This window comes from Thermincola ferriacetica (assembly GCF_001263415.1).
GTDB classification, from domain to species: domain Bacteria; phylum Bacillota; class Thermincolia; order Thermincolales; family Thermincolaceae; genus Thermincola; species Thermincola ferriacetica.
In genome coordinates this window covers 1-57,671 of record NZ_LGTE01000011.1, presented here as the reverse complement: position 1 = coordinate 57,671, position 57,671 = coordinate 1, and the positions used below count along the sequence as shown (strand labels likewise).

Genomic DNA, 57,671 nt, shown 5'->3' with positions numbered 1-57,671 from the left:
CGGTGACGGTGAGGACAAGGAAAATCATTTGCATTTTGAGGTAATCCGGTTTGGTAAACCCGTCGATCCCTTCAGCGTCTTTACAGCGGCAACCCGTTAGCCTTAGGAAGTGTCAACATGAAAATTGCCAAGGTTTTTGGGATTAATGTCAAGGTAAATACCTTTTTTCTGGTTTTATTTTTAGTGCTAATTCTGACCGGAAAGTACCGGGAAGGCTTAATTGTTTTCGGCGTGGTCCTCTTACATGAGCTGGCTCATGTGGTCACCGCCTTGAACTATAAATTCCGGGTTACAGAAGTGGAACTACTGCCGTATGGGGGAGTAGCCAAGCTAGAACAAGGGTTGGAGGGAGATCCTTACGCGGAAATATTTATTTCTTTAGCCGGGCCTTTAGCAAACTTCCTGATTATCGGTTTGCTTTACATGCTGGAGGGGTTAGGGATATGGAACCAACGGTGGGTTCCTTTTTTTATCGAGTGTAATCTCACCTTAGGCCTTTTTAACCTCCTTCCGGCCTATCCTTTAGACGGCGGCAGGATTTACCGCGCTCTTTTAACGGAAAGGTTCGGCCTGACAGGAGCAACTGACCGTGCCCGGAAGGTTTCCCTTATTCTTTCCCTGCTCATGGTTTTCCTGGGTGTAGGCAGGTTAGTTCTTGGGTTAAACGGCATCAATTTGATTGTGATAGGAGTTTTTTTGGCCTTTGAAAACTTTCGGGACAAAGGTTCAATCATGTTTGCCTTTATCAGGTACCTAAACCGTAAGCAACAGGACCTGCCTGTCCGCCGGTTAATGCTTGCCCGGCATGTGGTTGCTCTGGAAGATGTGCAATTAAAGGAACTGGTGCGGCATTTTGTACCCCAGAAATATAACCTGGTCGTGAGGGTAGACAGCGGGCAGCGGATTACCGGGGTCTTTTCAGAGCACGAGATTATAAGTAAACTTTTGGAGGGAAAAATAAACATGACCTTGGGAGAACTGTAGAAATGAAAAAAGGAAATTATAACTTTTTGTAGAAACTTTTTAAAGCGCTTCCAGCCTGATTAGGCTCAAATTTGGGTATATTAATCTGAGGAATTACTTCTGATAACCAGGTAAACACTTGATGCAGGAGGCTTTGCTATGATGCGTGATTTTATTCGGAACCGGTTACTGCCGAAAGTTCTAAAACCTGCCCGTTATTTGGGGACAGAGCTGAATTCTATACATAAAGATTGGGATCGGGTGGACCTGAAAGTGGTTTTCGCTTTTCCCGACGTTTATGAAATAGGTATGTCGCATCTGGGGTTGAGAATACTGTACCATGTAGTTAATAAACGCCCGGACACCTTGATGGAAAGGGTATTTGCCCCCTGGGTTGACATGGAGGAATTGCTCCGGCAGCAAAATATACCACTTTTCGCCCTGGAGTCATATAAACCGGTAAAGGAATTTGATATAGTGGCCTTTACCCTGCAGTATGAAATGAGTTTTACCAACATCCTGAATATGCTGGACCTGGCCGGTATTCCCGTAAGGGCCGGGGATAGGGACGAATCCTACCCGCTGGTAATCGCGGGCGGGCCTTGTGCCTACAATCCTGAGCCTTTGGCTGACTTTATTGATGCTTTTGTTATCGGGGAAGGGGAAGAGGTATTCTACGAGGTTTTGGATGTCGTGAAAACAGCCAAACAGGAAAAACTCTCCAGAACCGGCCTCCTGGAACGGTTGGCCCAGGTGCAGGGAGTATATGTGCCGCGTTTTTACGACGTGGATTATAAAGACGATGCTGCCATTGCCGGGATCAGACCCAATAACCCCAATGCTCCGGCGAAAGTCACCAAGCGCCTGGTCAGAAATATTGATGAAGCTGATTTCCCTACCAGTCCTATTGTGCCGTACCTGGAGGTGGTGCACAACCGGATCATGCTTGAGGTGCTCAGAGGCTGTAGCAGGGGCTGTCGTTTCTGCCAAGCGGGTATGATTTATCGCCCGGTACGGGAGAAAAGTCCGGAGACCTTACTGCGGCAGGCCGAGGAACTGGTGGCAAATACGGGGTACGATGAGATTTCTTTATCTTCCCTGAGCACCGCCGACTATTCCTGTGTGGAGGAAACCCTGAAGAAATTGTTGGATATCTATAGTGGACATGGAGTCAACGTTTCCCTGCCGTCCCTCAGAGCAGATGCTTTTTCCATAGAATTGGCCAAAGAAGTCCAGCGGGTCAGGAGGCCCACACTGACTTTTGCGCCTGAAGCGGGGACCCAAAGACTCAGAGATGTGATTAACAAAGGCGTGACTGAAGAAGACCTACTGGCTGCTACCGGTGCCGCTTTCAAAGAAGGGTGGACGGCTGTTAAGCTATATTTCATGATTGGTCTCCCCACGGAAACAGAGGAAGACCTACGGGGTATTGCCGAGCTGGCCGGCAAGGTCGTAGCTTTGGGTCAGCGCGAACTTGGCGCAAAGGCAGGCAGGCTGAAGGTTACCGTTAGCGCTTCTTCCTTTGTACCTAAAGCTCATACGCCTTTTCAGTGGGAACCTCAGAATGATATTGATACTTTAAAAGAAAAGCAAAGGTTTTTAGCCGGCTTGTTAAAAAACAGGAAAATTAAATTTAACTGGCATGATGCGGAACTGAGTTTTTTGGAAGCAGTGTTTTCGCGGGGGAACCGAAAAGTGGGCCGGGTACTGGAGGCTGCCTGGCGCAGGGGATGCAAATTCGACAGTTGGAATGAGCAGTTTTCCTATGATAAATGGATGGCCGCCTTTGCTGATGTGAGGTTAACTCCGGAAGCTTTTGCCTGCCGTAGATTTGGTGTGGAGGAAGTTTTACCGTGGGATCATATCGATGCCGGTGTCGGTAAGAAGTTTTTAGCTAAGGAATATGAAGCCGCTCTTAAAGGAGCGACTACCCTTGATTGTCGTTTTGACAGGTGTACAGGGTGTGGGGTCTGCCCGAATCTGGGAGTCGATTTGGACATTAAGGGGAGGGAAGCCTGTGGCCCGGTATAGGTTGGAGATTTGTAAAGGCGAAGAGGTGCGGTTTATATCCCACCTGGATTTTATGAAGGCTTTTGAAAGGGCATTGCGCAGGGCGAAGATTCCGGTGGCTTTTTCCGAAGGGTTCAACCCGCATCCGAAGATAGCCTTTGCTTCAGCATTACCCGTCGGGGTAACCAGCGCCTGTGAACTGGTAGATTTAGAATTGCAGGAAGAACTACCGGCGGCGGAGGTTAAGCAGCGTTTGGAAAAGGCGCTGCCTCCCGGCATAAAGGTCAACGCAGTGAACCGTTGTCATGACAAACAACCCGCTCTGATGGCAGTTATCAACCGTTCCGAATATCTGGTGCGTGTGCAGGCCATTCCGGACGCAGTTATACATTATCAGTTATTGCAGGAAGCTATTAAATCCTTCCTTGGAAAAGATGCGCTTGTTGTGGAAAAAAAGACCAAGAAAGGCTTGCGGGAGAGAGATATCAGAAAAGGAGTATATTCTTTACGGGGTTGGCTGGAGGGGAACGATATTATGCTGGAAATGGTTTTGCAGACAGGTACGGAGGGTAATGTCCGACCGGAAGATGTTTTAAGCGGACTAATTTCCCTCGGCCTGCCCTTGGATAAAGATTTTGCCCGGGTGCACAGAACCAGGTTATTCAGTGTGTGAAAGCAATTTAAACCACAGAGTACGCAGAGGACACGGAGAATTGTAAAAAGTGTTTCTGCGTGTTCTCTGTGCCCTACCCTGGGAATAAACATTTTCATTCTCTGTTGGTGGCGCGTTAGCGGCATGGAAATCTCTGTGGTAAATAGTTTTCGCCTGCGTTTCACCATGATATTTGTTGGTCGTAGAAGGGGGTGATAATTTGTTAAAGGAGATACTGGTCAATGTACGGGAAGAGGAAACCAGGGTAGCCGTTTTGGAAGATAAAGTAGTCGTGGAAATATATATAGAAAGATCCCTGAACCAACGGCTTGTAGGCAATATATATAAGGGAAAGGTGGAAAATGTGCTGCCCGGTATGCAGGCCGCTTTTGTAGATATTGGCTTGGAAAAAAATGCCTTCCTGTTTGTGGAAGATGCGGTGCCGCCCCGGACGACAACAGACGAAGAGGCTAAAAGCAATTACCATGTCAATATAACCGATGTTTTGAAAGAGGGCCAGGAAATTTTGGTTCAGATTGCTAAAGAACCAATTGGCACTAAGGGGGCCAGGGTTACTACTCATATTACATTACCGGGCCGATACCTGGTATTAATGCCTACCGTAGACTACATAGGAATTTCCCGGCGAATAGAGAATGAAAGTGAGCGGGAGAGGCTAAAAGCCCTGGCGGAAAAAGTAAAGCCGGCGAATATGGGGTTGATAGTCCGGACCATTGCCGAGGGTATGGACGAAGAAGAACTGGTACAGGATGTCACGGTATTGACCAAGTTATGGAAAAAGATTCAGAACCGGTCATGTCACGGTCCGGTCCCTAACCTGATACATAAGGACCTGGAATTGGTCCAGCGCATTTTGCGCGATATTTTCACAGAAGATATTGATAACCTGGTTATTGATTCCCGTTATGAATATGAAAAAGTACTGGAATTAATGGAGCTTACAACGCCACAGTTAAAGAGCAGAGTATCCCTTTACGAACAGGATAATTTATTTGAAAAGTTTGGCGTTGACGAGGAAATTGAAAAAATTCTTAAGCCCAGGGTGTGGCTTAAGTGTGGAGGATATATTGTTATTGACCAGACAGAAGCCCTGACAGCTATAGATGTAAATACGGGCAAATATGTGGGGTCCACCAATCTGGCAGATACGGTATTGAAAACCAACCTTGATGCCGCCGTAGAGATAGCCCGCCAGCTTCGGTTGAGAAATATCGGAGGCATTATCATCGTAGATTTTATTGATATGCCTGACCAGGAACACCAGCGGATGGTACTACAGAAACTGGAAGAGGAAGTACGCAAAGATAAGACCAAGACCAACGTACTTGGCTTGACACAATTGGGATTAGTTGAGATGACCAGGAAAAAAGTCCGGCAAGGACTGGAGAACGTCTTGTTAAAACCATGCCCTTATTGTGACGGCCGGGGTAAAGTTTTATCAGAAGAGACAATAAGCATTCGGGCGAAGAATGAAATTTTTAAGCTTGCCCAGCATACCAGTGCGGAAGCGATTTTGGTTGAGGTCCACCCATCAGTAGCTTCTCTGCTGATAGGCAGCGGTGGTGCTCAACTCAGGGAGTTGGAAGCCAAAACGAAGAAAAGTATCCTTATCCGGGGATGCGAACACTACCACCAGGAAGTTATAAATATCAGGGCTCTCTATTCCCAGTCAGAAATTGAGGCTATAGGTGTTCCCGTACGCCCTGGGCAGATTTTGGAGGTCAGAATTGAGGAACCGCATGCTTCCAACGTATACGACGGTATAGGCCGGGTTAACGGTTTCATTGTGGATGTGGAAGGCGCCAGTGCTTTAATCGGGGAAACGGTCCCGGTGGAGATAACCAAGGTTTACCGGACATACTGTAAAGCGCGGGTTGTAGACTTGCACAAATAGGTCTGTTTTTAGGCATCTCCGGTAAGTTTCTGTTACGTCCGGGCAAAGGTTTTCGGATGATACCGGTAGATTATCCATGCTGTAATGATACCATAGGGAATATGAATAAGCATAATGAGTATATTGTCGATGAATTTATCCTGCATGCCAAGATCCAAAAATTTGCCGATAAGGCCATTCACGACGAACCAGCAACCCAGTCCCAGGATAGCACCTTTTAAGACAGGGTAGCTCAGTCCGGTTTTTTCCAGGATGACAAGGAAAATTAAACCTACCAGACTGCCGCATATCAGGTGTGCAATAACGCCAATGGTTCCTCCGGCCAGGGTACCGAGCAGGTTTTGGGGGACAAATAACTTGGAAATACCGAAAATCAATTCCATTTGGACGCCTGGTATCAAATTAAGCAGGAAGTTTAAAATAACCATAACCACTGCTCCGGCCAAACCGGCGACAACGCCCAGGAAAAATCGGTCAGTCATAATTTTACTCCTTTCACTGGGCTTAGTATTGGTAAAAACCAGATTTAATATGCGCATAAAAATGTTCGCTTTATTGCAAACTTTTTCCGTGGCATCCCCTAACGGCTCAGTCGGGAAAACCGCTGCACATAAAGTAACCGTTGCTTAGAAGTTACGGGCAGAGACAGTGTAAACTCCGTTCGGTTGAAATCGCCGAACCCGGCCAAATCGTCATCCGTGACTCAATGGCCGGGTTTCCGACGTCCGTGTCGGAAACGGCAATTTCAAGCCCTCACTGTCGTAAACACAGGCTTGCCGCCCTCCACTAAGTCGCAACTTGTTACTTTAATGTGCAGCGGTTTTTTGATATTCTGCAGAGTAAATACTAAAGCCTCAAGCCGGTATTTTCGCCATCCTTGGACATGTGGGAACTCATGCCTGCTCTGTCTCGGGTAAGGGAGGAAGCGGCCGTTGCCCGGTGAAACATTTCAGAACACTAGCCGCTGTACTGGTGGAAGGGTGGGGTGGGGTTCTCCGGCTACCGTTGAGGAGCGACTGCGCCCGCAAAGCCGCAGCCGGGCAGGCAGAGGGTTCCCGCATGTCCGAAGATGGCGAAGGCCGCCGGGAAGTCCGGCGCTCAAACTGGTTGAGTGGCCCGGACGGGAGGCGGCCTAACTTATTAGAAATGCAATATGAGCCATCGAGTTCGGGAACACTGCCTGCCGGGCCAGGTTTTGCAGCACCAAGCTCCCGGTAACGGAGGACCCCACCCACCCTTCCTTGATTGGAAAGACGTAGCCTCGGAGCAACGTGTGTTTTACCTCCACAGCGGCACCGTGCAGCGTTCCTATTTAACAAAATCTTTGACTTTCTCGATTATCTGCCGGTTAATCTCTATTGTTTCCGCATAATTGCCGACCAGGTGCAGCCCATGGTCTGCGCCCTCGTAACAATCGATCCGGGCGGTGGGAAAAGTCGTCCTGGCTGTTGTCTGGTCACAATAGGGGTCATTACTGCCAAAAACAAGATAGGCTTGTCTAACTTTTTCATTGAACTCTACCCAGGCCGGGAAAACACCGTCATTTTTATTTACATATAACACAGGAGTAAGCAGGATAACTTTATGAAAGCGCCTGTTATGTTCGACCACCAGGTTGCACGTCGCTATAGTGCCCAAAGATTTGGCGCATAATACGGTATTTTCTGCTTCATAACCCAGGCTGGCCAGGTAATCCAGCACAAAGCGGGCATCATTGGTGGCATGGTTATGGTCGTAAGGTTGGCCCAGGTGCCTGTAAGTGTAACCTCTGTACTCGGCTTTGACGGCGAAGAAGCCCTGTTCGGCGGCCATGCGCCAGAGGAAGTCCAGCAGAAAATGATTAACAGTGTAGCCCCGGCCCGGTAAAATCAGGAAGGCTCTGTCGGGTTTTGCTTTTTTGTGCATGGTAAAAGCTTCGATGGGTCGACCGTCGGCAGGAATTTTAATCTCTTTGGTAAGCATATGTTTCACTCCTTGTCCGGTTGTAAGTAAGGGTGTATTAATTATTTCAATTTCTACGTTGTTTTGGCTATACCTGCCGATAAGAGGAAAAATCAGTGGCCGGTAACGGTGTATTGTGCCAAAGGCTTTTATCACTGGACAATGGAAACGCTCATAACTGCAACGGTTTTTCCTTTTGCTTTGATCGGCATAAATATTTTCTGGTAAGTGATTATCCCTATTGAAGAAGTATTTGTCAGTACCGCTTTACCACTTTTCATGACCTGGGCTACGGTATCCGGCGTAGGATAACCGGCTAATAGCGGTCTGCCGCTTGGATCGGTAACAGAACTGGAAATCCTGGTCTGGCCGACATAAATTGAGACCATGCTGCCCTTGTAGAGACCGGCAACTTCTTTTGCAATTCTGTAGTTACCGTTTTCTATATAGGAACCTTTTTGAAGAGTAGTTCCGGATACCTGCCAATCTCCGGGGAATTTTTGGTCCAAATATTTGGTTATGTAGGAGGTAACTTCATCTATATTGATTGGTTCCTGGTTTATATTTTCCTGTTCAGAATGGCAGAATTTGCAGTCAAAGTTCTGTTCCTGGACGTGCTTTTCATGAACATATTCAGAAGTTGCGGACCACCGGTATTCGTGGCAGCTACTGCAAAGAGTTTCTCTGGGCATTTTAAGATACATGCCTAAATTATGGCATGAGGCGCAAACGCTTACTTCCGTATTACCGGCGATAAGGGTTTTGGTTGCTTCCACGACATCAAAATATTGTGCAAGACTTAAATACAGTGCGGCTAAGATCACCAATATTATTGAAAAAACAATGCCCTTCCTTTTCATTTTACTATTCATTTTACTAGAACCCTCCCAACATCTGCTGGTATAGTGATTTAAAATCAGATATGTCCAAACTGGATTCCCAGTGTCCTGTAAGCATTCCAATAACAATTACTCCGAAAAATACTGCTAGTACACCAACAGAATATACCAAGGGGCTAACCTGCAGTTGCCCGAACGCCGTAAACTTCAATGTATCCGGTTGGGGGCAGGTGGAGACGCATGAGGTGCATCCTATACATTCGGTAGAAATTACAATTTGATTTTTTTCTTTTATATTTACTTTATTTGGACAAACTTGGTTACATTTATTGCACTTGATACAACTGTTATTGTTTTTCTTTAAAACAACCGGACTAAAAATACCGATGATACCAAGGAGTGCACCATAGGGACATAAATATCTGCACCAAAAGGTTTTAAACAAAAAGGACAAAGACATAAGAATGATAATAACCAAAATACCTACCAGACCAATATTCAAATAAAATTCTAACATTTTGATGTCGCTGATTTTGTAAAATGGTGTCTGCATAAAAATTTCCGCCTCGGTGGTTGGTAGAAAAAGGAGTAACTTTAGTATCACCAGCAATGTCACGTACTTTAAAACCAGCAAAAGTATGTCCAGCCATTTGGGCATCATTAGGTTTCTACCCATTACTTTTTGACCTAACTTGCCCAGGTATTCGGACAAGGTTCCAATAGGACAAATCCATGAACAGAAACCCCTCCTGAATATCCACGCTGTCAATAAAATTGCTATGAATATTACCAGTCCCGCTGGGTGGACGGAATCAATTTCTCCAGTTACAAACATCACCTTTGAAGCAACAACCGCGGCAAAGGGTAAAAATGCCTCGACAACCGGTGGGCGGTATGGGGCAAGAATTTCACCATTTCCTCGAAGATATTCATAAAAACCATAGAAGTTCCACCCTGCATAAATCATTACGCCTATTATAAAAAACTGGCATACCGCTCTGAATGTTATGTTTGTCACAAACTTGGTTAATACAGCAGGCCTAATTCTTATTTTTTCGGTTTTTTCTGTGGATACTATTATTTGATTGTTCATCTTTCCAGCTCCTTTTCTTTAGTTGGCTTGATTAAAGTTTAGCTATGATATATGCCCACTTCGTGAACATTTTGTGAACGTTTTGTGAACATTTTGCGTCCTCCGTATTCCGGCGCACAGCCAATTTAACAGCCTTGACAAAGCCAGCTACTTCATTTAAAATGTTATATTGTAGGCACATTAGGCGGCTTGTGCCTGAAAACCGCTCGAGGCAGGCTTTTCCAAAACGCTTTGCGTGCCTGGAATCGGCGAGTACAGTAAGGGAGGTGTCGCTATGTACGCTATCGTTGCGACTGGAGGCAAGCAGTACAGGGTTAAGGAGGGAGATGTGCTCCTGGTAGAAAAACTCAACGCTAATGAGGGCGAAACCCTGGAGATTAAGGAAGTGCTTGCCGTTAGCAAAGATGGAGACCTGAAAGTGGGTACTCCCCTGGTAGAAGGCGCTAAAGTAGTTTTCAAGGTCTTGGGACAAACTAAAGGCAAGAAAATTATTGTTTTCAAATATAAGCCCAAGAAGAACTACCGTAGAAAGGCCGGACACCGCCAGCCTTATACCAAGGTAGTGGTAGAGAAAATCGAGGCTTAATCAGGTTTGGTTTATGATTAATGTGGATGTTTTTTATAATAACCTGGGCCAGGTAATCGGCTTTGAAGCTAAAGGGCATGGCCTGGGGCCTGACCGAATTGAAAAATACGATTTAATTTGCTGTGCCGTTTCTGTTTTAACCATAACTACGGCTAACGGTATTACCGATTATTTGCAGGTACAGCCCGCAGAATTGTCCGTTGACGACGGCTGGTTACGGTTGGTTTTGCCCACTGCACCAGATGGCAGTCTGGCTCTGGATGACCGGCGAAAGGGCCAGATAGACGCCTTGCTGGGGTCAATGGTTATGGGCTTGGAGGAACTGGTCAGGGACTATGGCGATTATGTTCAGTTGAAAAAGAGGAGGTGGACCTCATGATCAAGTTAAATCTACAATTGTTTGCTCATAAAAAGGGAGTCGGCAGTTCCCGTAACGGCCGTGATTCTAACCCCAAGTATCTGGGCGTTAAGCGTCATGACGGCATGGTTGTAACTGCCGGGAATATCCTGGTTCGCCAAAGGGGGACCAAAATTCATCCGGGGAATAACGTCGGCAAGGGCAAAGACGATACTCTCTTTGCACTTATTGACGGCGTAGTAAAATTTGAGCGTAAAGGCAAAGATAAAAAACAGGTCAGTGTATATCCGCAGGCTGTATCTCAATAATCAATGAAGGTATGTTTGTACACGAAACGCCTTTGGCTTTGCCAAAGGCGTTTTCATTTTGTGGTGCCGATGTATTGTACCTGTGCTTTTACCTGGATATCAAAGGTTGCGAGGGGAAAGTATTTATCCCGCCATTCGCTTTTTGTCTTTTTCCATGCCTTGTACTTTTTCTGTTTTACCTGAGTAATTAACTGTGCGGCATCGGCCTTATATTTCTGGAGCCTGGTCAGGGTATGCCTGATATTTGTCTCCGTGGTTTTACTTACTTCGGCGCTGACTTTTTCCAGAAATGCCTGGGAGCCTGCGTCGCGAAACCTGGCAGACTCTATTTCTGCCACATTCCCTTGCAGGTACGTTTCTAACCGAAAATGGAAACGGCCTTTTTTGATTTCCGGGTAAATCAGTGTTTTGGCCTGCCGGACCTCATAGGTAATGATTTCCTCTGGATGATCGGGACACGTAAAAGTAACCACGCCCCCTTTGAAGTTATTATTAACCATGTTAAGGGCTGCTGTTTCGAGCTCGTTCAGTTGTCCCACCATTTTGTTTTTTCTGATAACCACAGCGCCGGCATTTTTTATTTCATTTCTGGCATTTCTGACCAGGGGAAGGGCAAAATCCTGATCGGCATAAAGATATTCGGAAATATCGCCTAAAGTTACGTTAAACAGCATACGCCCCGTTTTGTAGTTATTCTGTGATATGCCCCACAGGTACTGAGACGAATAACTATCTATTTGCGGGATCACGGAGAGGATATCCCTCGCCTTTTTTTCCGCCACAAATAATCTTACTGCAGGGCGAAATTCAATGTCCCGCAACATAAAATCCAAAAAAGGTACGATATTTTGCCGGGCTAAGTCCTGGCTGATCACTACGGCAACCATATCATCATAAAAGGGCGGGTATGCTGAACGGGTAGCCAGTTCCCTGTTCATTTCCATGAGGGAATTACCTTCCACAGACAGGTTCCAGGTTGCTTTCTGTTTTCCGACACCGCCGCCTCCTGCCCCACCCGCGATCGGCTGGCCCAGTTTCCAAATTGGGATTTGAGCGGTCATGACGTATTTTTTTTTGCCCGACTGCGGACGCATTTTTTGCACGGGTGTGAGGGTGTCTTGCAAATCCTGATAGGTGTCCAGAGCCAATCCTATAATGTAGCCCCTTTGCTCAATTTCCCGCATATCCCAGCATCCGGAACAAAGCAGTGTAAAAAGCATCGCTATAGCTACGAAGACATTTTTTTTCATTTGCTTTTCGCTCCTTTTATAAAGGTAACCAATACCATTACCGGCGGCAGGGCGAAAAATATAAGAATCCCCACAAAATCTGTATAAAAATTTAAAGATAAATTTTGTAATACGTTTTTAGGACTTGAAGATATTATGATTATGGAAACGGCCAGCCCCAAATATATCGCCGTTTCTTTAATCTTTGGCAGGTATCCCGAGATGCCGGTTGCGGCAATATAGAATTGTACCACTGTGGTGGAATAAGAAATAGGCACCCAAACCAATGTAAAAAAGGTATCCATTCTCTCGATTAGCGAGCCGGGAAACTGTACTCCCCGGGCCATGGACAAAACGGGGTATAGACTGTGTTTTAATTCTTCGGTTCCGAAATATGTAGATATGGTTATCATCAAAAAGGTTAGTAATAAGATAGACAAAACAAGACCGCTCAACAGGGGAAGGGATGTTTTTGGGTTTTTGGTAAAAGGCATAAAAAATCCTATCAGACTGCAGCCGATAAAGGCTTGCATGACTACCGGCACGCCCGCAAACACCCGCCCTATGCCTTCGGGGAGAATGGGCAGCAGGTGTCCCCAGTCGGCTTCCTTCATTGGCAGAATAATGACCAGAAGCACCCCTGAAATTATACCCGGTAAAAGGATATCAAAGACCTTGCACATGGCGGCAACCCCTCCTTTGGCCAGATAGGCAACTGCCAGTATGTAAGAAAAAATAATAATGGCCAAAGGAGTACTTTCTAACAGGTAAGTCTTGATCCCGTCGGCGAACATCCGGGTAGATAAGCCCAGATAGAGCAGAATGTAAATTAGTGTTACTAATGTTATTACATGGCCCCAAAATTTCCCCAAAACCCGGGGCAAATACTGAAAAAGGTTTTTTTGGGGAAACTTTGCAGAAACATAATAGTAGCTGAAGGCGCTCAGCAAGGTAACGGGGCCTGCAGTTAAAAAAGTAATCCAGCTATCCTGCTCAGAAACCTGGGCCACCAAACGTGGCAGTACAAGTATGTGGGTGCCTATGACACTACAAATGATAGCGCTAAACCACTGCCACTTCGTAATTACTTTGTTATTCCGCATGAAACTTGCACTCCTTTTTATCCAAGGCTTGGGGATTATCCGTTCATTTGCCCGTTAACCGCTTGGGAGTCCTGATAATGGTATCCAGGGACTTCTTGCTGAAGGGTGTGATACCTTCCATATAACTGGCGCCCATAGTTTTTAACTGGCACAGATGGGCGAGGGTGGTTAACCAGGCCAGGACCAGACCGTAAAAGCCAAGGAATACGGCGGATAAAATAAAAGGCACCCTGATGAGCCTGGTGGCCAGGTTAAAGTTATATGCCGGAAGGACAAAAGAACTAATGGCTGTAATGGAAATAATGATAACCATAATCGGGCTGATGATTCCTGCCTGGACGGCTGCCTGGCCGATAACCAGACCGCCGACAATGCCGATAGTTTGGCCTACCGGCTGGGGCAATCTGATGCTGGCTTCCTGCAACAGTTCCAGAATAGATTCCATCAGCAAAGCTTCCACAAAGGCCGGAAAAGGCACCGTCAGGCGAGTTGCCCCTATAGAAAAAGCAAGGCGCATGGGCAGCAGTTCCGGGTGATAAGAAATAATCGCTATATAAAGGGCGGGCAGGCTTGTGGAAATAAAAGCAGCCAGGAAACGGGTCCACCTGATAATGGTGCCAAACTGCCAGTTTTCATAATAATCTTCGGCACTTTGAAAAAAAACGGCCAGAGGCGCCGGCGCCAGCAGGACCATGGGAGAACCATCCACAATAATGCCGACTCTGCCCTCTATGATACTGGCCACTACTTTATCGGGCCTTTCCGTATATTGTAATTGCGGGAAAAAGGAAAGGGGATTATCCTTGATATAATCTTCCAGCATACCTGAATCCTGCAGGTTGTTTATGTTTAAGCTGTTAATCCGGTGGAGCAGTTCATTTAACACCTGCTGCCGAACTTTTTTCCGGTGATAAACAACAGCTATATCAGTTTTAGATTCGTTGCCGATGTTCATCTTTCTGAAAGTTATTTCTGGGTTTCGGGAGCGCCGCCTGATCAAGGCCATATTAATGGTTAATTTTTCTACAAAAGCAATCTGCGGGCCGCGGACAATACGTTCAGAGTGTGGCTCGGCCGTTTCCCTTTCTTTCCAGCCTTTGGTTTCAAAGACGTAAATTTGACAGATTCCTTCCAATAATACCAAGGTATCTCCAGACATCAACGACAAAAGGGCTGCATGCAAATCATCAACCAATTTGCTGCCCCCTACAGGCACTATTTCTTTATCAATCTGGTCCTTGCGGATGGCCGGTTCTGTTTCTCCCAGGCTGTGGATCAGGATATCATCCCGCAAAAGGGCCGGCAACAGGACATTATTTACTATGTCGTTGTTGACCATGCCTTCCAGGTACAGCAAGGCTCCTTCAATGCCCGCCAGGTCGGCATTGCTGAATTCCCGGATAATGAGGTCATCAGAATCATTTAAAACTTGTTTGAACCAGGTCAGGTTTTTTCTGACTGCAGGGAAAGGAACCAGCTTTTCTTTCGTCTCAGAAGACTGGTTGTTGTTTTTGTTTTTTACAAGTTGTTTAGCCATATGTTTTAACAACCGGAACATTTATGTCTTCCCCTCACACCTAATTTTTAAACCACAGGGTTTAAATTTAATTATGCCCCTGGTAATTTTAGATTATTTATGTTTTTGTGGCATAAGTTGCCTTTTATAGAATGAATTTGGTAGACATGGGCATCATAAATAACGGCAGGTGTAAATAATGCTGAAAAAGTGGAAACGGATACTAAAAAGAATATTTGCCAAACCGGCGCCGGAAAAAAGTATATCCTATGATAAACTGGAAAAGGTCAGTCTTTCTGCCAATTTAGAAGAAAATATCAGTTATTTGCGGGCAGCTTTTGACCGGTGCAGCGATTTTGTCCTCAGGGAGTTTGTGGTTGGGACCACGCCTTCGGTGAAAGCAGCTATGGCTTATATTGACGGGCTGGTCAACAAAAAGATGCTAACAGACGACATGGTCAAGACCTTTATGTATGACGCGGTCCAGTTGAAAAACAAAGGACCTGCCTTGCAGAACAAAGATGTTTTTGCTGAAGAACTGCTGGCCTTTACGGAAGTAAAAACTTCCAACAACATGAAGGACCTGTTGGCAGCCGTACTTACCGGCGAAACGGTTTTACTGGTAGACGGCCTGGACAATTATTTTGCTGTTTCAACGCAGAACTGGGTTCAGCGGGCAGTCACGGAACCGGAAACGGAATCGGTGGTGCGCGGGCCCAAGGAAGGATTTACAGAAAGTCTGCAGACCAATATTACCCTGATCAGGCGGCGGATTAAGTCGCCCCGCTTAAAATTTGAGACAATTAAAATCGGTACCCTGACCAACACAGCCGTATGCATTTCATATATAGACGGGGTAGTGAATGAGAAAATAGTGGCGGAGGTCAAAGAAAGGTTAAAGAGGATCAAGGTGGATGGCATCCTGGAGAGTGGTTATATTGAAGAGTTCATTGAGGATGCCCCTCTGTCGATTTTCCCAACGGTAAATTCTACGGAGCGACCTGATAAAGTGGCGGGGGGGCTGTTGGAAGGGCAGGTGGCCATTCTGGTTGATACTACTCCTTTTGTCCTGCTGCTTCCCGTAACCTTTCCGCAGATGCTGCAGGCCAGTGAAGATTACTACTTACGATGGCCTTTTGCCACCTTTATAAGACTGATCCGTTTTGGAGCGCTTAATAGTGCACTGCTGCTACCGGCTTTTTACATAGCCATAGTTACTTACCACCAGGAAATGCTACCCACCCCTCTACTGATTTCCATTGCCGCCGCCAGGGAAGGGGTGCCTTTTCCGGCTTTTGTGGAGGCCATTTTAATGGAAGGTACTTTTGAAGTGTTGAGGGAAGCGGGCGTCCGGCTGCCCAAAACTATCGGTCAGGCGGTCAGTATTGTTGGCGCTCTGGTAATTGGGGAAGCGGCTGTAACAGCGGGCCTGGTATCACCGGCTATGGTTATTGTAGTGGCGCTGACGGCGATAGCCTCCTTTACGCTGCCGTCTTATTCAGGCTCATTTTCCATTCGAATTCTGAGGTTTACCCTGATGGTTCTGGCTGCTTTTTTGGGTTTATTCGGCATCATGACGGGGTTACTGGCCATTTTGATCCATTTATGCGCCCTGAGGTCTTTTGGTATTCCGTATATTTCACCGCTGGCCCCTACCAGTTTGCGCGACCTGAAGGATATGTTTTTCCGGGCGCCCTGGTGGTCCATGTTTGTTCGGCCCCGGACGTACGGCTATAAAGACGCGGCGCGCCAGAAATACGGCCAAAAGCCGAAGGCGCCGGAAGAAAGAAAAAGAAACGAAAATAATGAAAATCGTATTTCACGTAAAATTGCCAGGAGGAAACCACAGTGATTTTGAAAGACGAAAAAATAGCCAGTACCCAGATGCTTTTTTTGCTGGTAACCGTAGTTTCAGCAACGGCGTTCCTGTTTGTTCCGGCTATAACCAGCGAGACGGCCGGAAGAGATGGCTGGATTTCCGTATTCTTTTTGGCCACAGGCTTTGGCGTTACCGTGTCCCTGGTTTGTGCCAGACTGGGTTTGTATTTCCCCGATCAAACCATTATTGAATATGCGCCGCAATTGGTGGGCCCTGTTTTGGGGAAAACAATCGGCCTGCTTTACTTTATTTTTTTTCTCCATGTTAATGCCATTATAGTCAGGGAGTTTGGCGATTTTCTGGTTACTGCCTTTTTGCCGGAAACGCCGCTGCTGGTTTTTAATATTGTGGTAGTAATGCTGGCGGCTTCCGCGGTGAGGAACGGGTTTGAAGTAGTAGTACGGATGAACCAGTTTGTGTTTCCGCTTTTTATCGGGGTCTTGCTTATAATAATTACCCTCAACATTGGCGAAATGAACCCGGGCAACTTACTGCCGGTGCTGGAAAGAGGTATTAAGCCTGTTATTCTCGGTTCGTTGACGCCAAGCGCCTGGCGGGGTGAAGTGGCGGTGATCCTGATGTTGCTGCCGTACCTGAATAAATCCGAAGAAGCCAGAAACACATTAATTATTGCTGTTCTTCTTATAGCGATTATCCTGGGTGCTTTGATTATGGCCAGCACCATGGTTTTTGGATCTCTACAGGATTCCCATTTTATGTTTCCAACTCTGGAACTGGCTAAATACATAAGCCTGGGGGAGTTTTTGGAAAGGGTGGAAGCGGTTATCGTAATTGTCTGGGTGGCCGGCATTACCATCAAGGTGGCGGTTTTTTACCTGGCGGCGGTCCTGGCCTGCGCCCAGTTTTTTAAAGTGGAAAATGAACGGCCGCTGGTTTATCCGATGGGTATTATCACCCTGGTTTTCTCTGTATCGATGTTTGGAAATTCCCGGGAACTGGTAGATTTTATATCGAAGGTTTTTCCCATATATGCCTTTGTGTTTGAACTTTTCATTCCGGCGTTTTTGTTGCTGGTAGCAACAATCAGAATGAGGGGTGGTCGGCGGAATGCCTAGAAAAATTGTTGTTACAGTAATTCTGATTTTTACTATGATATTTACTGGCGGGTGCTGGAGCCGGCGGGAAGTGGAGGACTTATCCATTGTTTCCGCCCTGGGGATAGACCGGTTTAAAGAAGGTAACCGGCAGAAATACCGGACCAGCGCCCTGGTGGTCAGGTCCCGCCAGTTGGGCGGCAGGCAGCAGCCGGCGGAAGAAAAAAACCCCGATTGGCTGGTTGCCGAAGTTGGCAATACTCTTTACGATGCTGAGCGGAATATGACTCATCGGGCTCCGCGGACCCTTGTCTTATACCACAGTGATATCATATTGATCGGACAGAAAACAGCCCGCCAGGGTATCGGCGATATCCTTGATTACCTGCAGCGGCACAAAGATATCCGGCTCAGAAACTGGGTTCTTGTCGGAAAGGAGGATGCCCGGACCATTTTGGCAAATATGCCGGAACTTGAACAAACCCTCACCAATGAAATTACGGAAATTCTAACCAAGACCAGCCCCCTGGTCTCGGAATCCTATCCCGTGGATTTAAATTTATTTACCCAAGCGCTCCTAGAACCGGGCTGGGATGCTGTAGCTCCCATGGTGAGAACCATTGCTTCCTCGGAAGCTGCCGGCAGCCAGAGAAAGCAGATGGAGCCCCGGCAGACGATAGCCCTGGATGGTTTGGCCGTGTTCCGCGGGGAAAAAATGGTGGGCAGATTGACGCCCGAGGAAACCAAGGGGTTTTTGTATATTCTGGGAAAGGCGCAGGGCGGCATTATTCCTGCAAGTGCAGAGAATGGCAAGGGAAAACTGTCCTTTCTGCAGATAAGTTCCGACAGCCGCTTTAAACCTATTATAAAAAATGGGCGTATAGTCATGGAAGTCAACATTTATGCGGAGGCCAATATTGGGGAAGTAGATGGAGATGTACAGGTAGGGGACCCAAAGGTCTTGAAAAAATTAAATGCCACCTTTTCCCGCGCAGTGAAAGGACTGGCCTGGAAAACCCTCCGAAAGGCCCAGAAAAAACTGAGAGCAGATGTTTTCGGGTTTGGTGTCTCCATTCACCGCCGGTACCCCGATTATTGGCGGGAAATTGAAAAGGACTGGTATGATATTTACCCTGATTTACCGGTAACCATTAAAGTTGAGGGAAAGGTCAGGAGAACGAATATCATCTCGGATCCTTTTACGATAAAATAATCAATTCTGTGAAATTTTCTGGGAGGACAAGATTTGATTCCGCTGTTAATTTCAATTTTTATCCTGATAATAGCTTATGAAGTCCCGCCCCTGATCAGGGAGAAACAATGGCGGGTGCTGGCTGTGTTTGGCACTTTAATGCTGGCGGCCATGTTATTCAGCTTCCTGGCAGTCCTGAGGCTGCCGGTACCGAATATTTCTACGGTTGTTGAGACACTGTTCGAACCTGTCAGTGAGGCTATTACTCGACTTTTGCAATAAAGCTTTTACCGGGTTCGGCAGGAACCTTTTAAACGGAAGAGAAATCTTTAGTAGCACGTCAATTAACGTTTGACAGGCTCAAATTTGTCAATATAATTGAAATTAGATAGGGGATTTGATGATGTTTTATGATCAGGCGAAGATTTATGTAAAAGGTGGCGATGGGGGAAACGGCGTTGTTGCTTTTCGGCGGGAGAAATATGTCCCCGAAGGAGGGCCCAACGGCGGCGACGGGGGAAAGGGCGGCAATGTCGTGTTCCAGGCTGATGAAGGTTTACGCACACTGGTGGATTTCCGCTACCAGCGCCATTATAAGGCTGCCCGTGGAGAACACGGGGGCGGAAAAAACATGCATGGGAAAAATGCCGAGGACCTTATCGTCCGGGTTCCCGTGGGGACGGTGGTTAAAGACGCGGAAACAGGAGAATTCCTGGCCGATTTCACCCAACACGGGCAGACTGCCGTCATAGCGCGGGGCGGTCGCGGCGGACGGGGCAATGCCCGTTTTGCTACGGCCCAGAATAAGGCTCCTGCTTTTGCGGAAAAGGGCGAACCGGGTGAAGAACGCTGGGTGGAATTGGAGCTTAAGGTTTTGGCCGACGTGGGCCTGATAGGTTTTCCCAATGTCGGTAAGTCCACGTTAATTTCGGTAGTTTCGGCGGCTAAACCCAAAATAGCCGATTACCATTTTACTACCTTGGTCCCCAATCTGGGAGTGGTCATTGTTGACGAAGGTAAAAGTTTTGTCATGGCTGATATACCCGGCCTTATTGAAGGAGCCCACGCCGGGGCCGGCTTAGGTCATGATTTTTTACGCCACACCGAGCGAACCAGGGTTTTGGTGCATGTACTTGATATATCGGGTTCCGAAGGAAGGGACCCCATTGAAGACTACAAAACGATTAACCACGAATTACAATTATATAACGAAGAGTTAGCTCAACGGATCCAGGTCATTGCTGCCAATAAAATGGACCTGCCCGGAGCGGAAGAAAACCTGGCCCGCTTACAGGGGTATTTAGGGGATAAGCACGAAATATTTCCCATGTCTGCCGCAGTTGCTGAAGGGGTAAAGCCTCTTGTGTACAGACTGGCCGAACTATTGGATGAACTTACCGATGCTCCCACTCAGGTAGAACATTTGAAAGTTACCAAGGTAAGCGAAGCGCCAAGGTTTACCGTTAGATATGAAGATGGTGTTTATGTGGTTGAAGGCAGGGAAGTCGAAAAACATTTTGCCATGACTGATTTTGAGAACGAGGAAGCCGTCAAGCGTTTTCAACAGATCATGCGCAGGATGGGCGTAGAAGACGAACTTAGAAAGAGAGGCATCAAGGACGGTGATGTTGTACGTATTAAAGACCTGGAATTTGAATATGTTATTTAGAAGATAGTCGCTTGAATGGAGGTATAACTTTTCAATGGATTGCTTGGAGTGTGGCAACTGCAGGCAGGGAGACCGTACGTACTATTGTACTGCCAGGAATGACTTCGTCATCAAGGAAGAAAATTTAGTCATTGAGCGAAGCAAAATGAACAGCGGTTGGAAAAAAGGAGAGCCCGGTTACGAAAACCGGCGCCGCAAAACCCGGAAGGACCGGGATGATATGAGAAAAATTGGGTGATAAAGCAGGTTTTCAGCCTGCTTTTTTCAACTTTTGTTTTATTTCTGTGTTTTATTTATTAAATTGTGCTATAATAATAGGTATTAATTGGGGAAAGAAATTTCCTCACAGGAATGCAAGGAGGTGCGGCTAGCGTAGATGAATGACGCTAGTACACGGGACCTGAAAGGTAAACACAAGCGTTTTCTGAGAGCCATGGGAAGCGGCATAGACCCCATCATTCAGATTGGCAAAGGCGCTTTGGCGCCCAATGTTATTAAGCAAATCGATGATGCCCTGGAGGCCCGTGAATTAATCAAAATAAGGGTTTTAAACAATTGCGCCGAAGAGATCGACCGGATAGCTGAAAGGGTGGCCAGCGCAACGGATGCTCATCTCATTCAGCTTATCGGGCACGTCATTTTGTTATACCGGCCTTCAAAGACCAAACCTCAGATAGAACTGCCCAACTAGTACAGATAGCCTAATCTGTAAAAGCGGAGTGACCAGAGATGGAAACCGGCATAAAGAGTTTCAGGAATTTTCAGGACGCCAAAACAATAGTGGTGAAAATCGGCTCCAGTACGTTAACCCACCATACAGGAAAGCTGGACCTGCGGCAGATGGAACAATTGGTAAGGGAGCTGCAGGATCTGAGGAATCAAGGAAAAGAGGTGCTCCTGGTTTCCTCAGGCGCTGTAGGGGCCGGAATGGGCCGCCTGGGACTGGGCAAAAAGCCCAGGTCCATTCCCGAAAAACAGGCTGTAGCCGCTGTGGGTCAGGGAATTCTCATGCATATGTACGAAAAAATGTTTGCCGAGTATGGCGGCACCGTAGCCCAGGTGTTGTTGACCCGTGAAGACATGATGGACCGCAAGAGGTTTTCCAACGCCAGGAATACCTTAAGCGCTCTTTTGAAAATGAATGTGCTGCCTATTATTAATGAAAATGACACGGTAGCCGTAGAGGAAATACGTTTTGGTGATAACGATACATTGTCTGCCATGGTGGCCAGTCTTATTAACGCGGACCTGTTGGTGATTTTATCAGATATTGACGGCCTGTATTCAGGTAATCCGAAGACCGACCCGCATGCCCAACTTGTCAATGTGGTAGAGGAAATTACGCCGGCCATAGAACAGTTGGCGGGCGGTGCCGGGTCTGACCTGGGGACCGGCGGCATGGCCACCAAAATTCACGCCGCCAGACTGGCCATGACCTCCGGAGTACCTGTTATTATTGCCCATGGACGCAGGAGGCAGGTTCTCTCAGATATTGTGAAAGGGGAAGAAATCGGCACCCTGTTTCTGCCCAAACACAACCGGCTGCAAACCAGGAAAAAATGGATTGCTTTCGGTTCCGCTGTAAAAGGTAAAATAGTCATTGACGAAGGCGCGTGCAAGGCATTGATTGATGAAGGGAAAAGCCTGTTGCCTTCCGGAATTGTCGATGTACAGGGCGATTTTCTGGCCGGTGATACCGTCAGCCTGGCCAGGACTACAGGAGAAGAGATAGCCCGCGGCGTTGTGAACTATGACCATAACCATCTTATGCAGATAAAAGGCGCCAAAACAAAAGATATTGAAAACATCTTGGGTTATAAAGACTACGATGAGGTAATTCACCGTGATAACCTGGTAATATGTATTTAGGGGGAGAAGTGTGATGGTAAAAGAAAAGGTAATTGCTCAGGCCCAAAAGGCAAAAGAGGCGGCCCGCAAACTGGGCCATCTGTCTTCGGCTGTCAAAGACAAGGCTTTGATGGCTATGGCAGATGCTTTGGAAGCCAGAACGGATGACATTTTGGAAGCCAATAGCATTGATATGCAGGCCGGCCGTGAAAAGAAACTGTCCACGGCCCTTTTGGACAGGCTGTTGCTAACCAACGACAGAGTTAAGGAAATGGCGGATGGATTAAGGGCTATTGCCGCTCTGCCGGACCCCGTTGGAGAAGTTATTCATATGTGGAAACGGCCCAATGGACTTCAGATAGGTAAAATCAGAGTGCCGGTAGGGGTTATCGGCTTGATCTACGAAGCAAGGCCCAACGTAACAGTAGACGCGGCGGGGCTGTGTCTGAAAACGGGAAATGCCGTTTTGTTAAGAGGCGGATCAGAGGCTTTCAATTCCAACAAGCGGATAGCTGAAATTATTGCTGATGCCGCCACTTCTGCCGGTATTCCTGCGGGCGCTATCCAGTTAATTGAAACCACCGATCGGGAAGCCGTGAATGTCATGCTTAAATTAAACGAATACATTGACATCCTCATTCCCCGCGGCGGAGCGGGACTGATTCAAACGGTGGTACAAAATGCCACGGTACCTGTTATTGAAACGGGGGTAGGCAACTGTCACGTATATATCGATAATGAAGCCGACCTGGATATGGCCATGAATATCGTTATTAATGCCAAGACACAGCGGCCCGGCGTTTGCAATGCCATGGAAACACTGCTTGTGCACGAAGAGGTGGCCGATAAAGTTTTACCGCCGTTGCTCAACAAATTGAGGGATGAATATAATGTGGAAATCAGGGGTTGTGAAAAAACAAAAGCGATTGTTCCCTGGGTTAAAGACGCCACAGAAGAAGATTATTATACAGAATTTCTTGATTTGATTCTGGCCGTAAAAGTTGTGCGGGATATGGATGAAGCAATAGACCATATCTATAAATACGGGACTAAGCATTCAGAGGCCATTATTACCAACAATTACAATAAGAGCCGCCGGTTTACGGAGGAAGTCGATGCAGCGGCTGTCTATGTCAATGCTTCCACCCGGTTTACCGACGGTTTCCAGTTCGGTTACGGTGCCGAGATCGGTATCAGTACCCAGAAGCTCCATGCCCGCGGCCCCATGGGCCTGCCCGAGTTAACAACAACAAAGTATATTATTTTTGGCAATGGACAGGTGAGGGGTTAATCGGCGGCCACCGACCGTCCCTGGCCGGATTAGTGCAAAGGGTCATCAGACATAATTTCCAATGATTCCTCAATCCATGGGAGCATTTGCTTTTTGAGCCGGTTCATATATAACTTGAGTTCATTTCGGTCCAGTGATAACAGATATTGAGCCCGTGGGTCATTGGGCATATACCGGTAAATAAACATTTTAAATTGGGCTGGGCTTTGGACAGATAAAATATGGTGGATATCCTCGAGATAGTCCCGGATATTCAGCATGAAAATCACCTTGTTTCTTAATATCCCTTGCCGGTTCTCGTAAGGAAATTGGTTGCTTCTTTTTGCCTGTAATACTCTGGAACCTGTTATAACTGTCATTAACAGGGGTTGATTTTGCATGATACAAGCTAATGAAAGAAGAATTGGATTGATGGGAGGAACTTTTAACCCGATACACCTTGGCCATTTGATAATTGCTGAATTTGCCAGGCATCGGTTTGGCCTGGAAAAAGTAATTTTTATACCGGCCAAAGAACCTCCGCATAAAGAACATGAAAAGTTGCTTCAGGCAGAACACCGCTGCGAAATGGTACGTTTGGCTGTTGAGTCAAACCCCTATTTCGAGGTTTCCAGGGAAGAATTGGACCGGCAGGGTCTTTCCTACTCCGTTGATACTGTAAAAAAGTTTTACGAACTGTTTGGTAGCGGGACGCAGCTTTATTTTATTCTCGGCGCCGACGCCATGTTGGAAATAACGACCTGGAAAAATGTTGATAAAGTAATGAAACTGTGTTATTTTGCCGCAGCTACCAGACCGGGGTATACTTTAGCTGAAATGCGCAGGCAGATAGAAGGATTGCCGCCGTCATTTCAGGGTAGAATCTTTACCTTTGAAATACCCCGGATTGATATTTCTTCCACGGATATACGGCATTATATTAAAAATGGTGAACCTATTAAATACCTTGTCCCTGAATGCGTGGAAAAATACATCGAGAGGCATAAACTGTACAGGTAATTTGTTCGTAGAAATCTAGTAACATTTGTGCAATTTACCAAAAGACTTACAGCATATAGTGATTCATTTTGAACATAATACTACTAGAAACAAAAGACATAAAAACTTATTGTTTTGGGTTTTCAAATCTCGAGGTTCCACGTGGGTGTATCAGGCAGCTGTCTGTTTTTAAAAAAGGTACCTGGGTTCAAGAACCCAGGTGCCTTTTAAATTAAAACTCGTTTTTGGCTACCAACATTCTACCAAGGGTTGGGCCAGTGTTTTTGTTTCAGTTGTGGCAGAAATTGAAAGAGAGGTGAAGGTTTTGGTGCGGACCCTTTATGTCGGAAATTTGCCTTGGGCTACCAAGCCGGAAGAATTAGCGGAAGCTTTTGCCGCTCACGGTAAGGTAGTTGGCAGTAGAATAATAACTGACCGCGAGACCGGAAGGTCGCGAGGCTTTGGATTTGTAGAAGTAGAAGACGAAGATGCAGACAGGTTAATTGCAGAGATGAACGGCAAAGAATTTAATGGCCGGGTTCTTACTGTTAATGAGGCCAAGCCCAGAGGCGAAGGAGCCCAATAGGGCCTTACTTGCCAAACCTCCTTCTTTTAAGATGGAGGTTTTTTGCCTGTAATAAAGGAAATGTTTACCTGCATGTAAAATAGTTTAATAGTTTAATATATGGTTCATTAATGGGGAGCGAGAAGCATGATTGACGGTATTGACCTCGAAAAACTACGGCGGATGATGGACGACCACCGGTTTCGTCATACCATTGGCGTGTTAAAAACGGCTGAACAGATGGCCAGGTGTTTTCATATTGACTTAGATAAGGCCCGTATTGCTGCTGTTTTACATGATTGTGCCAGGAACCGAAGCGCCCTGGAACTGCTGGATTTAAGCGCCGGGTTTAAACTGTCAGTTGATTTCTTGGAGAGGCAGGTTCCTGACCTGCTGCACGGAAAAGTGGGGGCGGAAATAGCCCGGCGGGAATTTGGTGTGCAAGACGAAGAAATATTAAACGCTATTCGCCGCCATACCCTGGGAGACGAAAATATGACTACACTGGATAAGGTCATTTTTGTGGCTGATATGATAGAACCGGGACGCCAGTTTCCAGGGGTAGACAGGCTAAGAGAGCTGGCGGCAAAAAATTTGGACGCAGCCGTGCTGGCCGGGCTTAACTCCACCTTGAATTATGTCATCGCCAAAAACGGAATTATTCATCCCAAAAGTATCGAGGCCCGTAATGCCCTTATACTTTCCGGGGCGGGACAGAAGACCCCTTGACAGGTTTACCTTTTTTTCCATAGAATATAACAATAGCAAGATTTATTTAGGGGGATTGAGTTTTGGCAGATAATACTCAGGAATTGATTTACGCGGCTATCCGGGCTGCGGAAGACAAAAAGGCCAGGGACCTTGTGGTTTTGGACTTAACAGATATTTCTCCCGTTTGTGATTACTTTTTAATTTGCAGCGGAAATTCTTCTACCCAGGTACAGGCAATTGCAGAAAACATAAAAGATAAACTAAGAGAAAAAGATGCTGACTTTTTGCGGATCGAAGGGATGAAAGATGCCCATTGGATATTAATGGATTACGGAACTTTTGTGGTACACATTTTTCAGGAAGAAGACCGCGACTTCTATAATTTGGAACATCTTTGGGCGGATGCGAAAGTGGTAGATTTTTAAAAGCGTTTTTTAGATTTGCAGGTTGGCCGGTGCGATAAGCTTCGCTTGAAAGCGGGGCTTTTTATGTATTAATGGCCGAAATTTATTTTCATAATTGCCAAAAAATTAAAAAAAATTATTGAAATGTCGCAAGGAAAAAATCAGTGGGTGTCGAATAATTATTATCATTTTCTTTACAGTTCTTATTACTTAAGGAGAAGTGTAATGGCAAGCGGTTTTAAAAAACAGCGTCTGTGGGATATTTCCATATTAACTGCACTCAAAAAAAATAAGTATTCTTTTTTGATCATTTTGGTTTTTTTTCTTATTATAAGCGTATTTTCTATTATTGTGCCAACACCCTACAAGGAGTTCATGTTCTTTTTTTATGGGATCCCCACCATTTATGCGGGGCTGGTATATAACTGTTCCGGCGCTTTTAATGCTGCGGCCGTATCACTTGCTCTGCATCTGCTAGCTTCCTGGCCCGGGTTTAAAACGTGGTACAAGTCCGGTCAGGTCGAACTGCTCGTTATTGAAGGCATTTTTATCGTTGTTGCTTACCTGTTAAGCTGTTTATTTATCACAAAAATTTTAATTAACGAGCGGGAAAACCAGCAAAAACTTTTAGCGATGGCCGATATCAATGCCCAGGTGGCAAGGGAGCTGGCTCAGGCTAACCGGCAGATCAGCCAACTATATACCCATACTATTCAGGCTTTGGCTGCTGCAATCGATGCAAAGGACCCATATACCAAAGGGCATTCAGAACGGGTAACCAATTATGCCGTTGCAGTGGCCCGGGAATTGAAACTGCCTGAAAAAGATATCCGGAATATTTTTTATGCTGCTATCCTGCATGACATAGGCAAGATAGGGATAAGTGAAATTATCCTCAAAAAACCGGGTCCGCTGACTTCGGCTGAATTTAAGGAAATTAAAAAACATCCGGAAATCGGCGCCACCATTCTTTCTTCCGTTCCTTTTCTGGAAGAAGTAATTCCTATTGTTTTATACCATCATGAATATTATGACGGCGGTGGGTATCCGGCCGGGTTAAAAGGAGAAGAAATTCCTCTGGGGGCTCGAATTATTTCGGTCGTTGACGCTTTTGATGCCATCACTACGGACCGGCCCTATAGAAAGGGTTATAGCAAACAAAGCGCCTTGGCCGACATTGTCAAAGGCAGCGGTATTCAGTTTGACCCGAAGATAATTGAGGTCTTCTCAAAGGTTCTGGAAGCTGATAATATAGAGGCAGACCTGGCGGAAGTTGCTGCATCTGTCCGCTATTAAACGATTGACTTTTACCGGTCTTTAACTTATAATAATTGACATACATTTGAAAAGAGAAGTCGATGACGGAGAGTAGTAAAAGGAATTTGCTTTTCAGAGAGCTGCCGGGGGGTGCAAGGCAGTAAGAAATTTCTTTGAACTCGCTCCTGAGTTGTATAGGTGAAAACAGTAGCCTATACCGGAACAGGCCGTTATCCTGCCGAGTGGGGAAACTGCTGTTTCCCAATTAGGGTGGTACCACGGAAGTTAACCTTTCGTCCCTTGCGGGCGAAAGGTTTTTGGTTTGTTTAGGGGAAGTAGAACTTAAACGAAAGGGGTCAAAGTAGTTGAGTGGAACAGACATTACCAAGGCAAATGAAATTCTGAATATTACGGTGGGAGATTTGCTGGACAAACAGGCCCAAACCTATCCTGATAACGAGGCTCTGGTATATGCAGACAGAGGGTTGCGTTATACATACGCCCAGTTTAACGAAGTTTGCCGGCTGGCGGCAAAGGGTTTCATGAAGTTGGGAATTAAAAAGGGCGACCATGTGGCGATTTGGGCCACTAATGTACCGGAATGGGTGATCAGTCAGTTCGCTGTCGGCAAAATGGGTGCTGTACTGGTGACTGTCAATACTAACTACAAAGTCTTTGAGCTGGAATACCTGCTGAAGCAATCGGATTCCACCACGCTCATATTGATTGATGGTTGGCGGGATTCCAGTTATACAGGCATGATTACGGAATTATGCCCGGAACTGCAAGAATGTAAACCGGGCGAACTTAAATCTGCCCGGCTTCCCTTGTTAAAAAACGTGATTTACATCGGTGAAAACTGTCCGCCGGGGATGATTTCATGGAATGAAATGATGGAAATGGGGAAATCGGTTTCTGATGAGGAACTGGATGCAAGGCAGCGTTCCCTGGACCCTGATGATGTAATTAACATGCAGTACACTTCCGGTACAACCGGTTTTCCGAAGGGAGTAATGCTAACCCATAAAAACATTGTCAATAATGCCATAGCGGTTGCCGACTGCATGAACTTTTCCCATAAGGACCGCCTCTGTATCCCGGTACCCCTGTTCCACTGTTTTGGCTGTGTCCTGGGCACCATGACCTGCGTTGTATCAGGAGCCACCATGGTACCGCTGGTATCCTATAATCCTGTGCAGGTGCTGCAGACTATCGAAAAGGAACGCTGCACGGCCGTCCACGGGGTACCAACCATGTTTATTGCTGAATTAAACCTGCCCAATTTTGACAAATATGACCTCAGTTCCCTGCGGACGGGGATTATGGCCGGTTCGCCCTGCCCCATTGAAACGATGAAGCAGGTTATGGAACGGATGGGCATGAAGGAAGTTACCATTACTTACGGTCAGACAGAGGCTTCCCCGGCTATTACCATGACCAGGGTAGACGACCCGATTGAACTCAGGGTGACCACCGTGGGGCGGAGTATTCCCGGTGTAGAAGTGAAAATTGTGAATCCCGAAACGGGGGAAGAAGTGCCCAGGGGTGTACAGGGCGAACTTTGCGCCAGGGGCTACAATGTAATGAAGGGTTATTACAAGATGCCGGAAGCGACCCATGCCGCCATTGACGAAGATGGATGGCTCCATACGGGAGACCTTGCTGTCATGGATGAAAACGGGTACTGCAAAATAACCGGCCGGGTGAAAGACATGATTATCCGCGGAGGGGAAAATATTTACCCGCGGGAGATAGAAGAATTTCTCTATACCCACCCCAAGATACTGGATGTGCAAGTTGTCGGTGTACCTGATGTTAAATACGGCGAGGAAGTTATGGCGTGGATTAGGCTGCGCGAAGGGGTGGAGATGACGGAGGAGGAAGTCAGGGAGTTTTGCAAAGGGCGTATCGCCCAGTACAAACACCCCCGGTATATAAAATTTGTCGAAGAGTTTCCAATGACGGCCAGCGGAAAAATCCAGAAATACAAGCTTCGTGAGATGGCCATCGAGGAATATAACCTGCAGGATGCGGCAAATATAGAAACAGCTTAACTACAGTGTTGCTGAGTTTAAACTGTTAACGTTACAGCATAGGGGGAAGTGTAGTCGTGAAAGAAAAATATTCATTTAAAGAAATTGAGACTAAATGGCAAAAGATTTGGGACGACATGGGTTTACACAAAGTAAAGGATGACCGTAGTAAGCCCAAGTATTATGCGCTGGAAATGTTCCCTTATCCTTCGGGGAATTTACATATGGGCCATGTGCGCAACTATTCGATCGGCGATGTGGTCGCCAGATTTAAAACCATGCAGGGTTATAACGTTTTGCATCCTATGGGGTGGGACGCCTTTGGACTGCCGGCTGAGAATGCGGCGATTAAGCATGGCGTACCGCCTGCCCGATGGACTTTGAGCAATATAGAAAACATGCGGAACCAGTTAAAGAGGCTGGGCTTTAGCTATGACTGGGAACGCGAGGTTACCACCTGTCTGCCCGATTATTATAAATGGACCCAGTGGCTTTTTCTTCTGTTTTATAAACGGGGGTTGGCCTACAAAAAGAAATCGGCTGTTAACTGGTGCCCTGACTGTATGACGGTGCTGGCCAATGAGCAGGTTGTCAATGGGGCCTGTGAACGCTGCGGCGCCCAGGTGGGTAAAAAAGAACTGGCTCAGTGGTTTTTCAAGATAACCGACTATGCAGACCGATTGCTTAAAGATATTGAACTGTTGAAGGGTTGGCCCGATAAGGTAAAAATCATGCAGGAAAACTGGATCGGCCGTAGCGAAGGCGCCGAGGTCCGGTTTAAGGTGGCCGAGACGGACGATGAAATCACCGTTTATACAACGCGACCTGATACTATATACGGCGTTACCTTCATGGTTCTTGCGCCGGAGCATCCTTTGGTGGAAAAACTGACCAGGGGTACTGCCTACGAAGCAGCAGCCACAGAGTTTGTGCAAAAGGCCCAGGCATTAAACGAAATAGCCAGGACTTCGGGGGATAATGAAAAAGAGGGACTGTTTATCGGCGCCCATGTCATTAACCCGTTGACCGGCGAAAAAATTCCTTTGTACATAGCCAACTATGTCTTAATGGATTACGGTACAGGGGCGGTTATGGGTGTACCGGCTCACGACCAGCGTGACTTTGATTTTGCCACCAAATATAATTTGCCCATTAGGCCCGTAATCGTACCGGAGGGAACGGAACCGCCTGCCGTGATGGAAGAGGCCTTTGAAGCGCAAGGTATTATGATAAATTCCGGGCCCTTTAACGGTTTGCCGAACGAAGAAGCTCTGAATAAGATAATAAAATATATGGAAGAAAAGGGAATAGGCCGGGGTACTGTAAATTTCCGGCTCCGGGACTGGTTAATTTCCCGGCAGAGGTACTGGGGAGCGCCCATCCCAATCATCTATTGTGATAAATGCGGTACTGTACCTGTTCCTGAGGAACAGTTACCGGTTATGCTGCCTGACGATGTGGAATTCAAGCCCACAGGCCAGTCGCCGCTGGCAGAATGCCCTTCGTTCGTGAATACCACCTGTCCGACCTGCGGCGGGCCGGCGAAGAGGGAAACCGATACCATGGATACCTTCATCTGTTCATCATGGTATTTCCTGCGGTACTGCAGCCCCCACGCAACGGAAGTTGCTTTTGAACGGGCGGCCGTGGATTACTGGATGCCGGTGGAACAATATATCGGCGGCGTGGAACATGCGATTCTGCACCTGCTTTATTCCAGGTTTTTTGCCAAGGTGCTCTATGACGCCGGCTTAGTAGGTTTTGAGGAGCCCTTTACCAATCTGTTGACGCAGGGTATGGTTTTAAAAGACGGCGCGAAGATGTCCAAGTCCAAGGGCAATGTGGTCAGTCCCGAGGAAATCGTTGCCAAGTACGGCGCCGATACGGCCCGGTTGTTTATCCTTTTTGCCGCGCCACCGGAAAGAGACCTGGAATGGAGCGACCAGGGCGTGGAAGGGGCTTTCCGTTTCCTCAACCGGGTTTGGCGGCTGGTATATAATTATGTTTCGGGTTTGGATGACACTGCCCATGTGGAGGAAATGGCTCCGACCGACAGGGAAATGCGCCGGATAACCCACGTTACAATAAAGCGAGTAACCGACGATATCAGCCAGCGTTTCAACTTCAATACGGCTATTAGCGCGATCATGGAAATGGTGAACGCTCTGTACCAGTACAGGGATAAGAATGAAAGGCGCAACAGCGCCGTAGAAGCTGAGGCGATGAACAGCCTGATCTTGCTGCTGGCGCCCTTTGCGCCGCACATAGCGGAGGAACTGTGGCATGAACTAGGGTTTACCGATAGTGTGCATACTCAGCCATGGCCCAAATATGACCCGGCTGCAACTGTCCAGGACGAAGTGGAAATTGTCATCCAGATCAACGGTAAAGTGAAGGAGAGAATGATGGCGCCGGCAAGCCTGGATGCAGGCGGGCTGCAGCAGTTTGCTATGGACCAGGAGTCTGTGCAAAAGCTGATCGAAGGCAAACAGGTGGTAAAGGTTGTTGCCGTGCCCAAGAAACTGGTGAATATTGTCGTTAAATAATTTATCCCCGGCCGTTCGGCCGGGGATGAATTTTCCATTGAACAGTGTCCGCGGTGTGATATAATTAATATCATAGGAATTGTTACATATTTCACATTCAGAAGGTGATGCAGGTGGCAGAAGCAAAAATCCTGAAAGCTCCGGGTATGGCCAAGTGTATAGGCTGTTATTCCTGCATGCTGGCTTGCGCCAGGGTCATACACAATGACTATTCGCCGAGACGCAGTGCCATTCAGATCAGATCGACAGGCGGTCTGCAAAGCAGTTTCCTGGCGGTTATCTGCCGGGGATGTCTGAAACCTGCCTGTGCGGAAGCCTGCCCGGCGGAGGCCTTGGTAGAAAGACCGGGAGGCGGGGTAATTTTCAAAAAAGACCTTTGCACTGGCTGCCGCAAGTGCGTGGCAGCCTGTAGTGTTGAGGCCATCTTCTTTGATGAAGATGAAAAAAAGCCCATCGTATGTATTCAGTGTGGCACCTGTACCCGTTATTGCCCACACCAAGTAATCACTATGGAGGTTCGAAATGATTAATGCGAACGGTATCAGGGTATTAGAGATTGACCTGAACAAGCAAAAGATAAAGGCGCATAATCGCAAAGATTTACTGGCTTATCTTGGCGGGGTAGGTGTGGCCACAAAATTACTGGACGAATATATAATGCCGGAGAAGGATGCCTTGGACGGTGACCAACCTATTGTCTTCGCCATAGGACCTATGGAAACGATTTTTCCTGTGGTGACCAAGGTAGTGGCCATGTTTCGTTCTCCTTTAACGGGGGAGCTGGGTGAAAGTTATGCAGGGCTGCGGCTGGGACTGGCCATGCGTTTTACCGGGTATGATGCTATAGTTGTGAAGGGAAAAGCCACTAAGCCAACTTATCTGGTAATTACTGCTGACGGAGTGGAGTTTAAGAACGCAGAACCTTTGTGGGGGCTGACTGTTGAGGAGACAGGCCGGATTCTGCGCAGGAGAGAGACCGGTTCCGGGCTGCGCAGTTGTATTCGCATCGGTCGCGCCGGGGAAAAGTTAATTTCTTTTGCCGGTGTAAACGTGGATACATACCGGCATTTTGGCCGCCTGGGACTGGGCGCCGTTTTTGGCAGCAAGAATTTAAAAGCTATGGTAGTAAAAGGGGAAGAGGGGCTGGCTATTACTGATAAAAAGGAATACCAGCGGGTTTACAAGGAAATATACCAGAGGGTTGTAGAAACGGAAGTGATGGATAAGTATCATGGGCTGGGAACGGCTGTAAATGTCCTGCCTTTAAATGCCATGAACGGTTTGCCTACCAAGAACCTGCAGGCCGGGAGCTTTGCGGGGGCAGAGGAGATCAGCGGCGAGGCTTTTGCCAAGCACAGTCTGGTCAGGAAACTGGCTTGCTCCGGGTGTCCCATTGGCTGTATTCACATTGCCCAGGTCAGGCGCCAGTTCGGAGACCATTACGAATACTATACAACTCCTATCTCTTACGATCATGAGCTGGTTTTTGCCCTGGGTTCGTTCCTTGGTATTGACAACAGAGACCAATTGTTGGAGTTGATTGAAAAGACAGAGCTTTACGGCCTGGACAGTATTTCAACGGGGGTACTGCTGGGCTGGCTGACGGAGGCTTTTGAAAAGCAACTGGTTAGGGAAGAAATGATCGGCTGTCGGCCTGCCTTTGGCAATGCCTCTGTCTACAGAGAGATAATTGACCGGCTGGTGGCTATGGATTCGGATTTTTACAGGGACCTGGCGAGGGGGACATGGTACGCCGCCGCCAAATACGGTGGCTGTGATTTTGCCATGTGCCTCGGTGGTCATGAAATGGCCGGATATCACACCGGACACGCTTTTATATTTGGGCAGGCCGTTGGGGCAAGGCACTCTCACCTGGATAATGCCGGTTACTCGATAGACCAGAAGCTGCAGGGGTGGGACCCTGAGCAGGTGGTTGACAAAATTATTAACGAGGAAATTGAGCGAAACATACTAAACTCCCTTGTCATCTGCCTGTTTGCCCGGAACGTGTATGACAGGCGAACGGTGGTTTCGGCGTTAAGAGCTATTGGCCTGGACTGGAATGAAGAAAGTTTAGGTGAACTCGGAAAGAAAGTTTTCCGATTAAAACGCGATTTAAAGGAAAAACTGGGTTACCGCCTGGAAAATATTTGTTTTCCGCAGCGGTATTTTGAAACCAAAAGCTTTACCGGTTTTGTGGAAGAAGAAAAAATTAAGCAGCTTATGGACATTTATAAGTCCAGGTATTATACGGTTTAAAAGCCCGTGGTCGAATGTGATATATATCACAGTTTTTTCAGACCCACGTCATAGTGGGTGTTTTTTTATTTTTGTACAATGAAGGCAGGACCGGTTTCAGTGAGGTCAGGAGAAGGACGGTGGTTTTCATGCAGCCGGAGGATAACATCAATATTTTTGAGGTTTTTGGTTTTTATTATGATAAAATGATTGATTGGGAAACGAGACTCCGGAATGAAGGGCCTTTTTTTAAAGAAACTGTTTCCGCCAGAGGTGTAAGCAGGGTTTTGGATGTAGGCTGCGGCACCGGCAGACACGCTATCATGTTTGCTCAATGGGGGCTGGATGTTACAGCGATAGACCCCAGCGGGGAAATGATTGAAAAAGCCGGGGAAAATGCCAAAATTGCCAGTGCTGTGGTGAAATTGTACCAAATGGGGGCGGACGGCCTTGGACAATTGAATCAGAAGTTTGATATGGTTACCTGCCTGGGCAATTCACTGGCCCATATCAGGGAAAAGGAAGTTTTGGTTGCAACCATCCAGGAGTTTTATGATTGTCTAGAGAATAACGGAATCCTTATAATTCAAATGAGAAATTACGATAAAGTTTTTTTAAACAGAGAAAGGTACATGCCCCTGAATGTTTACCGCGACCACCGGGAAGAAGTCCTGTTTCTCAGGATGACGGATCTGATAAGCGATGAACAGGTACAGTTTAACATCCTTGTTTTTCAACGGGAGAAGGCTGGAGAATGGAAGTTCCACGTACTGTCAGAGCCATTGACCCCGTGGCGGCGGCACGATTTGCTGGCAGTTATGGCTGAGGTGGGCTTTAAAAATATAGAGACTTACGGAAATTATAAAAAGAGGGCGTGGTCCAAAGAAGAGTCCAATGACCTGATTATAATAGCGGAAAAATCATAAACTGCAAATTAAGGGTATTACTGGGTGCGGTCGGGGCGCAGGGCCACCGGTTGCCGATTATAAAGGAGTGGCGCTTATGAAATGGACAGAAGAAGCTTTGCGTGAGATGGAAAAGGTGCCCGGTTTCGTCAGGAAAATGGCCAAAAGCGCAGTGGAAAAACTGGCCAGGGAAAAAAATATTGATGAAATAACTGTAGATTTGGTACAGGAGACAAAAGACAGGTACTTTTCCATGGTTTCCGGCAAGAACAAAGAAGAGAAGAAGACTACCAAAGTGGCGGTGGTCCGCTGCAACATTGTCTCTGAAGTGTGTCCCGGCGTGGGCTGCCTGAAAGCCTTTAATAACCGAAAAGTACATTTCGAACAGTACGGCCCTGACACCGAACTTATTGGCTTCTTTACCTGCGGGGGTTGCAGTGGGCGCCGGGTTTCCAGACTGGTAGAAAAACTGAAGAATTATGACCTGGATGTTCTGCATTTGAGTTCCTGCATGTGTATGGATTTGGAGGACTACCAGAAATGCCCTTTTAAAAACCAAATTAAAAAAGTAGTTGAAGCCAAAGGGGTTAAAGTGGTAGAAGGGACCCATCATTGAGCAACTAATGGGTCCCTATGCTTAAAAATTGCATTATATAAAAAGGGAGTGATAGAACATGGCACCAAAAATAAACGTAGAAGAATGTATAGGGTGCGGAACCTGTGCCGATGTCTGTCCGCAGGGCGTCTGGCGGGTTGAGGACGGTAAGGCAGTGCAAGTCCACCCTGAGGCCTGCATAGAGTGTGGGGCCTGTGTGGATAGCTGCCCCGTCCAGTGTCTGTCCCTTGATTAACTGTAGTATAAACTAAATGAATCACATATTGGTTAGCTGCATTACATATTGAAGGCGTAAGTGGAAAAACTAGTGAAAGACAGAATTGAGCCATTGGTTTTTGATTATAAGGAGGTCGGATATCATGCAGATAACCAGAAATATGACGGTAGGCGAAGTATTGAAATTAAACCCCAAAACGGCCGATGTATTTCGGGCCATGGGCATGCAATGTCTGGGATGTCCGTCTGCCACGGCGGAAACCGTTGCCGGAGCGGCCAGGACCCATGGTATAGACGAGACAGAACTGTTGACCCGACTGAACAGCGCCGGGTTCGGTGAGGCCAGCGAAGAAGCGAAGGCTTTGGCTCAACCCAAAGGGGCAGTACTGCAGAGAGACAAAAAAACCTACGCCATTGTTCCCCATATACCGGGCGGTATAACCAATCCGGCAACCCTGAGAAAAATTGCCGATGTGGCGGAGAAATATGGTGCGGAAGTGATCAAGGTTACTTCTGCGCAACGATTGGCCATTGTAGGTCTGAAGCATGAAGATGTTGAGAAAGCCTGGAATGACCTGGGCATGGATCCAGGACATGCTGTCGGGCTCTGTGTCAGGAGCGTAAAAATCTGCCCGGCCACCACATTCTGCAAGCGCGGCCAGCAGGATGCCGTAGGGCTGGGGCTGGAATTGGATAAAAAATATCACGGCATGGAATTACCAGGCAAATTCAAGATGGCTGTTTCCGGCTGCCAGAACTCCTGTTCAGAACCGGCGGTAAGGGACATAGGCATAATGGGAACATCTAAAGGTTATGTTGTAATGGTAGGCGGTAACGCCGGCGTTAAACCCCGGTTGGGGGACAGGATTGCTGACCAGCTTGAACCCGACCAGGTTTTAGAGCTGGTTGATAAAATTATTAATTGGTACAAGGGAAATGCCAGGCATAATGAACGCCTGGGAGAACTTATTGACCGGGTGGGGCTGGATACCTTTAAGCAGGCTGTGCTTGGCCCAGAGGCTGCGACTGCTGTAGCCCCGAATCGCGGTATATGATGTAGCAAACATCCTACAAAAAACGCGACCACAGGGTCGCGTTTTTTTCACGGAATAACCATTTAACCGCCTATATGACCACTCGACGGCCAAATGCAACCGTTTACGGAAAAAGTGTTTTTACAGGAAGGAATTCATACATAAATTATAAAAAACATTAAAAAGAGCTTGTCTATTAAATGAACTGCAATAAGGGAGGCGGGACGCCAGGTAAGTTATTTTTTTCACAATCAATACAGTTTTTTAAGCCAATAACTTTTCAGGTTTATTTAAAGCACCTGTTCCGGCATGGGATAGGTGCTTGTTTGCAGAGAAGAGAAATTGGCTATTGGTGTCAGGTTGTTGGGTGTATTGTGGTGTATCTGTGGGGGGATATATAATATGGGGAGTTTGGCAAAGAAGCCATTGTCAGTTTGGCTTATTGGCTGGTTATTTATCATCATTGCCGGTCAAATGGTACTGTCCGGGAGTTTGAACCTGCTCTATCCAGGTTCGGCGGCATCGGCGGAACAGGAGGAAATGATATATCTGCAAAACAGTATGCCAAGTATTTTCGGCCGTGTGTTAGAATACTATAACGACAATTTTTATTGGTTTGCGATATTGCAGGTGCTGTTTTCCGCCTTTATGCTTATATGCGGGATTATGTTTATCAGACTTTATGCCTGGGCCAGAAGCGCCCTTGAAATCATGGCGTCTTTGGGGTTGGGCTATGTAATTGGCGTGACGGTTTTTTATATCTCCTCATGGATAAGCCTGATAAGGAAACCGGGGATTGAAGGGATGAACAGCGGTTTTGTGACGGTTATGGTTTTGGGCGCTGTGGCAGGTATGACGGTATGGGCAGTACTGTTGGCGGTAACAATAAAACACCTGCGTGGACAAACAATCAGGAAAGCAGTTAACAGGCGCTTGTTAATATAGTTAACAAGCCTCTTCTGAAAAAGGAGAGGCTTGTTTTAATTTGAGACGGGTGTTTCATTATGAGAAAAGGCATATTGTATTTAATTACTGGTTTTACATGGTGTATTACGATTTCTTTGCACGAGAAAGTACCAAAACGGGAAACGTCATAAAAGTCCAAAAGACCGATAAAATCCTGTAATTCAGGGACCAGCATTATTTTATTATGGTTGGCACGAGAATTGCTTCTAAAAATACAAGGCGGCAATTCATATGATGAAATTTCTTCAGATTTGCATGTCCTGCTGTTGTGGAAATGCAAACGTAAGGGCGCCGGAAGCAATTTGCCGCCCGGCCAAAACTAAAAATAAAGGGAGGTCTTTTGGTTATGAAAATTTATCGTGTAAACATGACGAACCAGACAGTTACCGTGGAAGATGTCCCCGCTGAATGGAAGGGGTTGGGCGGAAGGGCCTTGACCTCGGCGATTGTGGGTAAAGAAGTGGAACCAACTTGTCATCCCTTAGGCAAAAACAACAAACTGGTAATTGCGCCCGGGTTGCTGAGTGGCACGGCTGCTCCCAATTCAGGGCGGTTGTCTGTAGGCGCCAAGAGCCCGCTTACAGGTGGGATTAAGGAGAGCAATGCCGGTGGCACTGCCGCCCAAAAGCTGGCCAGGCTGGGCATAAAGGCGCTGATTATTGAGGGACAGCCGGAAGGGGATAAATTTTACAGCATTCATGTTGATAAAAATGGCTGCCGGGTGCAGGAAGAAAACGAACTGGTGGGCAAGGGAAATTACGAAGTAGTTGCCCGATTGACGGAGAAATTTGGCAGCAAGATCGGAGTTTTAACTATCGGCCAGGCCGGAGAAACCCGTATGGCGGCAGCCAATATTTCGGTGAAAGACCCCGACGGCAATCTGCGCAGCGCCGGACGTGGCGGTCTGGGGGCGGTAATGGGTGCAAAAAAGGTTAAATATATTACCATAGACGATGCCGGCGCTCCGGGCGTTGCTATTGCGGACCAGGAAAAGTTTAAAGAGGCTGCCCGCAGGCTGGCCAAGGGGTTGCGGGAACATCCCGTCACGGGCCAGGGATTGCCCACCTATGGTACAAATGTGTTAGTCAATATAATCAATGAAGCCGGCGGGTTACCGACGCAAAATTTCCGTTTGGGCCGTTACGAACATGCTAATAAAATAAGCGGTGAAACAATGCATGATATAATTGTCAGCAGAAACGGAAAACCCACCCATGGCTGTCATGCCGGTTGTGTAATCCGTTGTTCGCAGATATATAATGATAAAGACGGAAATTACCTGACGGCTGGTTTTGAGTACGAGACCATCTGGGGATTTGGAGCTCACTGTTGCATAGATGACCTGGACATTATCGCCCAGGCCGACCGCATTTGCGACGATATTGGCATTGATTCCATAGAAACCGCTGTAACTATGGGTGTTGCTATGGAAGGAGGGGTAATCCCCTTCGGCGATGGACCGGGGATGTTGAACTTATTGAAGGAAATCGAAAAAAGTACTTACCTTGGCCGCATCCTTGGCAATGGCGCTGCCTTCACGGGCAAGGCCCTGGGCGTTACAAGGGTTCCCGTGGTCAAAGGGCAGGCTATGCCCGCGTATGACCCCCGGGCCGTTAAAGGAATCGGCTTGACCTACGCTACTTCGCCGATGGGAGCTGACCATACAGCCGGTTATTCTGTGGCCACCAATGTTTTAAAAGTGGGTGGAGAGGTAAATCCACTGGGGAAAGAAGGCAACATAGAGTTGTCCAGAAACCTGCAAATCGCCACCGCAGCACTGGACAGCGCAGGGCTTTGCCTGTTTGTGGCTTTTTGTATCCTGGATAACGCCGATGCTTTTCAGGCTATCGTAGACATGATTAATGCCCAGTACGGTTTGAACCTTACGAATGACGATATCACCGAATTAGGTAAGTCTGTGCTACGGACTGAACGCGCATTCAATGAGGCGGCCGGGTTTACCAGGGAACATGACCGGTTACCCGAGTTTTTCCGGGAAGAATGCCCGCCGCATAATACTACATGGGACTTTACCGGCGAAGAAATTGACACTCTTTATAACTTTTAACAGATGAAAAACCGGGGACTCCTGAAAATGGAGTCCTTTTTTTTGCTGAAAAAATGGCTTATCCTTGGTATAATGGAGGTACGAAAGAAAAGGAACTAATCACGCAAAAACTTTACCGGCAAAGGGTGAGGGTATGGGGAATAATGAAGCGGGTCTGTGGAACACCTTTATGGAAACAGGGGAAATCCCGGTCCAGGTGGATCCTATTATAAAGCGTTCATGGGAGCGATGCCGCAAATACGAGGTTAACCACCATAAAGTGGAAAAAAACGAGCTCTTGAGTCCGGCCCGATTGCGGGAAACTATTCAGGAAAACCGGCAGTTGGTAGAGGTAGCCACCCCTATTATGGAAGACCTGTTTATGTGCTTGCGGGGTTTGGGTTTTATGGTGATTTTGGCCGATGCCAGAGGTTACCTTTTGAAGTGTTTCACTGACGATGATTTTTCCAGTCATGCCAGGAAAGTTATGCTGTGCGAAGGAGCCAACTGGTCTGAACGTTTCAAGGGGACCAATGCTATCGGAACTTCGCTGGCAGAAAACCAACCGGTAACGGTTTTTGCTACGGAGCATTATGTCAGGGAAAACCATATTTTGGCTTGTGCCGCTGTACCAATAAAAGGCCCTGGGGGCAAAACGCTTGGGACACTTGATGTAACCGGTGAAAGCGGAAAAGGCAGTGACCGGGTGTTTTGCATGGTTAAAATGGCTGCCCAGAACATTGAACGGGAAATGCGGTTGCTTGATATACAGACCAGGTTTAATCTGAACAGGGCGAAATACGAAGGCCTTATGGAATTGATGCGGGAAGGCGCGGTCATGATTGACGAAGACGGAATTGTGCGGGAAATGAACCAGTCTGCCTGCAAGATTCTGGGCCTTAAAAAGGAAGAATGCCTGGGAGAGAACATCGAGGAATTATTTAATCTGAATAACTTGTGGGTGATAGAAAGCGCCACTTCCCATACCAGGGAACTGACTGTAAGCACAAAAAACGGTTCCACACTGGTCAATACCAGAACTAAACGCATATACGGCCCGGACGGCAGCCCCCAGGGAATGGTGGCTATTGTTAACCCGGAAGACAAAAGCGCTTCGGAGGTAACAGGTAAAAAGTCCGGAAGAGGTTTACCTGAACGGGGAAACGTGGTGCGCTATACCTTTGACCAGATTATCGGTCAAAGCAAATACCTGCAACAGGTGATTTCTATATGCAAAAGGGTAGCCAAGAATGACTCAACCGTTTTACTGCAGGGTGAAACAGGGACAGGCAAGGAAATGCTGGCTCAGGCCATTCACCAGGAAAGTTCCCGCCGGAACGGGCCTTTTGTAGCTGTGAATTGTGCTGCTATTCCGCCCGAACTGGTGGAAAGTGAGTTGTTTGGTTACGAGGAAGGTGCTTTTACAGGGGCGCGCAAAGGCGGAAAACCCGGTAAATTTGAATTGGCTGATAAGGGGACAATTTTTCTTGACGAGATAGGGGATATGCCTTTGCAGGCCCAGGTCAGTTTATTGAGAGCGCTGCAGGAGAAGCAGTTTTTCCGGGTTGGCGGGCAGGAAAGCAAGACAGTTGATGCAAGGGTTATCGTGGCTACGCACCGCAACCTGGCCCAAATGGTTGAAGAGGGCGCTTTCCGTCAGGATTTATATTTCAGATTGAATGTTGTCAACATTTTTATTCCTCCCCTGCGTGCGAGAAAAGACGATATCCCGCTGCTGGTAAACGCATTTTTGGATAAATACAGGGCAAAAGTCGGTAGACCTGAATTAAAATTGTTGCCGGAAACCCTGGAAATATTGCAGGGATACAGTTGGCCGGGGAATATAAGGGAATTGGAAAACGTAATTGAGGGTTTGGTGAATGTCGTTGAAGGTGAAGAAATAACGCCCCGGGATTTGCCCGAAAATATCAGGAACAGGCAGAAAGAAAAGGCCGCTGCCGCAAAGACGGGAACCCTGCAGGAATTGGAAAAGGAAGCCATTAAAAAGGCTATTGTTGATTGCGGCGGCAGTATCAGCGCAGCCGCGGCCCGGTTAAATATAGGGAGAAGCACGATTTACCGCAAAATCAGGGAATATAATATTGATATAAAAGCATTGATTGGATAAAAGATATCATAAAATAATGTTTACCGGGGAAGAGGAATTTTCATACAGTAATGTTATATCGGGTGAATGAAAGCATGCAAGAAATCAGGGTTTCCTCCGGTGAGGGCCGCTACAAAATAAATATACTGGCTGTCATAACCGGCGAAGGGATTGCTGTTACTCTGACGGGCGGGGAAAAACCTCATGTAGGCGGAACGACTTTAAGCGTACCCCGCACAAGTCTGCAGGACCAGGGCTGCCTTTCATGTGATACCTGGATTACCCCTGTACCCGGGCATAAGGATGCGGAAATGGCCGCGTCCGTCGGAGAGCGGCTTTGCCGGGAAACAGGCCTGGTTGCTGCTGTGGTGGCAGGGGTGCACATTGACGGGGCTGAAGATTGGGAAATAAGGCAATTGGTGGCAAATGCCTCGGTGGCAGCCGACAAGCTTTGTCACGAGATAAAAAAATTACAGGAGAGTAGCCATGCATACAAACCTGAGAAGTTTTATCAAGATGCTGCAGAGAGAAAACCAGATAATCGAGATTAATGCTGAGGTGGACCCCTATCTGGAACTGGCGGAAATTCACCGGCGGGTAATTGAAGATGAAGGGCCGGCCCTGCTGTTTACCAATGTTAAAGGGAGCCAGTTTCCTGTGGTCACAAATTTATTCGGCACCCGGGAAAGGGTAGAGATGGCCATAGGACCGAGGCCGGAAGCGATTGTTAAAAAAATTACCCAGGCGATGGACAAACTTTTGCCGCCCAAATTATCCAACCTCTGGCAGGAAAGGGACTGGCTCTTCAGCATTGCCAAAAGCGGCCTGCGCCGCGTAAGCCCTGCCAAAGCGCCTGTGCTCCAGGTGCGGCAGCCGAGAGTAAATTTGAAAGAGCTGCCTGTCCTGACTAGCTGGCAGGGGGATGGCGGGCCTTTTGTCACTTTGCCGCTGGTTTATACGGAACACCCGGTAACCAGGGAGCATAATCTGGGCATGTACCGGATTCAGATATTTTCGGAAAACCAGACGGGTATGCACTGGCAGATTCATAAGGGCGGCGGTTTTCATTACCACGAGGCGGAAAAAAGGGGACAGGCCCTGCCTGTAACCCTTTTCCTTGGCGGCCCACCGGCGCTGGTCATCGCGGCCATTACCGCTTTGCCTGAATCATTGCCGGAATTGATATATGCGTCCTTTTTAATGGGGGAAAAATTGAACATGGCAGAAATAGACGGGCACCCGCATCCTATAATTGCCGAGGCCGAGTTCGCTGTTTGCGGGGAAGTGCCCCCGTTTGAAAGAAAGCCGGAAGGACCCTTTGGGGACCATTACGGGTATTATTCGCTGGTTCACGAGTTTCCGGTGTTTAACGTCAAACAGGTTTATCACCGCAAAGACGCTATTTATCCGGCCACGGTAGTGGGTAAGCCCCGCCAGGAGGATTATTTCATTGGGGAATGGATGCAGGATCTGCTGGCACCGATATTTCCCCTGATTATGCCCGGCGTCAGGGCCTTGTGGACTTATGCTGAAGCAGGGTTCCATACCCTGGCCGGGGCTGTGGTCAGGGAAAGCTACCACCGGGAAGCATTGGCCCATGCCTTTAGAATACTGGGGGAGGGGCAACTGTCCCTGACCAAGGTCCTCATGATTACTGACGTCCCGGTTGATTTGAAGAAGTTCCACGTATTTCTGGAAAGTGTGCTGGCGCGGTTCAATCCGGCCAGGGACCTGTTCATTATCAATAATACGGCTATGGATACCCTTGATTACACCGGGCGCAAGTTTAACCAGGGCAGCAAGGCCATTATGCTGGGCCTGGGGGACCCGGTGCGTGACCTGCCGGGAGAGTATACCGGCGGCCCGATTGCCGGCATTGATAAAATCAAACCTTACTGCCGTGGCTGCCTGATGATTTCCGGCTCTGCTTATTCCGCAGCGCCGGAGTTGGCCCGCCAGGTTGTGGAACACGGCCGGGAGCAATTGCAAGAATGGCCGCTGGTAATTTTGGTCGACGATGCCGATGCCCTGAAAGATCAGACCGGTTTTCTCTGGACCGTATTTACCCGTTTTGACCCGGCCTGGGATATTTATGCAGCCTATGAGGTTGGGCACAACAAAATTATTTACAGCGGTCCAATTGTGATAGATGCCCGGATGAAACCGGATTACCCCGATGAGTTGATTCCCAGGGAAGATATAGTGCGGCAGGTGTCCCAGAGGTGGAAGGAGTTGTTTGGGAAAAAACAGTAGCAGAGGCTACAATATTCCTCCGCTCACGGACGACAGCTCGAATGAGAAAATTGTCGAAATTAGACGAGCGAAAGTACATGCCCAAGGAAGGAAAAATATAGTAATAAATAGAAGCCATATAAAAAAAGTAATTTAATTGCCAAATGTGTCAGAACGCGTCTGCTTTCCGGGCATCTGTCAAAACGCGTCTGCTTTCCGGGCAACAGTCAAAATACAGCAACCTTCCGGGCATGGGTCAAAATTCAATATTGCCGGTATGAAACACATAATGGCCTGATAAGGAGAAATTCCAGACTGACTGCTTCGGGAGGAGCAGTCTTTATTTTTGGAGGAGAGATAACATGCACATATGTTTTTCTTTGCGTCCTGAGGGGAGTATGGAGATTCCTCTGCAGTATAATCATATTGTCCAGGCGGCTGTGTACAGTTCCATAGATGCAGACCTGGCAGCTTTTCTGCATGACCAGGGGTATCAAAGCGGTAACCGGCGGTTCAAACTTTTTGCCTTTTCACGCCTGATGGGGAGGTTTCAGATTGACAAGGAAAAAGGCACAATCAGGTTTTTTGATGAAGTGAGGCTGGTGATTTCCTCACCGGTTGATCAATTTTGCCAGTCCATAGCTAACGGTATGTTGACCAAAGGCCGGTTGAGGCTGGGTACGGCCGAGGCGGAGGTGGAAAAACTGGTTGTGCGGCAGCTTAAAGTGGGGGAGGAGAGAATAGCCGTCCGGACTCTTTCGCCGGCTGTAATCCGCAAAACTTTATATAAGCCTGAAGGTGGACGGTATTCCTGTTATATGCAACCGGGGGAACCGGATTATGATACTTTGCTGGAAAGTAATCTGCGCAAGAAGTATGAGGCCCTGTACGGACAGGCTGCGCCGGAAGGAAATGTGAAAGTGCGCAGGTTGGGAAGGGGGGATATGCGGCTGGTGAATTATAAGAATACGGTGATCAAGGGATATACCGGGGTAATGGAACTGTCCGGGCCGACGGAACTGCTGCAGATGGCGGTGGATGCAGGGTTGGGCAGCAAGAACAGCCAGGGATTTGGCTGTGTGGAGGTGGTTGAAAGATAAAAAAACCGCCGCAGCGGCGGTGCGAGACATGTCAGCTTTTGTATTTTTCTTCTGCTTCACAAACCCGGTCAATGAGCTTTTCCAGCCTGGAGACGCGGTTTTTAAGGGCTTCGAATTCCCTTCTGATCTCGGCAGCATATTCTTTTTGGGCAGCTTCTGGGTTGTTTTCCAGGTCAAATACCCGGTCTTCCAATTTTTCCACTTTAAACGTGACCTCGGTGAACAGTCTTTTAATCATATCCAGGGTTTTTTCCAGGTCTTTATGATAGCCTTTAATTTCGGCAACGTCTTTTTCCAGCTTGTCCATGCGGTTTTCCAGGCTGTCCATGCGGCTTTCTAGCTTGTCCATGCGGTTTTCTATACTGTCCATGCGGGTTTCCAGCCTGTCCAGCCGAGCATCGATTTGTTCGAATCTTTTGTCGATTTCCTCAAATTTTCTGTCATGTTCCAACAGTTTACCATAAATTTTGGTAAGAAACGGTTCGATGGTTTCCAGCATTACATTTTTGATTTGTTTAAGGTCACCGGCATCCAGCAAGGGGCTCGCCTCCTTTAAAATATAGCGAACAAACGTTCTGCAAAAATAATAGCATATTATGGAATGGAAAGCAATGGAGAAATGTGTTTTATTTTGATTATATCATAATGTTGCGGAAGCAGTGTAGGAACTAACGGGGAAAAGTTTTTTTTAAAAACTGACAAACAGGTGTCAGTTTTATGTATTAATTTTGTTTATAGAAAGGAAAAGGCAGGGAAGGTGGATAAAGTTTGTGAATTACTGGGGTAGCATTATTTTAAGAAATACGGGGCAAATGGAACTGCCTAGGATAAAGGAGAACCTGCAAAGGCAGTAGCGAAAGGGGGTGAAAGATGATGTTAGCTGCAATTAGGGACATAGGGAATTTGGCCAATAAATTCAGCCGGGGGACTTTCCTTGAAAACCTAACTATCGAGTTGCCGGACGAAATTGAAGGAAAAAAACAGCATGTAGTGTTACTGGATTTTTCTACTGAGAAGCCTTTTTTACAAATAAAGATTGCTGAGGTTACTCCTGGGTTAACTGAAAAGGAATATTTGTGGATAGGAAATGCTGATGGGAACAGCCCGCAGTGGTATTTAACTACAAATAATTTAGCCTTCGTTTTGTCTCAGACTCTACCCAATATCATTAATATTATGCATGAAGACACCTTGTTGTACCAAAAAGCAAAACAGGTATTACAAATTTATTTTTTTGATACAAATGTCACTGTTGGGGCTGAACAAAGGTACCGATATGTTTTTAATTTGGATTTGTTAGTTGGGTATGAAGGGGATAAGTTAGCAGATATTTTGGCACTCCCCAAAAATCAGAAAAAGAAAGTCGAAGTAATTGAAAAGAATTTTAAAAAGTGGTTAAAGCAAAACTATTCCATTAGTGGCAAGGAGATCTGCCTATATGTAATACTTTTTGATGGTATGGCTGGGGCCAGGTTTTCTGAATATATGCAAAAAGTAGAAGAGATAAAAGTTGGTGAACTCTTTGATAAAAAGAGAGGAATTTGCACTGTTTGCGGAAAGGAGGAATTGATTACTGGAAATACAAGCCGAATGAAATTTAAGTACTATATTACGGATAAAGTCGGCTTTGCCAGCAATTTAAATAAAGAGGCTTTTCATAAGCACTACTCTTTTTGCCAGGAGTGTTATAAATCTGTTCTTCTCGCGGAGACTTTTATTCGTAATAACTTTTCCAGCCGTTTAGGGAAATTGGATCTGTACATAATACCTGGTTTTTTAAAGTCTCCCTTGTTGACTTCTACTCGATTTTACAACTGGGTAAAGTATGTGCCTGATAGCCTTAATTTTCTAAAAGGTTTAAGTGCAATTAACGAATTAGAGGGACAGATAGACGAATACATAAAGAACAGGGAATTTGACAATGAACTAATCTTTAATCTCCTGTTTTACCAGCGTAACAAAGCCGAGCTAAAGATTTTGAAGATGGTTAAGGATGTGCCACCCACCCGTTTCAGGGAAATAGCCTTAGCTTTTTTGGAGGTTAACAGGTCAAGTAACAAAGTTTTTCCCGCTATCAGTAGTCAATTGGCTTTGGACCTCAACCGGATATATTATTTGATTCCGCTTCAACAAGGAGAAAATAAACAAGGAGAAAATAAACACGAATATCGAAAATTTTTAACTTTCATTGAGGCAATCTTCGAAGGACGCCGTGTTCAACCTGCGTTCTTAATAAAACAATATCTGGAATTATTTAAAGTGTATGCATTCAGTAAAGAAAATTTTAATGTTGAACCAGGTGATTCTAGATTCTGGGACATTGAAATGGCTAAGGCTGGTTTGAAGGTGAATTATTTAAATTGTTTTTTAAAGAAGGTTGGTGTGCTAAAAATGACAGAGCCAATTGAAGTGGAAGGGTTACGGAAAGATGAAAATGAGTTTATTAAATCTATGGGGTATAACATACAACAAGCGTCACTGTTTCTACTGGGATACTTAATGGCTGAGGTGGCTAATGCTCAATATAACAGTAATTTAAATAGTAAGCCTATCTTGAACAAAATAGTTTATCAGGGTATGAGTAGCCGAAGGGTTGTTGCATTGGCAAATGAGGTTTTTAATAAATTAAGGCAATACAAAAGGTTAGATATTAATAACGAAAAGTATTTTTCGGTGATGAAGCAACTTTTAGACCATGAACTGGCAAATTGGACTTTAAGTGATAAAGAAAATGTATTCTATTTGCTATCTGGATACAGCTATTTAACAGGAAAAGTTATTAACGCTGGTATACAAAAAGAAAAAGGAGGAAAAGACGGTAATGAGCGAGTTGATCAAAAACAATAGTGACATTTTATTTATTTATGATGCTAAACTATGCAATCCAAATGGGGATCCGGATGACGAAAACAGGCCCCGGATGGATTATGAAAAAGAAATTAATCTGGTTTCTGACGTGAGATTGAAAAGATATATACGAGATTACCTTCAGGACAAAGGGAAGGAAATATTTGTCACCAAGGTTGATGACCGAACTGTTGATGCGACTACCCGCTTAAAGATATTATTGAAAAAAGACGAAATAACAAAGGATGACATTCCGGCTATTTTAGAAAAGCTGGTTGATGTGCGACTTTTTGGGGCCACTATGACTATTAAAGCTAATGATGGAGGAGGTTCCAGTGGTAGTTCGATTACATTTACCGGGCCGGTACAGTTTAACTGGGGGTATTCTTTAAATCGTGTTGAATTGATAGAATCGAGTGCAATTACATCTAGGTTTAGTTCAAATGAGGGCAACGAACAGGGTACAATTGGCAGGGATTACCGTTTATATTATTCTTTAATTGCATTTCATGGCATTGTTTCTGCCCGTCGGGCAACTTATACCAAATTAGAAACGGAGACGTTAGAGCAATTGGATGAAGCATTGGTCAAGGCAATTCCCTTAGCAGCTACCAGGAGTAAAATTGGACAATATCCGTGCCTGTATCTACGGGTTGAGTATATTGATAATCAAACTTTTTTAGGAGATCTGCGAAATTATATAGAAGTATACCCTAAAACAGGGCTAAGAGATAGAAAAGACTTGCAACTGGAAATAGGTAGCCTTGTAAGTCTTCTAAAAAGCAGAAAAGAAAAAGTTAACCAAGTAAAGCTGTATATGAATCCTGAATTGAATACTCATGTAAACGGCAAACCAACCAAAACTGACAAAGCACTGGTAGATGCGATAGGAGTTGAGAAGGTATTTGTAATAAAGGACTAGAAAGGTTGGAGACGGTATGAAAAAGATCATCGTATTCGATATTCGGGGACCAGCTGCTCATTTCAGGAAGTATTTTACCAATTCATCTTCTTTAAGCTATGCCTTTCCGCCCCGGACTGTTATCACCGGCATGATAGGCGCCATCTTAGGCCTAGAACGTGATTCGTACTATGAACTGTTAAGCCCTGATACAGCTCAGGTAGCGCTTAAAATTAATTGCCAAGTAAGAAAAATAATGCAAACCATAAAATTTATTAATACTAAGCAGCTTAATTGGGTTAATGGCTATGGTGGCCCGACCATGATACCGACAGAGATTGTTGTTCCGCAAGAAGGAAAAGAGTTAGTATACCGGGTATACTTTTCCCATAAAGATGAACGGATTCAAAAGAATTTGTTGGAAAAGCTAGAACATGGCCCTATATTCCCTCTTTTTTTGGGTAGGAGTGAGTTTTTGGCCAATCCTGTGCTTGTTGGAGAATTTACAGCGGAACCGAGTCAGGGTGCAGAAGTCCAGACAGTGGTAAACATGAGTCTTATAGAAGGTCAAAGCCTAGTTTTTCAGCCTGATGCTGGTAAGAACCTGATCTATTTAAAGGAGCAAATGCCTTATGCCTTTGGTCCGGGTCGAAAATTAATTGAAATATGCAACATGCTTTACGAACGGTCATGCCAAGGCATCACGGCCAGGTTTAAAACATCTCCTTATTACATTGATGAATTGGACGAGACCTTGCTTTTTATGGAAGAAGGGGTTTAATTGGATTTTTATTCTCATTTTGACCAAGAAACCAATTACCATAAGTACCTCAATGATCATTTGGCCGAGGTAGCCGGTCAGATGATGACTAACCTACAGGACTTACCTGCTTTGAGCTGGGAAATAGTGAAACCGGCTGTTACGGTTATTGGTTTAGGACATGATTTTGGCAAATATACTACCTTTTTCCAGGATTATCTTGTTAAAAGAAAAAACTGTGGGGCTTTAAGTTATCATGGCTTTATTTCAGCTGTGTGGACAGCGAGTCATCTCCTCGAGTTGCAATATTCCGATCAATACCGGTATATCCCACTGATTGGATACATGGCTGTGCTGCATCATCATGGGAATCTTACTCATCCTCTGAATTTTTTAGCTTCGGAAAGGAGTCTCCAACAAGTTGCAACTCTTTGTAAAGATAATCTTAGAAATAGATTGGAGATAATGAACCGCCAATTAGATGATTTGCAAAAGAACTCCATTGTTATTGACAAAGAAATGAAATATCTAATGGATACCTATGTTAAACCTGGTATTTACATGGGAGTGTCAGCCTTTGCCGAGAAAGTGCATAAAACTATTGGAAAATTATTTTTTCTCTATGACGACCTGATTATGGGTGAGGATAGCGTTGACGATGGACATGTGGGGTATCTAACATATCTTCAGCTCCTCTATATTTATTCTCTTCTTATCGATGCAGATAAAAAAAATGCTGCTGGATTAGAAGAAGTTAAACGTTTTGCGTTAAATTATAGTATTGTGGAAAAATATCGTAAAGTTGCTTATCCAAGCCCTAAGAAACAGGTTGACTTTCATCGCAATGAAGTATATCAAAGAGTCATGGAGAACATGGAACAGAGATTCAGGGATTCTAAAATATTTACTATTACAGCTCCTACTGGAAGCGGCAAGACTATTAGCGGTTTTGCTGCTGCCTTAAAACTCCGCGAACTAATTAAATCTACGAAAAGTAAACTATCAGGGGGGGCAGGGATTTCTGGAGCAGAAGTTTTATCAAAAGCTGACCAAGAAAGTAGAATAATCTATTCTCTGCCTTTTACTTCCATTATTGACCAAAACTATGATGTGCTGAAAGAAATGCTGGAACAAAATGTTCCGGCATATAAAGATAATAAAGATGCTTTTCTCATGAAACATCATCATTTAAGTGAAGTTAATTACAAGATTGATGGAGAAAATATCTCGTTGGATCATGCTCTCCTTAATGTCGAAGCATGGAACAGTGAAATTATAGTAACAACTTTTGTTCAGCTATTTCATACAGTTTTTGGCTATACAAATAAAATGCTAAAAAAGTTTCACCGCTTGGCTGGAAGTATTATATTAATGGACGAGGTTCAAAGTATTCCGGCGGAATATTGGGGAGCTGTAAGGCAATTATTAAAGCTAATGACCGAATATTTGGATTGTAGAATTATTTTAATGACTGCTACTAAACCTCTTATTTTTGAAGATAACGAATCAATTGAATTGGCAGGAAACAGTGAAGAAATTACTAAGTTGTTTAAAGCTTTTGACCGGGTTACATTGCGTTATTATGGGGAAAATCAAACGATAGACGAGTTTGTTCGATATTTTGGGTCTTGCTATGACCCAAACAAATCATATTTGTTAGTAATGAACACTATCAAAAGTTCTTTAGAGCTTTTTACTAATCTTAAACAAAATCTTGAAGGAATTGCACCGATATTTTATCTGTCAACTAATGTAACACCTAAAGACAGACACAAAAAGTTAAATCAAATAAAAGAAAAACTGAAAAACCGTGAAAAAGTAATTATTGTCTCAACTCAGGTTGTAGAGGCAGGAGTTGACATCGATGTAGATGAAGTATTCAGGGATTTGGCTCCGATAGATTCGATTATTCAGTGTGCTGGCAGGTGTAATCGCAATAAAATGAGGTCACGAGGTACAATAGAAGTGGTAAATCTAATGACAGACAATGGCCAAGATTATGCCAGTAAGGTATATGGACCGCTTCTGATAAATGAGGCTAGGGATTTGTTGAAAAAATACCCTTGTATAGATGAAAAGGATTTTGGACAAATGGTTAGCAACTATTTCATAAATTTAGTTAGGGGAAAACGTTTGTCATCGAAAAAATCTTTAGATCTCCTGGACGCAGTGAAAAACTTATCTTTTAATGGTTCTCCCAGTGCAGGATGTGGCAATATTAGCGAATTCTGTCTGATTAGAGAGCTTCCATTCTATGTTGATGTATTTATAGAACAAGATGAAGAGGCTCAGGCTGTTTGGGATGATTATGAAACAACAGTTTTGTCAGAACATGACCCTCTAGTTAGGCGAAAAAACTATATGCAGATTAAAGCCAAATTAGCTAGATATATTATTTCTATTCCTGAGAGGGACCGGCAGGAAAGTAACATTTTAGGTTTACAGGCCTATGGCCGGCTCTATCGCTTACCCAATGAATATTGGAAGAGTTATTATGATTCTGAAACAGGTTTTAAACGTGCTTCACTAAGGGCAGAGACCTTTGAAATACTTTGATTTCCTGAAGGTGATGCTCGTGACCAACCAACAGGACCTCCACATCACCGGCACCCTTATCTGGTACTACTTCATCTGCCACCGCGAGGTGTGGCTCATGGCTCGTAACTTGGTGCCGGACCAGGACAACCCAAACGTGGACCTGGGCAGGTTTATCCAGGAGCAGACATACCCCCGCGAGAAAAAAGAAATCAGCCTGGGCCACATCAAGCTTGATATTGTACATAAAGGTAAGGACGGGCTGGTTATCGGCGAAGTGAAAAAAAGCTCCAAATTCGAGGCCAGCGCGCGCATGCAATTGGCTTATTATTTGGCAGAACTGGAAAAAGCAGGTCTTACGGCGAAAGGGGAACTTCGGTTTCCCAAGGAGAAAAGACGGGAAACAGTGGAATTGACGGATGAACTAAGGGCCAAACTGGATGCAGCGGTCCGGGACATTTTACGCATTGTCTATCTGGACGGGCCTCCACCGCCTGTCAGGGTCAGGTGGTGCAAAAACTGCGCTTATGCGGAATTCTGTTGGTCATAACGGAGGGCCTGCATGAAAAAGATTGTCTATATTTTTTCTGACGGCGAACTGAAAAGGCAGGACAATACTCTCAAGTTTTATTGCGAAGAAACCAACCGGTATCTGCCGGTTGAAGACATCAGCGACATTTTTGTTTTCGGAGAGGTAAACATTAACAAAAAACTTCTCGAACTCCTGTCGCAAAAGGAAATTGTCATGCACTATTTCAACTACCACGGTTACTATATGGGTACCTTTTACCCCCGGGAACACTATAACTCAGGGTATATGACCCTCAAACAGGCGCAATTTTACCTGGAACACGACAGGCGAATGGGAATTGCCGGAGCAATAGTCAGAGGAGCGTTAAAAAACATCAGGCAGGTATTGAAATACTATGCCAACAGGGGCAAAGATCTGGATGCCAGTCTTCAGAAATTAAAGGAATTTGAAGAACAGATTGATGGCTGTGCCGATATTTCGGAACTCATGGCTGTAGAAGGAAACGCCAGAGAGTGTTATTACAGGGCTTTTGATAAAATTATAGAAAATGAAGATTTTGTTTTTGAACAAAGGACGCGCCGCCCGCCCAGAAATCACCTGAACAGCCTGATCAGTTTCGGGAATTCCGTCATGTACACTCTGGTGCTCAGTGAAATCTACAAGACCCATCTTGACCCCCGGATTGGTTTCCTGCATGCCACCAATTTCCGAAGATTTTCGCTGAATCTGGATATTGCGGAACTATTCAAGCCCATCCTGGTTGACCGGGTGATATTTTCGCTCCTGGCCAAGAAAATGGTCACCAAACAGGACTTTGAAAGTGGGATGGAAGGAATCGTGATTAAGGACCGGGCCAAAAAACTGTTTGTGGAAGAACTGGATAACAAGCTGAAAACAACAATCAAACACCGGGATATTGGCAGAGAAGTTTCCTACAGGCGCCTGATTCGCCTTGAGTTGTACAAGCTGGAAAAGCACCTGATGGGTGAAAAGGAGTATGAACCTTTTGTAGCGCGGTGGTAGGAGATAACCGGCAGGTGAAGTTATGTTCGTTATTTTGGTTTATGATGTGAATACCAAGAGGGTCAACAAAGTGCTCAAAAAAGCCAGGAAATACCTGAACTGGGTACAGAATTCGGTTCTGGAAGGTGAAATAAGTGAGGCCAATTACAGGAAACTGAAGATGGAGCTGCAAAATGTGATCAATGAGGAAGAGGACTCCTGCCTTTTTTACACCTTCCGCACGACAAAATATTCGCAGCGGGAATCTCTCGGGATAAAAAAAGGTGGCGATGATGTGATAATTTAGTGGACCGGTTTGACTGGTAGGGTATTCATTGTTACACCCCAAAATTTGTCGTCGACCTCCGGTAGCGCAAAAACCCCGGGGGATCGACGACAAAGCCAAAACAGGGCGCAGGCCTAGAAAAATAAGCAAATACTGCAAAACAGGCCTTTAAAAAAGAGCATTTTTATGGTAAAATGCTGAAAGGTACAGAAATCAGGGAAAACTTGTCGTACCTGATTTTTTGCGCCGCCCGAACGGGTTTTTAGCCTACCTATGAGGGATTGAAACTCGTGTCCTGCAGTGCCCGCACTGCGGCGTCGGCAGTTTTTAGCCTACCTATGAGGGATTGAAACCAGTATTCCCATCATAGTAAAATCTGTCATATCCACTAGTTTTTAGCCTACCTATGAGGGATTGAAACGGCGCAAATGTAGATTGGGACGGAAACACAAGGACGTTTTTAGCCTACCTATGAGGGATTGAAACAGATGCTTGAATTTCAAGAACTCCAAGCCATGACCGTTTTTAGCCTACCTATGAGGGATTGAAACACAATGGCAACAGATATTGCCATTGCGCATAACGGGTTTTTAGCCTACCTATGAGGGATTGAAACCCATCAGATCCGTTATTTTGGCCCTTATTGTATTTGGGTTTTTAGCCTACCTATGAGGGATTGAAACCTAGAGTAGTAAAACAGTTGCGTGAGCAATGTTATGGTTTTTAGCCTACCTATGAGGGATTGAAACTTGTTCAAGGGGTTTGTGTCGTAAGAAGGAGATAAAGTTTTTAGCCTACCTATGAGGGATTGAAACATACATTATGATATACAATTCAAATTATTAAATAATTCGTTTTTAGCCTACCTATGAGGGATTGAAACCAGTTTTATCAGGCGGATTTCCCTGCCAACCTCACGTTTTTAGCCTACCTATGAGGGATTGAAACTTTCTATTCCTGCTGAAATGGCGTCTGGCGTTGGATATAGTTTTTAGCCTACCTATGAGGGATTGAAACCGAGATGCTTCATCACTTTAAAGCTTCGGAATTCAGTTTTTAGCCTACCTATGAGGGATTGAAACTTCATTGGCTTCACCGCCTCTATCCTTCCACTCAGCCGTTTTTAGCCTACCTATGAGGGATTGAAACATCTTGACATACAATTCAATATCAACAAATGCCGCTAGTTTTTAGCCTACCTATGAGGGATTGAAACATCGGGTCAAACTGGAATTCGTCGCCGAAGTTATACCGTTTTTAGCCTACCTATGAGGGATTGAAACTATGCTTCCATAGATCTAAAATTCATAACCTCACCGTTTTTAGCCTACCTATGAGGGATTGAAACCTGGTCACCGGTCCGGGACATCCGCCGGGTCACAGTGTAGTTTTTAGCCTACCTATGAGGGATTGAAACTACTAGGTAAGATGGAAAGGAGGCCTTATGAAAAAATGTTTTTAGCCTACCTATGAGGGATTGAAACTAGAGACTGCTGCTTCGTGGCGCAACAGGCCAAAACTGGTTTTTAGCCTACCTATGAGGGATTGAAACTCCTGACGTCCTCGAGGACCTGGAAGCATGGTTCGGCGGGTTTTTAGCCTACCTATGAGGGATTGAAACTACAAAAATACATGCTCTCCAAGGAAGAAGCGGCGGCGGTTTTTAGCCTACCTATGAGGGATTGAAACTAGTTTGTGATAATCACTACCTGCTCTTCCTGCTCAAGCGTTTTTAGCCTACCTATGAGGGATTGAAACTTGTTCTAGGGGTTTGAGGCGGAAAAAGGAAATAAAAAGTTTTTAGCCTACCTATGAGGGATTGAAACCGAATCATGGAAGCCCCTACTGGATGGGCTGACCAGGTTTTTAGCCTACCTATGAGGGATTGAAACATGAGCGGATACAGGTAGGTGATTCGGGTTGATATTGTTTTTAGCCTACCTATGAGGGATTGAAACTTAGCTAATTCTAATAATTCCTTTGTTGTTATCTTTAGTTTTTAGCCTACCTATGAGGGATTGAAACTTCCTGAACGTCATAAAGATTGTGCTTGGCATTTACGTTTTTAGCCTACCTATGAGGGATTGAAACTTGACGACCCGATTAAAAACCGCCAGGAGGCGGATTCAGTTTTTAGCCTACCTATGAGGGATTGAAACTTCAACCCCTTTCAATGGGCAGTCTGACCGTCTACCTTCGTTTTTAGCCTACCTATAAGGGATTGAAACATCCTGGCGAAAACCCCCTTGTCAGCCTTCTTCACCTCCGTTTTTAGCCTACCTATAAGGGATTGAAACAGACTGAAAACAGATAGAATGAGGAGTAGTATTAAGTTTTTAGCCTACCTATAAGGGATTGAAACACTAAAAACCAGACACTAACAGCCAAAGCAATATGAGTTTTTAGCCTACCTATAAGGGATTGAAACGGGCAAAAACTTGATACAGGAATTTATTGACGGCATGTTTTTAGCCTACCTATAAGGGATTGAAACAAGATATTGTTGCAATTGCCGGCATGGTTGGGGGCTGGGTTTTTAGCCTACCTATAAGGGATTGAAACATTTATATAAATTTCCTCCCTCAAATTGCTAACGCAGTTTTTAGCCTACCTATAAGGGATTGAAACTTGCGCTACTGGCGCAACAACACGAAAAAACCCTGGTTTTTAGCCTACCTATAAGGGATTGAAACCGGATAACCAGGCTGCGGTCCGTATGCTGGAATAGCTGTTTTTAGCCTACCTATAAGGGATTGAAACACAAGTCGCACAACGCGACAGTATAATATAACCAAAGTTTTTAGCCTACCTATAAGGGATTGAAACCCGGCAAACCGGTCTACACATAGCATCCTCTCCCTTCAGTTTTTAGCCTACCTATAAGGGATTGAAACTCATGAAGCATTCCCCCAATCTTGTAGACTGGCAAGTTTTTAGCCTACCTATAAGGGATTGAAACTTAATGCGCTCTATGCCCTGGCCACGGAGGATGGATAGTTTTTAGCCTACCTATAAGGGATTGAAACACATGTTGACAAAATAATAATATAAATCCATAAAGAGTTTTTAGCCTACCTATGAGGGATTGAAATAACTAATTTCGGGATAGGGATGTTAGCGGTCAATAAATATACAGCTTTTCGGCCACCAAAAATACAGCAATTGACCACCTTTAAAATTGGAAATTATTTTAAGTGTTCAGTATTGTTTATCGGTGTTTTAACCTGTAGCTATCACCGGTCATATTAAACAGCTCGCATTTATGCATTAACCGGTCCAGCATGGCTGATGTGATGACCGGGTCTCCCAGGAATTCTCCCAATTCCTCAAAGCCTTTGTTGGATGTAATGATGATGGAGGTTTGCTGGTATAGCTTGTTTATCAGGCCAAAAAGCATATTGGCTTC

At 45.8% G+C, this 57,671-nt stretch carries 53 protein-coding genes, 1 CRISPR repeat array and 1 other annotated feature (1 of these 55 running past the window's edge); of the genes, 43 read left to right on the top strand and 10 right to left on the bottom strand.

Going from position 1 to position 57,671, the window contains the following annotated elements; translation table 11 throughout:
• From Tfer_RS08540 to Tfer_RS08520, 5 genes are all read left to right on the top strand, one after another.
• Positions 1 to 100 carry the 3' end of a M23 family metallopeptidase gene (locus Tfer_RS08540; RefSeq protein ID WP_052218064.1) on the top strand. 719 nt of this gene lie to the left of the window's left edge, so 100 of the gene's 819 nt are visible here — the last part of the coding sequence; its start codon lies beyond the left edge, outside the window; it ends in the stop codon at positions 98 to 100.
• Positions 101 to 117: 17 nt separating this feature from the next.
• Positions 118 to 984, top strand: a complete 867-nt coding sequence (locus Tfer_RS08535) for a M50 family metallopeptidase (RefSeq protein ID WP_052218063.1) — start codon at positions 118 to 120, stop codon at positions 982 to 984.
• Positions 985 to 1,122: 138 nt separating this feature from the next.
• A complete protein-coding gene (locus Tfer_RS08530; RefSeq protein WP_152909013.1) occupies positions 1,123 to 2,994 on the top strand; it encodes a TIGR03960 family B12-binding radical SAM protein in 1,872 nt (623 codons plus the stop codon).
• A complete protein-coding gene (locus Tfer_RS08525) occupies positions 2,981 to 3,646 on the top strand; it encodes a TIGR03936 family radical SAM-associated protein (RefSeq protein WP_052218061.1) in 666 nt (221 codons plus the stop codon). Before Tfer_RS08530 ends, Tfer_RS08525 begins: the two co-directional genes overlap by 14 nt.
• A 199-nt stretch (positions 3,647 to 3,845) precedes the next feature.
• Positions 3,846 to 5,540 carry an Rne/Rng family ribonuclease gene (locus tag Tfer_RS08520; RefSeq protein WP_052218059.1) on the top strand — a complete coding sequence of 565 codons (1,695 nt, stop codon included), beginning with the start codon at positions 3,846 to 3,848 and terminating at the stop codon, positions 5,538 to 5,540.
• 32 nt (positions 5,541 to 5,572) lie between these two features.
• Here Tfer_RS08520 and Tfer_RS08515 read toward each other — a convergent pair whose 3' ends face one another.
• The 4 genes from Tfer_RS08515 to Tfer_RS08495 form a co-directional block, all read right to left on the bottom strand.
• Complete coding sequence (locus Tfer_RS08515) at positions 5,573 to 6,022, bottom strand: DUF6789 family protein (protein ID WP_052218057.1); 450 nt, start codon at positions 6,020 to 6,022, stop codon at positions 5,573 to 5,575.
• A gap of 826 nt (positions 6,023 to 6,848) precedes the next feature.
• The gene (locus Tfer_RS08505; RefSeq protein WP_152909012.1) at positions 6,849 to 7,502 is read right to left on the bottom strand and encodes an alpha/beta hydrolase; all 654 of its coding nucleotides are present in this window, start codon (positions 7,500 to 7,502) and stop codon (positions 6,849 to 6,851) included.
• Between the two features lie 131 nt (positions 7,503 to 7,633).
• The gene (locus Tfer_RS08500) at positions 7,634 to 8,353 is read right to left on the bottom strand and encodes a cache domain-containing protein (protein ID WP_052218052.1); all 720 of its coding nucleotides are present in this window, start codon (positions 8,351 to 8,353) and stop codon (positions 7,634 to 7,636) included.
• Positions 8,354 to 8,357: 4 nt separating this feature from the next.
• Entirely contained in the window at positions 8,358 to 9,413 is a 1,056-nt protein-coding gene (locus Tfer_RS08495; protein WP_052218050.1) for a 4Fe-4S binding protein, read from the bottom strand.
• A 274-nt stretch (positions 9,414 to 9,687) separates the two neighbouring features.
• Between Tfer_RS08495 and rplU the strand changes: the two genes are divergently transcribed.
• From rplU to rpmA, 3 genes are read left to right on the top strand one after another with little or no spacing between them, the layout of a single operon-like run.
• The gene (gene rplU / locus Tfer_RS08490; protein WP_013121362.1) at positions 9,688 to 9,999 is read left to right on the top strand and encodes a 50S ribosomal protein L21; all 312 of its coding nucleotides are present in this window, start codon (positions 9,688 to 9,690) and stop codon (positions 9,997 to 9,999) included.
• Positions 10,000 to 10,012: 13 nt separating this feature from the next.
• Positions 10,013 to 10,378: a ribosomal-processing cysteine protease Prp gene (locus Tfer_RS08485; RefSeq protein WP_052218048.1), complete on the top strand. Its 366-nt coding sequence runs from the start codon at positions 10,013 to 10,015 to the stop codon at positions 10,376 to 10,378.
• Entirely contained in the window at positions 10,375 to 10,665 is a 291-nt protein-coding gene (rpmA, locus tag Tfer_RS08480; protein WP_052218045.1) for a 50S ribosomal protein L27, read from the top strand. Before Tfer_RS08485 ends, rpmA begins: the two co-directional genes overlap by 4 nt.
• Positions 10,666 to 10,718: 53 nt before the next feature.
• Here rpmA and Tfer_RS08475 read toward each other — a convergent pair whose 3' ends face one another.
• Genes Tfer_RS08475 through Tfer_RS08465 form a run of 3 tightly spaced genes read right to left on the bottom strand, consistent with a single transcriptional unit; the run spans position 10,719 to position 14,555 of the window.
• Positions 10,719 to 11,915, bottom strand: coding sequence for a Ger(x)C family spore germination protein (locus tag Tfer_RS08475; RefSeq protein WP_052218043.1), 1,197 nt, complete (start codon positions 11,913 to 11,915; stop codon positions 10,719 to 10,721).
• Entirely contained in the window at positions 11,912 to 12,997 is a 1,086-nt protein-coding gene (locus tag Tfer_RS08470) for a GerAB/ArcD/ProY family transporter (protein ID WP_052218041.1), read from the bottom strand. The genes Tfer_RS08475 and Tfer_RS08470 overlap by 4 nt, the downstream gene beginning before the upstream one ends.
• A gap of 43 nt (positions 12,998 to 13,040) precedes the next feature.
• Complete coding sequence (locus Tfer_RS08465; protein ID WP_083436863.1) at positions 13,041 to 14,555, bottom strand: spore germination protein; 1,515 nt, start codon at positions 14,553 to 14,555, stop codon at positions 13,041 to 13,043.
• A 157-nt stretch (positions 14,556 to 14,712) separates the two neighbouring features.
• On the opposite strand from Tfer_RS08465, the gene Tfer_RS08460 reads away from it, so the two are divergent.
• From Tfer_RS08460 to Tfer_RS08420, 9 genes are all read left to right on the top strand, one after another.
• Positions 14,713 to 16,365, top strand: a complete 1,653-nt coding sequence (locus tag Tfer_RS08460) for a spore germination protein (RefSeq protein WP_052218039.1) — start codon at positions 14,713 to 14,715, stop codon at positions 16,363 to 16,365.
• Entirely contained in the window at positions 16,362 to 17,468 is a 1,107-nt protein-coding gene (locus tag Tfer_RS08455; RefSeq protein WP_052218037.1) for a GerAB/ArcD/ProY family transporter, read from the top strand. The genes Tfer_RS08460 and Tfer_RS08455 overlap by 4 nt, the downstream gene beginning before the upstream one ends.
• Positions 17,461 to 18,660, top strand: a complete 1,200-nt coding sequence (locus Tfer_RS08450) for a Ger(x)C family spore germination protein (RefSeq protein ID WP_052218035.1) — start codon at positions 17,461 to 17,463, stop codon at positions 18,658 to 18,660. The genes Tfer_RS08455 and Tfer_RS08450 overlap by 8 nt, the downstream gene beginning before the upstream one ends.
• Positions 18,661 to 18,693: 33 nt before the next feature.
• Positions 18,694 to 18,921 (top strand): hypothetical protein, encoded by a 228-nt coding sequence (locus Tfer_RS08445; protein WP_052218033.1) that lies wholly within the window; start codon positions 18,694 to 18,696, stop codon positions 18,919 to 18,921.
• A gap of 121 nt (positions 18,922 to 19,042) precedes the next feature.
• Entirely contained in the window at positions 19,043 to 20,308 is a 1,266-nt protein-coding gene (obgE, locus tag Tfer_RS08440) for a GTPase ObgE (RefSeq protein ID WP_052218031.1), read from the top strand.
• 34 nt (positions 20,309 to 20,342) lie between these two features.
• Positions 20,343 to 20,546: a hypothetical protein gene (locus Tfer_RS08435; protein ID WP_013121351.1), complete on the top strand. Its 204-nt coding sequence runs from the start codon at positions 20,343 to 20,345 to the stop codon at positions 20,544 to 20,546.
• 138 nt (positions 20,547 to 20,684) lie between these two features.
• Positions 20,685 to 20,999, top strand: a complete 315-nt coding sequence (yhbY, locus tag Tfer_RS08430) for a ribosome assembly RNA-binding protein YhbY (protein WP_052218028.1) — start codon at positions 20,685 to 20,687, stop codon at positions 20,997 to 20,999.
• Between the two features lie 38 nt (positions 21,000 to 21,037).
• A complete protein-coding gene (gene proB / locus Tfer_RS08425; protein WP_052218027.1) occupies positions 21,038 to 22,177 on the top strand; it encodes a glutamate 5-kinase in 1,140 nt (379 codons plus the stop codon).
• Between the two features lie 10 nt (positions 22,178 to 22,187).
• A complete protein-coding gene (locus Tfer_RS08420; protein ID WP_427916560.1) occupies positions 22,188 to 23,447 on the top strand; it encodes a glutamate-5-semialdehyde dehydrogenase in 1,260 nt (419 codons plus the stop codon).
• Between the two features lie 29 nt (positions 23,448 to 23,476).
• Here the strand turns inward: Tfer_RS08420 and Tfer_RS08415 are convergent, their stop codons facing one another.
• Positions 23,477 to 23,707 carry a hypothetical protein gene (locus Tfer_RS08415; protein WP_152909011.1) on the bottom strand — a complete coding sequence of 77 codons (231 nt, stop codon included), beginning with the start codon at positions 23,705 to 23,707 and terminating at the stop codon, positions 23,477 to 23,479.
• A 118-nt stretch (positions 23,708 to 23,825) separates the two neighbouring features.
• On the opposite strand from Tfer_RS08415, the gene nadD reads away from it, so the two are divergent.
• The 19 genes from nadD (at position 23,826) to cas6 (ending at position 45,402) form a co-directional block, all read left to right on the top strand.
• Complete coding sequence (gene nadD / locus Tfer_RS08410) at positions 23,826 to 24,446, top strand: nicotinate-nucleotide adenylyltransferase (RefSeq protein WP_052218021.1); 621 nt, start codon at positions 23,826 to 23,828, stop codon at positions 24,444 to 24,446.
• A gap of 304 nt (positions 24,447 to 24,750) precedes the next feature.
• Entirely contained in the window at positions 24,751 to 25,011 is a 261-nt protein-coding gene (locus Tfer_RS08405; RefSeq protein WP_083436869.1) for an RNA recognition motif domain-containing protein, read from the top strand.
• A gap of 126 nt (positions 25,012 to 25,137) precedes the next feature.
• The gene (gene yqeK, locus Tfer_RS08400; RefSeq protein WP_013121344.1) at positions 25,138 to 25,719 is read left to right on the top strand and encodes a bis(5'-nucleosyl)-tetraphosphatase (symmetrical) YqeK; all 582 of its coding nucleotides are present in this window, start codon (positions 25,138 to 25,140) and stop codon (positions 25,717 to 25,719) included.
• A gap of 62 nt (positions 25,720 to 25,781) precedes the next feature.
• Entirely contained in the window at positions 25,782 to 26,126 is a 345-nt protein-coding gene (gene rsfS / locus Tfer_RS08395) for a ribosome silencing factor (protein WP_052218019.1), read from the top strand.
• Positions 26,127 to 26,480: 354 nt separating this feature from the next.
• Positions 26,481 to 27,401: an HD-GYP domain-containing protein gene (locus Tfer_RS08390; RefSeq protein WP_160315546.1), complete on the top strand. Its 921-nt coding sequence runs from the start codon at positions 26,481 to 26,483 to the stop codon at positions 27,399 to 27,401.
• Positions 27,402 to 27,454: 53 nt separating this feature from the next.
• Positions 27,455 to 27,666, top strand: a binding site (T-box leader).
• A 61-nt stretch (positions 27,667 to 27,727) separates the two neighbouring features.
• Positions 27,728 to 29,416, top strand: a complete 1,689-nt coding sequence (locus tag Tfer_RS08385) for an AMP-binding protein (protein ID WP_200901023.1) — start codon at positions 27,728 to 27,730, stop codon at positions 29,414 to 29,416.
• Between the two features lie 56 nt (positions 29,417 to 29,472).
• On the top strand, positions 29,473 to 31,941 hold the full coding sequence (gene leuS, locus Tfer_RS08380) for a leucine--tRNA ligase (RefSeq protein WP_052218015.1): 2,469 nt from the start codon (positions 29,473 to 29,475) through the stop codon (positions 31,939 to 31,941).
• A 113-nt stretch (positions 31,942 to 32,054) separates the two neighbouring features.
• Positions 32,055 to 32,471: a 4Fe-4S dicluster domain-containing protein gene (locus Tfer_RS08375; RefSeq protein WP_200901022.1), complete on the top strand. Its 417-nt coding sequence runs from the start codon at positions 32,055 to 32,057 to the stop codon at positions 32,469 to 32,471.
• On the top strand, positions 32,464 to 34,200 hold the full coding sequence (locus Tfer_RS08370) for an aldehyde ferredoxin oxidoreductase N-terminal domain-containing protein (RefSeq protein WP_052218011.1): 1,737 nt from the start codon (positions 32,464 to 32,466) through the stop codon (positions 34,198 to 34,200). The genes Tfer_RS08375 and Tfer_RS08370 overlap by 8 nt, the downstream gene beginning before the upstream one ends.
• Positions 34,201 to 34,271: 71 nt before the next feature.
• Complete coding sequence (locus Tfer_RS08365; RefSeq protein ID WP_052218009.1) at positions 34,272 to 35,105, top strand: class I SAM-dependent methyltransferase; 834 nt, start codon at positions 34,272 to 34,274, stop codon at positions 35,103 to 35,105.
• Positions 35,106 to 35,181: 76 nt separating this feature from the next.
• Positions 35,182 to 35,700 (top strand): CGGC domain-containing protein, encoded by a 519-nt coding sequence (locus Tfer_RS08360; RefSeq protein ID WP_083436861.1) that lies wholly within the window; start codon positions 35,182 to 35,184, stop codon positions 35,698 to 35,700.
• 58 nt (positions 35,701 to 35,758) lie between these two features.
• Positions 35,759 to 35,935 carry an ATP-binding protein gene (locus tag Tfer_RS08355; protein WP_013121335.1) on the top strand — a complete coding sequence of 59 codons (177 nt, stop codon included), beginning with the start codon at positions 35,759 to 35,761 and terminating at the stop codon, positions 35,933 to 35,935.
• A gap of 124 nt (positions 35,936 to 36,059) precedes the next feature.
• Entirely contained in the window at positions 36,060 to 36,971 is a 912-nt protein-coding gene (locus Tfer_RS08350; RefSeq protein WP_052218007.1) for a DUF1858 domain-containing protein, read from the top strand.
• Between the two features lie 381 nt (positions 36,972 to 37,352).
• The gene (locus Tfer_RS08345; RefSeq protein WP_052218005.1) at positions 37,353 to 37,895 is read left to right on the top strand and encodes a hypothetical protein; all 543 of its coding nucleotides are present in this window, start codon (positions 37,353 to 37,355) and stop codon (positions 37,893 to 37,895) included.
• Positions 37,896 to 38,262: 367 nt separating this feature from the next.
• A complete protein-coding gene (locus tag Tfer_RS08340; RefSeq protein WP_052218004.1) occupies positions 38,263 to 39,984 on the top strand; it encodes an aldehyde ferredoxin oxidoreductase family protein in 1,722 nt (573 codons plus the stop codon).
• Positions 39,985 to 40,117: 133 nt separating this feature from the next.
• On the top strand, positions 40,118 to 42,091 hold the full coding sequence (locus Tfer_RS08335) for a sigma-54-dependent Fis family transcriptional regulator (protein WP_052218002.1): 1,974 nt from the start codon (positions 40,118 to 40,120) through the stop codon (positions 42,089 to 42,091).
• 74 nt (positions 42,092 to 42,165) lie between these two features.
• Positions 42,166 to 42,621 (top strand): prenylated flavin chaperone LpdD, encoded by a 456-nt coding sequence (gene lpdD / locus Tfer_RS08330; protein WP_052218000.1) that lies wholly within the window; start codon positions 42,166 to 42,168, stop codon positions 42,619 to 42,621.
• Positions 42,557 to 44,323 carry a UbiD family decarboxylase gene (locus tag Tfer_RS08325; RefSeq protein ID WP_052217998.1) on the top strand — a complete coding sequence of 589 codons (1,767 nt, stop codon included), beginning with the start codon at positions 42,557 to 42,559 and terminating at the stop codon, positions 44,321 to 44,323. Before lpdD ends, Tfer_RS08325 begins: the two co-directional genes overlap by 65 nt.
• Positions 44,324 to 44,664: 341 nt before the next feature.
• A complete protein-coding gene (gene cas6, locus Tfer_RS08320) occupies positions 44,665 to 45,402 on the top strand; it encodes a CRISPR-associated endoribonuclease Cas6 (RefSeq protein WP_052217995.1) in 738 nt (245 codons plus the stop codon).
• A gap of 31 nt (positions 45,403 to 45,433) precedes the next feature.
• On the opposite strand, the gene Tfer_RS08315 is transcribed toward cas6, so the two are convergent.
• Positions 45,434 to 45,940 carry a hypothetical protein gene (locus Tfer_RS08315; RefSeq protein WP_052217993.1) on the bottom strand — a complete coding sequence of 169 codons (507 nt, stop codon included), beginning with the start codon at positions 45,938 to 45,940 and terminating at the stop codon, positions 45,434 to 45,436.
• Positions 45,941 to 46,272: 332 nt separating this feature from the next.
• Here Tfer_RS08315 and cas8b point away from each other — a divergent pair, with 332 nt between their 5' ends.
• From cas8b to cas2, 7 genes are read left to right on the top strand one after another with little or no spacing between them, the layout of a single operon-like run.
• Positions 46,273 to 48,249: a type I-B CRISPR-associated protein Cas8b/Csh1 gene (cas8b, locus tag Tfer_RS08310; RefSeq protein WP_052217992.1), complete on the top strand. Its 1,977-nt coding sequence runs from the start codon at positions 46,273 to 46,275 to the stop codon at positions 48,247 to 48,249.
• Positions 48,224 to 49,171, top strand: coding sequence for a type I-B CRISPR-associated protein Cas7/Csh2 (gene cas7b / locus Tfer_RS08305; protein WP_052217990.1), 948 nt, complete (start codon positions 48,224 to 48,226; stop codon positions 49,169 to 49,171). Before cas8b ends, cas7b begins: the two co-directional genes overlap by 26 nt.
• 16 nt (positions 49,172 to 49,187) lie before the next feature.
• Positions 49,188 to 49,931, top strand: a complete 744-nt coding sequence (gene cas5, locus Tfer_RS08300) for a CRISPR-associated protein Cas5 (RefSeq protein ID WP_052217989.1) — start codon at positions 49,188 to 49,190, stop codon at positions 49,929 to 49,931.
• On the top strand, positions 49,932 to 52,466 hold the full coding sequence (locus tag Tfer_RS08295; protein WP_052217987.1) for a CRISPR-associated helicase/endonuclease Cas3: 2,535 nt from the start codon (positions 49,932 to 49,934) through the stop codon (positions 52,464 to 52,466).
• A 13-nt stretch (positions 52,467 to 52,479) separates the two neighbouring features.
• The gene (cas4, locus tag Tfer_RS08290) at positions 52,480 to 52,995 is read left to right on the top strand and encodes a CRISPR-associated protein Cas4 (protein WP_052218088.1); all 516 of its coding nucleotides are present in this window, start codon (positions 52,480 to 52,482) and stop codon (positions 52,993 to 52,995) included.
• A 12-nt stretch (positions 52,996 to 53,007) separates the two neighbouring features.
• On the top strand, positions 53,008 to 54,000 hold the full coding sequence (cas1b, locus tag Tfer_RS08285) for a type I-B CRISPR-associated endonuclease Cas1b (protein ID WP_013121320.1): 993 nt from the start codon (positions 53,008 to 53,010) through the stop codon (positions 53,998 to 54,000).
• A 22-nt stretch (positions 54,001 to 54,022) separates the two neighbouring features.
• On the top strand, positions 54,023 to 54,286 hold the full coding sequence (cas2, locus tag Tfer_RS08280; protein WP_052217984.1) for a CRISPR-associated endonuclease Cas2: 264 nt from the start codon (positions 54,023 to 54,025) through the stop codon (positions 54,284 to 54,286).
• 237 nt (positions 54,287 to 54,523) lie between these two features.
• Positions 54,524 to 57,357: a CRISPR direct-repeat array (repeat unit 30 nt; unit sequence GTTTTTAGCCTACCTATGAGGGATTGAAAC).
• Between the two features lie 116 nt (positions 57,358 to 57,473).
• Here cas2 and Tfer_RS08275 read toward each other — a convergent pair.
• On the bottom strand, positions 57,474 to 57,671 hold a 198-nt coding region (locus tag Tfer_RS08275; protein ID WP_160315545.1), incomplete at its 5' end, for an ATP-binding protein.

What these genes read in the sequence shown, in the direction of transcription:
- Tfer_RS08535 (WP_052218063.1), top strand. Translation starts at nt 118, where the DNA reads ATGAAAATTGCCAAGGTTTTTGGGATTAATGTCAAGGTAAATACCTTT.
- Tfer_RS08530 (WP_152909013.1), top strand. Translation starts at nt 1,123, where the DNA reads ATGATGCGTGATTTTATTCGGAACCGGTTACTGCCGAAAGTTCTAAAA.
- Tfer_RS08515 (WP_052218057.1), bottom strand. Translation starts at nt 6,022, where the DNA reads ATGACTGACCGATTTTTCCTGGGCGTTGTCGCCGGTTTGGCCGGAGCA.
- Tfer_RS08505 (WP_152909012.1), bottom strand. Translation starts at nt 7,502, where the DNA reads ATGCTTACCAAAGAGATTAAAATTCCTGCCGACGGTCGACCCATCGAA.
- Tfer_RS08500 (WP_052218052.1), bottom strand. Translation starts at nt 8,353, where the DNA reads ATGAATAGTAAAATGAAAAGGAAGGGCATTGTTTTTTCAATAATATTG.
- Tfer_RS08495 (WP_052218050.1), bottom strand. Translation starts at nt 9,413, where the DNA reads ATGAACAATCAAATAATAGTATCCACAGAAAAAACCGAAAAAATAAGA.
- rplU (WP_013121362.1), top strand. Translation starts at nt 9,688, where the DNA reads ATGTACGCTATCGTTGCGACTGGAGGCAAGCAGTACAGGGTTAAGGAG.
- Tfer_RS08485 (WP_052218048.1), top strand. Translation starts at nt 10,013, where the DNA reads ATGATTAATGTGGATGTTTTTTATAATAACCTGGGCCAGGTAATCGGC.
- rpmA (WP_052218045.1), top strand. Translation starts at nt 10,375, where the DNA reads ATGATCAAGTTAAATCTACAATTGTTTGCTCATAAAAAGGGAGTCGGC.
- Tfer_RS08475 (WP_052218043.1), bottom strand. Translation starts at nt 11,915, where the DNA reads ATGAAAAAAAATGTCTTCGTAGCTATAGCGATGCTTTTTACACTGCTT.
- Tfer_RS08470 (WP_052218041.1), bottom strand. Translation starts at nt 12,997, where the DNA reads ATGCGGAATAACAAAGTAATTACGAAGTGGCAGTGGTTTAGCGCTATC.
- Tfer_RS08465 (WP_083436863.1), bottom strand. Translation starts at nt 14,555, where the DNA reads ATGTTCCGGTTGTTAAAACATATGGCTAAACAACTTGTAAAAAACAAA.
- Tfer_RS08460 (WP_052218039.1), top strand. Translation starts at nt 14,713, where the DNA reads ATGCTGAAAAAGTGGAAACGGATACTAAAAAGAATATTTGCCAAACCG.
- Tfer_RS08450 (WP_052218035.1), top strand. Translation starts at nt 17,461, where the DNA reads ATGCCTAGAAAAATTGTTGTTACAGTAATTCTGATTTTTACTATGATA.
- obgE (WP_052218031.1), top strand. Translation starts at nt 19,043, where the DNA reads ATGTTTTATGATCAGGCGAAGATTTATGTAAAAGGTGGCGATGGGGGA.
- Tfer_RS08435 (WP_013121351.1), top strand. Translation starts at nt 20,343, where the DNA reads ATGGATTGCTTGGAGTGTGGCAACTGCAGGCAGGGAGACCGTACGTAC.
- yhbY (WP_052218028.1), top strand. Translation starts at nt 20,685, where the DNA reads ATGAATGACGCTAGTACACGGGACCTGAAAGGTAAACACAAGCGTTTT.
- proB (WP_052218027.1), top strand. Translation starts at nt 21,038, where the DNA reads ATGGAAACCGGCATAAAGAGTTTCAGGAATTTTCAGGACGCCAAAACA.
- Tfer_RS08415 (WP_152909011.1), bottom strand. Translation starts at nt 23,707, where the DNA reads ATGCTGAATATCCGGGACTATCTCGAGGATATCCACCATATTTTATCT.
- nadD (WP_052218021.1), top strand. Translation starts at nt 23,826, where the DNA reads ATGATACAAGCTAATGAAAGAAGAATTGGATTGATGGGAGGAACTTTT.
- yqeK (WP_013121344.1), top strand. Translation starts at nt 25,138, where the DNA reads ATGATTGACGGTATTGACCTCGAAAAACTACGGCGGATGATGGACGAC.
- Tfer_RS08390 (WP_160315546.1), top strand. Translation starts at nt 26,481, where the DNA reads ATGTTCTTTTTTTATGGGATCCCCACCATTTATGCGGGGCTGGTATAT.
- Tfer_RS08370 (WP_052218011.1), top strand. Translation starts at nt 32,464, where the DNA reads ATGATTAATGCGAACGGTATCAGGGTATTAGAGATTGACCTGAACAAG.
- Tfer_RS08360 (WP_083436861.1), top strand. Translation starts at nt 35,182, where the DNA reads ATGAAATGGACAGAAGAAGCTTTGCGTGAGATGGAAAAGGTGCCCGGT.
- Tfer_RS08355 (WP_013121335.1), top strand. Translation starts at nt 35,759, where the DNA reads ATGGCACCAAAAATAAACGTAGAAGAATGTATAGGGTGCGGAACCTGT.
- Tfer_RS08350 (WP_052218007.1), top strand. Translation starts at nt 36,060, where the DNA reads ATGCAGATAACCAGAAATATGACGGTAGGCGAAGTATTGAAATTAAAC.
- Tfer_RS08345 (WP_052218005.1), top strand. Translation starts at nt 37,353, where the DNA reads ATGGGGAGTTTGGCAAAGAAGCCATTGTCAGTTTGGCTTATTGGCTGG.
- Tfer_RS08340 (WP_052218004.1), top strand. Translation starts at nt 38,263, where the DNA reads ATGAAAATTTATCGTGTAAACATGACGAACCAGACAGTTACCGTGGAA.
- Tfer_RS08335 (WP_052218002.1), top strand. Translation starts at nt 40,118, where the DNA reads ATGGGGAATAATGAAGCGGGTCTGTGGAACACCTTTATGGAAACAGGG.
- lpdD (WP_052218000.1), top strand. Translation starts at nt 42,166, where the DNA reads ATGCAAGAAATCAGGGTTTCCTCCGGTGAGGGCCGCTACAAAATAAAT.
- Tfer_RS08325 (WP_052217998.1), top strand. Translation starts at nt 42,557, where the DNA reads ATGCATACAAACCTGAGAAGTTTTATCAAGATGCTGCAGAGAGAAAAC.
- cas6 (WP_052217995.1), top strand. Translation starts at nt 44,665, where the DNA reads ATGCACATATGTTTTTCTTTGCGTCCTGAGGGGAGTATGGAGATTCCT.
- cas8b (WP_052217992.1), top strand. Translation starts at nt 46,273, where the DNA reads ATGATGTTAGCTGCAATTAGGGACATAGGGAATTTGGCCAATAAATTC.
- cas7b (WP_052217990.1), top strand. Translation starts at nt 48,224, where the DNA reads ATGAGCGAGTTGATCAAAAACAATAGTGACATTTTATTTATTTATGAT.
- cas5 (WP_052217989.1), top strand. Translation starts at nt 49,188, where the DNA reads ATGAAAAAGATCATCGTATTCGATATTCGGGGACCAGCTGCTCATTTC.
- cas4 (WP_052218088.1), top strand. Translation starts at nt 52,480, where the DNA reads ATGCTCGTGACCAACCAACAGGACCTCCACATCACCGGCACCCTTATC.
- cas1b (WP_013121320.1), top strand. Translation starts at nt 53,008, where the DNA reads ATGAAAAAGATTGTCTATATTTTTTCTGACGGCGAACTGAAAAGGCAG.
- cas2 (WP_052217984.1), top strand. Translation starts at nt 54,023, where the DNA reads ATGTTCGTTATTTTGGTTTATGATGTGAATACCAAGAGGGTCAACAAA.